Annotated in this window: 46 protein-coding genes (2 of these 46 running past the window's edge); 26 read left to right on the top strand and 20 right to left on the bottom strand. The window is 64.2% G+C overall.

Translation table 11 applies throughout. The annotated features are described in order from the left end of the window. The 3 genes from POS17_RS05155 to POS17_RS05145 form a co-directional block, all read right to left on the bottom strand. On the bottom strand, positions 1–111 hold the start of the coding sequence (locus POS17_RS05155; RefSeq protein WP_060837640.1) for a LysR family transcriptional regulator. 807 nt of this gene lie to the left of the window's left edge; the window shows 111 of its 918 coding nt (coding positions 1–111); it begins with the start codon at positions 109–111; the stop codon falls past the left edge of the window. A gap of 114 nt (positions 112–225) precedes the next feature. Next, positions 226–1620, bottom strand: a complete 1395-nt coding sequence (locus tag POS17_RS05150; RefSeq protein ID WP_060837639.1) for a PhoH family protein — start codon at positions 1618–1620, stop codon at positions 226–228. 345 nt (positions 1621–1965) lie between these two features. After that, the gene (locus POS17_RS05145) at positions 1966–3090 is read right to left on the bottom strand and encodes a polysaccharide deacetylase family protein (protein ID WP_060837638.1); all 1125 of its coding nucleotides are present in this window, start codon (positions 3088–3090) and stop codon (positions 1966–1968) included. A gap of 211 nt (positions 3091–3301) precedes the next feature. On the opposite strand from POS17_RS05145, the gene yaaA reads away from it, so the two are divergent. From yaaA to POS17_RS05055, 18 genes are all read left to right on the top strand, one after another. After that, positions 3302–4081: a peroxide stress protein YaaA gene (gene yaaA / locus POS17_RS05140; protein ID WP_060837637.1), complete on the top strand. Its 780-nt coding sequence runs from the start codon at positions 3302–3304 to the stop codon at positions 4079–4081. Positions 4082–4894: 813 nt separating this feature from the next. Then, positions 4895–6211: a nucleotide sugar dehydrogenase gene (locus POS17_RS05135; RefSeq protein ID WP_060837636.1), complete on the top strand. Its 1317-nt coding sequence runs from the start codon at positions 4895–4897 to the stop codon at positions 6209–6211. Between the two features lie 94 nt (positions 6212–6305). After that, positions 6306–7787 (top strand): mannuronan synthase, encoded by a 1482-nt coding sequence (alg8, locus tag POS17_RS05130; RefSeq protein WP_375136246.1) that lies wholly within the window; start codon positions 6306–6308, stop codon positions 7785–7787. A gap of 35 nt (positions 7788–7822) precedes the next feature. After that, the gene (locus tag POS17_RS05125; protein WP_060837634.1) at positions 7823–8992 is read left to right on the top strand and encodes an alginate biosynthesis protein Alg44; all 1170 of its coding nucleotides are present in this window, start codon (positions 7823–7825) and stop codon (positions 8990–8992) included. A gap of 83 nt (positions 8993–9075) precedes the next feature. Then, entirely contained in the window at positions 9076–10515 is a 1440-nt protein-coding gene (gene algK / locus POS17_RS05120) for an alginate biosynthesis TPR repeat lipoprotein AlgK (RefSeq protein ID WP_231979045.1), read from the top strand. Between the two features lie 161 nt (positions 10516–10676). After that, positions 10677–12131, top strand: coding sequence for an alginate export family protein (locus POS17_RS05115; protein WP_060837633.1), 1455 nt, complete (start codon positions 10677–10679; stop codon positions 12129–12131). A 41-nt stretch (positions 12132–12172) separates the two neighbouring features. Further along, the gene (algG, locus tag POS17_RS05110; protein ID WP_442963165.1) at positions 12173–13747 is read left to right on the top strand and encodes a mannuronan 5-epimerase AlgG; all 1575 of its coding nucleotides are present in this window, start codon (positions 12173–12175) and stop codon (positions 13745–13747) included. Between the two features lie 11 nt (positions 13748–13758). Then, positions 13759–15219 carry an alginate O-acetyltransferase gene (locus tag POS17_RS05105; RefSeq protein WP_060837631.1) on the top strand — a complete coding sequence of 487 codons (1461 nt, stop codon included), beginning with the start codon at positions 13759–13761 and terminating at the stop codon, positions 15217–15219. Positions 15220–15227: 8 nt separating this feature from the next. Continuing rightward, positions 15228–16352: a mannuronate-specific alginate lyase gene (locus POS17_RS05100; protein ID WP_060837630.1), complete on the top strand. Its 1125-nt coding sequence runs from the start codon at positions 15228–15230 to the stop codon at positions 16350–16352. 210 nt (positions 16353–16562) lie between these two features. Continuing rightward, positions 16563–18128 carry an MBOAT family O-acyltransferase gene (locus tag POS17_RS05095; RefSeq protein WP_060837629.1) on the top strand — a complete coding sequence of 522 codons (1566 nt, stop codon included), beginning with the start codon at positions 16563–16565 and terminating at the stop codon, positions 18126–18128. Between the two features lie 11 nt (positions 18129–18139). Next, positions 18140–19315: an alginate O-acetyltransferase gene (locus POS17_RS05090; RefSeq protein ID WP_060837628.1), complete on the top strand. Its 1176-nt coding sequence runs from the start codon at positions 18140–18142 to the stop codon at positions 19313–19315. A gap of 16 nt (positions 19316–19331) precedes the next feature. Next, positions 19332–19988, top strand: a complete 657-nt coding sequence (locus POS17_RS05085) for an alginate O-acetyltransferase AlgF (RefSeq protein ID WP_047301872.1) — start codon at positions 19332–19334, stop codon at positions 19986–19988. 211 nt (positions 19989–20199) lie between these two features. Then, the gene (locus POS17_RS05080; protein ID WP_060837627.1) at positions 20200–21651 is read left to right on the top strand and encodes a mannose-1-phosphate guanylyltransferase/mannose-6-phosphate isomerase; all 1452 of its coding nucleotides are present in this window, start codon (positions 20200–20202) and stop codon (positions 21649–21651) included. An 855-nt stretch (positions 21652–22506) separates the two neighbouring features. Then, complete coding sequence (locus tag POS17_RS05075; RefSeq protein ID WP_015634231.1) at positions 22507–22782, top strand: hypothetical protein; 276 nt, start codon at positions 22507–22509, stop codon at positions 22780–22782. Between the two features lie 1164 nt (positions 22783–23946). Beyond that, positions 23947–24411, top strand: coding sequence for a hypothetical protein (locus POS17_RS05070; RefSeq protein ID WP_060837626.1), 465 nt, complete (start codon positions 23947–23949; stop codon positions 24409–24411). Positions 24412–24447: 36 nt separating this feature from the next. Further along, positions 24448–25272, top strand: coding sequence for an SDR family oxidoreductase (locus POS17_RS05065; RefSeq protein WP_060837625.1), 825 nt, complete (start codon positions 24448–24450; stop codon positions 25270–25272). A gap of 176 nt (positions 25273–25448) precedes the next feature. Next, the gene (locus POS17_RS05060) at positions 25449–26477 is read left to right on the top strand and encodes a sel1 repeat family protein (protein WP_231979005.1); all 1029 of its coding nucleotides are present in this window, start codon (positions 25449–25451) and stop codon (positions 26475–26477) included. Between the two features lie 276 nt (positions 26478–26753). Further along, complete coding sequence (locus POS17_RS05055; RefSeq protein ID WP_231979004.1) at positions 26754–27779, top strand: sel1 repeat family protein; 1026 nt, start codon at positions 26754–26756, stop codon at positions 27777–27779. A 764-nt stretch (positions 27780–28543) separates the two neighbouring features. Here the strand turns inward: POS17_RS05055 and POS17_RS05050 are convergent. Genes POS17_RS05050 through POS17_RS05035 form a run of 4 tightly spaced genes read right to left on the bottom strand, consistent with a single transcriptional unit; the run spans position 28544 to position 33335 of the window. Then, entirely contained in the window at positions 28544–29404 is an 861-nt protein-coding gene (locus POS17_RS05050) for an efflux RND transporter periplasmic adaptor subunit (RefSeq protein WP_060837623.1), read from the bottom strand. Positions 29405–29414: 10 nt separating this feature from the next. Then, positions 29415–29615, bottom strand: a complete 201-nt coding sequence (locus POS17_RS05045) for a DUF1656 domain-containing protein (protein ID WP_007930063.1) — start codon at positions 29613–29615, stop codon at positions 29415–29417. Further along, positions 29605–31812, bottom strand: coding sequence for an FUSC family protein (locus POS17_RS05040; RefSeq protein WP_060837622.1), 2208 nt, complete (start codon positions 31810–31812; stop codon positions 29605–29607). Before POS17_RS05040 ends, POS17_RS05045 begins: the two co-directional genes overlap by 11 nt. 11 nt (positions 31813–31823) lie before the next feature. Then, a complete protein-coding gene (locus POS17_RS05035; RefSeq protein ID WP_060837621.1) occupies positions 31824–33335 on the bottom strand; it encodes an efflux transporter outer membrane subunit in 1512 nt (503 codons plus the stop codon). Positions 33336–33601: 266 nt separating this feature from the next. On the opposite strand from POS17_RS05035, the gene POS17_RS05030 reads away from it, so the two are divergent. Both POS17_RS05030 and POS17_RS05025 read left to right on the top strand, forming a co-directional pair. After that, complete coding sequence (locus POS17_RS05030) at positions 33602–34570, top strand: LysR family transcriptional regulator (RefSeq protein WP_060837620.1); 969 nt, start codon at positions 33602–33604, stop codon at positions 34568–34570. A 312-nt stretch (positions 34571–34882) separates the two neighbouring features. Further along, positions 34883–35857 (top strand): 2-hydroxyacid dehydrogenase, encoded by a 975-nt coding sequence (locus tag POS17_RS05025; protein WP_060837619.1) that lies wholly within the window; start codon positions 34883–34885, stop codon positions 35855–35857. Between the two features lie 90 nt (positions 35858–35947). Here the strand turns inward: POS17_RS05025 and POS17_RS05020 are convergent, their stop codons facing one another. Further along, positions 35948–36895: a DMT family transporter gene (locus POS17_RS05020; RefSeq protein ID WP_060837618.1), complete on the bottom strand. Its 948-nt coding sequence runs from the start codon at positions 36893–36895 to the stop codon at positions 35948–35950. A 156-nt stretch (positions 36896–37051) separates the two neighbouring features. Between POS17_RS05020 and POS17_RS05015 the strand changes: the two genes are divergently transcribed. The 3 genes from POS17_RS05015 (at position 37052) to POS17_RS05005 (ending at position 40518) form a co-directional block, all read left to right on the top strand. Then, a complete protein-coding gene (locus tag POS17_RS05015) occupies positions 37052–37945 on the top strand; it encodes an AraC family transcriptional regulator (protein WP_060837617.1) in 894 nt (297 codons plus the stop codon). A gap of 418 nt (positions 37946–38363) precedes the next feature. Further along, on the top strand, positions 38364–39638 hold the full coding sequence (locus POS17_RS05010; protein ID WP_060837616.1) for an OprD family porin: 1275 nt from the start codon (positions 38364–38366) through the stop codon (positions 39636–39638). Between the two features lie 268 nt (positions 39639–39906). Continuing rightward, positions 39907–40518: an acid phosphatase gene (locus POS17_RS05005; RefSeq protein ID WP_231979003.1), complete on the top strand. Its 612-nt coding sequence runs from the start codon at positions 39907–39909 to the stop codon at positions 40516–40518. 34 nt (positions 40519–40552) lie between these two features. Here POS17_RS05005 and POS17_RS05000 read toward each other — a convergent pair whose 3' ends face one another. From POS17_RS05000 to POS17_RS04950, 11 genes are all read right to left on the bottom strand, one after another. Further along, a complete protein-coding gene (locus POS17_RS05000; protein ID WP_060837614.1) occupies positions 40553–42991 on the bottom strand; it encodes a TonB-dependent siderophore receptor in 2439 nt (812 codons plus the stop codon). A gap of 275 nt (positions 42992–43266) precedes the next feature. Beyond that, positions 43267–44970, bottom strand: coding sequence for a bifunctional metallophosphatase/5'-nucleotidase (locus POS17_RS04995; RefSeq protein WP_060837613.1), 1704 nt, complete (start codon positions 44968–44970; stop codon positions 43267–43269). Between the two features lie 134 nt (positions 44971–45104). Then, positions 45105–45749 (bottom strand): MotA/TolQ/ExbB proton channel family protein, encoded by a 645-nt coding sequence (locus POS17_RS04990; RefSeq protein ID WP_060837612.1) that lies wholly within the window; start codon positions 45747–45749, stop codon positions 45105–45107. 28 nt (positions 45750–45777) lie between these two features. Further along, positions 45778–48018 carry a TonB-dependent receptor family protein gene (locus POS17_RS04985; protein WP_060837611.1) on the bottom strand — a complete coding sequence of 747 codons (2241 nt, stop codon included), beginning with the start codon at positions 48016–48018 and terminating at the stop codon, positions 45778–45780. 43 nt (positions 48019–48061) lie between these two features. Next, positions 48062–48829 carry an energy transducer TonB family protein gene (locus POS17_RS04980; RefSeq protein WP_060837610.1) on the bottom strand — a complete coding sequence of 256 codons (768 nt, stop codon included), beginning with the start codon at positions 48827–48829 and terminating at the stop codon, positions 48062–48064. 4 nt (positions 48830–48833) lie between these two features. Then, a complete protein-coding gene (locus tag POS17_RS04975; protein WP_060837609.1) occupies positions 48834–49241 on the bottom strand; it encodes an ExbD/TolR family protein in 408 nt (135 codons plus the stop codon). Between the two features lie 168 nt (positions 49242–49409). Next, on the bottom strand, positions 49410–50399 hold the full coding sequence (locus tag POS17_RS04970; RefSeq protein ID WP_060837608.1) for a FecR family protein: 990 nt from the start codon (positions 50397–50399) through the stop codon (positions 49410–49412). Continuing rightward, positions 50396–50974 carry an RNA polymerase sigma factor gene (locus POS17_RS04965; RefSeq protein ID WP_060837607.1) on the bottom strand — a complete coding sequence of 193 codons (579 nt, stop codon included), beginning with the start codon at positions 50972–50974 and terminating at the stop codon, positions 50396–50398. Before POS17_RS04965 ends, POS17_RS04970 begins: the two co-directional genes overlap by 4 nt. 11 nt (positions 50975–50985) lie before the next feature. Continuing rightward, complete coding sequence (locus POS17_RS04960) at positions 50986–51312, bottom strand: DUF3325 domain-containing protein (protein ID WP_060837606.1); 327 nt, start codon at positions 51310–51312, stop codon at positions 50986–50988. Continuing rightward, on the bottom strand, positions 51313–52887 hold the full coding sequence (locus POS17_RS04955; RefSeq protein ID WP_060837605.1) for a PepSY-associated TM helix domain-containing protein: 1575 nt from the start codon (positions 52885–52887) through the stop codon (positions 51313–51315). Beyond that, positions 52884–53189: a DUF3649 domain-containing protein gene (locus POS17_RS04950; protein ID WP_041116026.1), complete on the bottom strand. Its 306-nt coding sequence runs from the start codon at positions 53187–53189 to the stop codon at positions 52884–52886. The genes POS17_RS04955 and POS17_RS04950 overlap by 4 nt, the downstream gene beginning before the upstream one ends. A 221-nt stretch (positions 53190–53410) precedes the next feature. On the opposite strand from POS17_RS04950, the gene POS17_RS04945 reads away from it, so the two are divergent. From POS17_RS04945 to fecA, 3 genes are all read left to right on the top strand, one after another. Then, positions 53411–53899: a sigma-70 family RNA polymerase sigma factor gene (locus POS17_RS04945; RefSeq protein WP_060837604.1), complete on the top strand. Its 489-nt coding sequence runs from the start codon at positions 53411–53413 to the stop codon at positions 53897–53899. An 8-nt stretch (positions 53900–53907) separates the two neighbouring features. Next, positions 53908–54873, top strand: coding sequence for a FecR domain-containing protein (locus tag POS17_RS04940; protein ID WP_060837603.1), 966 nt, complete (start codon positions 53908–53910; stop codon positions 54871–54873). 134 nt (positions 54874–55007) lie between these two features. Continuing rightward, positions 55008–57368 (top strand): TonB-dependent Fe(3+) dicitrate receptor FecA, encoded by a 2361-nt coding sequence (gene fecA, locus POS17_RS04935; protein WP_060837602.1) that lies wholly within the window; start codon positions 55008–55010, stop codon positions 57366–57368. Positions 57369–57434: 66 nt separating this feature from the next. Here fecA and POS17_RS04930 read toward each other — a convergent pair whose 3' ends face one another. Then, positions 57435–57671, bottom strand: the 3' portion of a protein-coding gene (locus POS17_RS04930) for an HPF/RaiA family ribosome-associated protein (protein WP_060837601.1). It continues 171 nt past the right edge of the window; the window shows 237 of its 408 coding nt (coding positions 172–408); its start codon lies off the right edge, out of view; it ends in the stop codon at positions 57435–57437.

The following is a 57671-nucleotide window of genomic DNA, read 5'->3' as shown; positions in this document are numbered from 1 at the left end:
CTGGCTCAGGTGCAGGCGCTCGCCGGTGCGGGTCACATGTTTTTCCGTCAGCAAGGCATCGAGGATTACCAACAGATTCAGGTCGATATTGCGCAGGGAAACGCGGGGCATCCGGTGTTTTCCAACTGGGGAACGCTCGGCGGCGGGAGCGCAGGATAACCCGGGGCCGGGGCCTGGATGCAAAACGGGCGACCCGAAGGCCGCCCGTGCTGGAAGGCATTGCCGTTACAGATGGCTCTCCGCGTACTCCGCCAGGATCGAGCGCGGCACCCCTTGCAGGGTGATGTGCACGCCGTTGGGGAAGTCCTTGAAGCGTTCGGTGAGGTAGGTCAGGCCCGAGCTGGTGGCCGACAGGTAAGGGGTATCGATCTGTGCCAGGTTGCCCAGGCACACCACTTTGGAACCGGCGCCGGCACGGGTGATGATGGTTTTCATCTGGTGCGGGGTGAGGTTCTGGCATTCGTCGATCAGGATCAGGCTCTGCTGGAAGCTGCGGCCGCGGATGTAGTTCAGGGATTTGAACTGCAACGGCACCTTGCTGAGGATGTAGTCGACGCTGCCGTGGGTGTTCTCGTCATCCATGTGCAGGGCTTCGAGGTTGTCGGTGATGGCGCCCAGCCAGGGCTCCATTTTCTCCGCCTCGGTGCCCGGCAGGAAGCCGATCTCCTGGTCCAGCCCCTGCACGCTGCGGGTGGCGATGATGCGCCGGTAGCGCTTGCTGACCATGGTCTGCTCGATGGCCGCGGCCAGGGCCAGGATGGTCTTGCCGGAACCGGCGGCGCCGGACAGGTTGACCAGGTGGATGTCCGGGTCGAGCAGCGCGTACAGCGCCAGGCCCTGATAGATGTCACGCGGTTTCAGGCCCCAGGCTTCCTGGTGCAACAGGGGTTCCTGATGCAGGTCGAGGATCAGCAGCACATCGGCGCGGATCTCCTTGATCCAGCCGACAAAGCCCTGCTCGTCGATGATGAATTCGTTGATATGCACCGCCGGCAGGTTGTCGATCAACTGCACCTGGTGCCAGGTACGGCCGTGATCCTGACGGGTTTCCACCTTGCTTACGCGGTCCCAGAACGAGCCGCTCATGTTGTGGAAACCATTGGGCAGCAGGGACACGTCGTCCACCAGCTGGTCGGTGCTGTAGTCCTCGGCGGCGATCCCGCAGGCCCGCGCCTTGAGGCGCATGTTGATGTCTTTGGTCACCAGCACCACGGGCAGGTCCTTGTTGCGCGCGTGCAGGTCGATCAACTGGTTGATGATGATGTTGTCGTTGAGGTTCTCCGGCAACAGGCTGTTGGGCTCGTTGCGCTTGCTCATGAGGATCGACAGCAAGCCCTTGGGCCCGCTCTTGCCACGCTGGATCGGCACGCCCAGCTCGACATCCTCGGGCGAAGCCTCGCCCAGGGTCTTGTCGATCAGGCGGATCGCCTGGCGGCATTCCGCGGCAACGCTATGGTGTCCGCTCTTGAGCTTGTCCAGCTCTTCGAGGACGGTCATGGGAATGGCGACGTGGTGTTCTTCGAAATTCAGTAAGGCGTTGGGATCGTGAATCAATACATTGGTATCGAGTACATAAAGGATTGGCTGGTTGGAAGAAGAGCTACGTCCGTGGTCATCCATACTCGGTCACCTTATGTGGGAGCCAGTCGACGCAATACCATGGGGTATCGCGCCTCGAATGACCACCGAATTCACCCGCAGGGGGGTCAGGTGAGCTGCACACGAGGAGTCTTGGAAGACGCCACCTGTGTCGCAGGTTTCGGCGGTCTGAGTTCGTAATACTCCAAAAACCGTGACAGGAAAACGCACTTTGACGCTTTTTTGATGTTTATTTTTCAGAGTGACGAAAAGCCCTTGGCGCACTGCCCGCTCACCGTTAAAGTCGGAAGTCCGCCTGCCTCGAAACCCCGCTGAAATCCGCCCCCTTTTGCGCCCACGCCCCGTGTTTCCGGGCACTTGGCCGTTTCAGCGGAACGCGTCCTGACAATCCTCCCAGCCAATCCCGCTCTGCGCGGTCTGCGCCAGCAACCAGGGCAGGCTGGTCTTGACCCCATCCTGCTTGGCATTGAAGGCAATCACCCCGCGCCGCCACAACAGCATCAGGGTCAGCACCCGCTGGCCACTGTCCTCGGCCTTGAGCTTGCCGGCGCCATCCTGGGCGTCGATGTCCCACAACGCCACCTGCATGCCCTGGGCATTGAAGAAACCCTCGGCGTCGGCGCGGCGCTGGCCAAGAGGCGGGCGGAACAGCGGCACGTAGTTTTCCGGCAGCTTGCTCTTCACCAGGTCGGCGCTGCGCTGGATCGAGTACTGCCAGTCCTGCCAGTGGCTGTGGGAGCGGAACTCCCAGCCCTGGACCCCGACGCACTGCCGGGAATACAGCGACTGCAGGCTGGCCACCGAAGCCTTGTCGAGGCGGTTCTGGATGTCGTTGCCGAGGACGAAGAACGTCCCGCTGAGGTTGGCCTTGCGCAGGTAGTTGGTGAGCCAGGGCGTATTGTCCGGCGCCAGGTTGGCGGCGCTGTCGAAGGTCAGCAGAAACAGCCGGTCATTGAGTTCGTCGCCATTGCGCTCGTAATCGCCGAAACGCAGCACCTCGCTGCTGGTCTGCGGTGACAGCGCCGCCTTGCGCAGCAACTCATCCAGGTACTGCTCGTGAAAGCTGCGGCTGGGTTCGCCCCAGCGGGCGTAATAGGAATCCTCGCCGAGCTGGAACTTGCCGGCCTGCTTGCGCAACTGCTGCATGTTTTCCACCAGGAAACAGAACGAAGCGTCCTGATCGCAACTTTGCTGGGCGAAATCGTAGTTCTCCAGCAGGCGCGCCCACAGATGCTCGCGCAGCTCGTTGATCGCCCCCATGTTGATCATGCGCAAGCCCAGGCGCTGCTTGAGCGAGGCCTCGTCCCAGGCCTCGCTGACCAGCAGGGCACGGGCGAAAGTGAGGATCTCGGCCCGCGAGGCGACGTCGAACAGGGTCGGATTGTCGAGCTTTTCCGGCCAGGTGCTGCGATCCAGGGTCGCCGGATCATTGGGCGCCGCCAGCACGCTGACACTCAGTAGCCAGGCCGAGAAGAGAAACGCGATACGCAAAAGGGATGCCTCCAGAACAAAACCCGCGCGGCACTATAGCCGATCTGGGCCAGGAATCAGGGCCCCTTCGCCGGCAAGCCGGCTCCTACAGGGCTATGTAGGAGCCGGCTTGCCGGCGAACCGCGATCAGCGGTCATGGCTATCGCCATCATAGGTGGAGTCCCGGCGCCCGAGCCCCTAGAATCCCCCGACGCTTAAAGGAGACGACCCCATGCTGATGGTGATTTCACCCGCCAAGACCCTCGATTACGAAACACCGCCGGTCACCCAGCGCTTTACCCAGCCGCAATACCTCGACCACTCCCAGGAACTGATCCAGCAACTGCGGGAACTGAGCCCGGCGCAGATCAGCGAACTGATGCACGTGTCCGACAAGATCGGCGGGCTCAACGCCGCGCGTTTCGGCAGCTGGACCCCGGCCTTCACCCCGGACAACGCCAAGCAGGCGCTGCTGGCGTTCAAGGGCGACGTCTACACCGGGCTCAATGCCGAATCCTTGAGCGAAGCGGACTTCGACTACGCCCAGCAGCACCTGCGCATGCTCTCCGGCCTCTACGGCCTGCTGCGCCCCCTGGACCTGATGCAGCCCTACCGCCTGGAAATGGGCACCAAGCTGGCCAACGCCCGGGGCAAGGACCTGTACGCCTTCTGGGGCACCCGCATCAGTGAATGGCTGAACGAGGCCCTGGCCGATCAGGGCGACGACCTGCTGCTGAACCTGGCCTCCAACGAATACTTCTCGGCGGTCAAGCGCACCGCCCTGAACGCGCGGATCATCAACACCGAGTTCAAGGACCTGAAGAACGGCCAGTACAAGATCATCAGCTTCTACGCCAAGAAGGCCCGGGGCCTGATGAGCCGTTTCGTCATCCAGGAACGCATCAACGACCCCGCCCAGCTCAAGCAATTCGACGTCCAGGGCTACCGCTTCAGCGCGGAGCAATCCAAAGCCGACAACCTGGTGTTCCTGCGCGACCACGCACCGGAATAAAGCGTTCCCCTGCCGCGCTCGTTACCACCTGGCGAGCGCGCCAGAATGTGATCACCCGCACATTCCCCGCCTTCAATAAGCCATTTTTTTGGCGCGACAGAACTTTCCGCGTTTTGCATAACTTTTATTTCACTCGACAGCGCTGAATTTTTTCAGTAGTGGCACCACTTTTTTTATTCGGTAGTGGCACAAAACTATCTACGCAGTTCAACTCCCCACAACTAAAGGCCCAAACCTTAAGTGCTATCAGTTTGAAAGTAGTGCCATCTTTCTCAATATTTCAAGAAATTTCGCAAAACAGGATGAGCGGGCCGGAACTATGCCCGCGGACACCGCTCATACCACCGGTAACGATTCTCAACGAGCTTGTAAGAGATGACTTACACGGACTCAGCTGAAACTAATCAAGTTGCGTCCCCCTTTGACCAATGAGTCACAAACTTTAACTAAAGGGTAAACAACAGGAGATAAGGCAGCACAACTATCCCCTAACGAGCCAAGGAACAGCTGGCCTTCAAGGGCCGCGAGAACCAACTGAAAAGCCCGTGTTACGTGGCCTTCAGCCATCCCAAGGATAGCGGATGGTTTTTCTCGCGAACCCTGCAGCAGGAGCCGCCGGCAACATTCAAGGGCAAATCAGAACAACAAGGATCGGTTGCGCACAACTTGAGTGCACTTATTTAGACACTCGGAACTTAGTCTGCCTGCACGCGGCCCTACAACGTACTTCGTTGTACTTCCGAGTGCGCAATAACAGCTGGCAAACATTAACTCCGGCCATCTAATGGCGTGAATAACACAGAGGTAAATGCGATGCGCATCAGCATATTTGGTTTGGGTTACGTCGGTGCAGTCTGTGCCGGTTGCCTGTCCGCACGGGGCCACGAAGTGGTTGGCGTAGATATTTCGAAAGAGAAGATCGACCTGATCAACGCCGGTAAATCGCCGATCGTTGAACCGGGTCTGGGTGAACTTCTGGCGCAAGGTATCCAGACCGCTCGTCTGCGCGGCACCACCAACTTCGCCGAAGCCATCCGCGATACCGACCTGTCGATGATCTGCGTCGGTACCCCGAGCAAGAAGAACGGCGACCTGGAACTGGACTACATCGAATCGGTGTGCCGCGAGATCGGTTTCGTCCTGCGCGACAAGGCCACCCGCCACACCATCGTGGTGCGCAGCACGGTGCTGCCGGGCACGGTGAAGAACGTGGTGATCCCGATTCTCGAAGACTGCTCGGGCAAGAAGGCCGGGGTGGATTTCGGCGTCGCGGTGAACCCGGAGTTCCTGCGTGAAAGCACCGCGATCAAGGACTACGACTTCCCGCCCATGACCGTGATCGGCCAGTTCGACCAGGCCTCCGGCGATGTGCTGCAAGCGCTGTACGAAGAACTCGACGCACCGATCATCCGCAAGGACATCGAAGTCGCCGAGATGATCAAGTACACCTGCAACGTCTGGCACGCGACCAAGGTCACCTTCGCCAACGAGATCGGCAACATCGCCAAGGCAGTGGGCGTCGACGGCCGCGAAGTGATGGACGTGGTCTGCCAGGACAAGACCCTCAACCTGTCCCAGTACTACATGCGCCCGGGCTTCGCCTTCGGTGGCTCCTGCCTGCCCAAGGACGTGCGCGCCCTGACCTACCGCGCCAGCTCCCTGGACATCGAGGCGCCGCTGCTCAACTCGCTGATGCGCAGCAACGAATCCCAGGTGCAGAACGCCTTCGACATCGTCTCCAGCCACGACAAGCGCAAGGTCGCCCTGCTCGGCCTGAGCTTCAAGGCCGGTACCGACGACCTGCGCGAGAGCCCGCTGGTGGAACTGGCGGAAATGCTCATCGGCAAGGGCTTCGACCTGAGCATCTACGACAGCAACGTCGAGTACGCCCGGGTCCACGGCGCCAACAAGGACTACATCGAGTCGAAGATCCCCCACGTCTCGTCCCTGCTCAACTCGGACTTCGACGCGGTGATCGGCAACTCCGACCTGATCATCCTCGGCAACCGCGACGAGAAGTTCCGCGCCCTGGCCGAACACGTGCCTGACGGCAAGCAGGTCATCGACCTGGTGGGCTTCATGGCCAAGGCCACCAGCAGCAAGGGCCGTACCGAAGGCATCTGCTGGTAAAGCAGCGGCAAGCTTCAAGCTTCAAGCCGTAAGCAAGAGCTCCACGCTTGGAACTTGCGGCTTGGAGCTTGCAACTGATTTTAGGATGCAGATTATGCACAGGCTAAAGCACGGCCTGCTTCAGGCCGCCGGTTGGCTGTTTTACTCGAGTTTGCTGATGGGCATGGCCTTGCTCCTGCCCGCCTCGACCTTCGACTCGCAATCCAAGGACTTCATTTTCCTGATTGGCGCCGTGGGCATCTGGCGCTACTCCATGGGCGCCACGCACTTCGTGCGCGGCATGCTGTTTCTCTACGTGGTCTACCCGCACCTGCGGCGCAAGGTGCGCAAGCTCGGCAGCGCGGCCGACCCGTCCCACGTATTCCTGATGGTCACCAGCTTTCGCATCGACGCGCTGACCACCGCCCAGGTCTACGGCTCGGTGATCCGCGAAGCCATCGACTGCGGCTTCCCCACCACCGTGGTCTGCTCGATCGTGGAGATGTCCGACGAGCTGCTGGTGAAAAGCCTGTGGGCACGGATGAACCCGCCGGAGCGGGTCAAGCTGGACTTCGTGCGCATCCCCGGCACCGGCAAGCGTGACGGCCTGGCCTTCGGTTTCCGCGCCATCTCCCGCCACCTGCCGGACAGCCGGGCCGTGGTGGCGGTGATCGACGGCGACACCGTGCTCGGCGAAGGCGTGGTGCGCAAGACCGTGCCCTGGTTCCAGCTGTTCGGCAATGTCGGCGGCCTGACCACCAACGAATTCTGCGAAGTGCGCGGCGGCTACGTCATGAGCGAATGGCACAAGCTGCGCTTCGCCCAGCGCCACATCAACATGTGCTCCATGGCCCTGTCCAAGCGCGTGCTGACCATGACCGGGCGCATGTCGGTGTTCCGCGCCAGCGTGGTCACCGACCCGGACTTCATCGCCGACGTCGAAAGCGACTCCCTGCAACACTGGCGCCTGGGCCGCTTCAAATTCCTCACCGGCGACGACAAGTCCAGCTGGTACAGCCTGATGCGCCTGGGCTACGACACCTTCTACGTGCCCGACGCGGCGATCAACACTGTGGAACACCCGCCGGAAAAGAGCTTCATCAAGGCCAGCCGCAAACTGATGTTCCGCTGGTACGGCAACAACCTGCGGCAGAACGCCCGGGCCCTGGGCCTGGGGATCAAGCGCCTGGGACTGTTCACCAGCGTGGTGCTGTTCGACCAGCGCGTGTCGATGTGGACCTCGCTGCTGGGCCTGACCGTGGCCATCATCGCCAGCGTCAAGTACGGCACCGCCTTCCTCCTGGCCTACCTGCTGTGGATCGGCATCACCCGGCTGATCCTGACCCTGCTGCTGTCCTGCTCGGGGCACCACATCGGCCCGGCCTACCCCTTGATCCTCTATTACAACCAGATCGTCGGCGCGCTGGTGAAGATCTACGTGTTCTTCCGCCTCGACCAGCAATCCTGGACCCGCCAGGACACCAAACTGACCCGTGATCTCGCCAGCTTTCAACGTTGGTTCAACACCTGGTCGTCTCGAACCATGACCTTCTCCGCCGGCAGCGTATTCGTCGCCGTGCTGCTGCTGATGGTCTGACCCGACTTGCCTGAATTAACTAGGAAATCGACTCTATGAACACCGCCGTGAACGTCAACGTAGTGCATGAATCCGAAGCCCAACGCCAGCACGCCCGGGTCAAGATCCCGGCCAAGCTGCGCTTCTTCGGCAACGAGGCCAAGCCGCTGGAAGTGCGGGTCCACGATCTCTCCGCCGGCGGCCTGAGCTTCAACGCCGGGCAGCAGATGCTGACCGTGGGTGCCGTGCACAAGGGCCGCCTGCAATTTGTCATCGACAACCTCGGCCTGGCCATGGATGTGGAGCTGCAAATTCGCTCCTTCGATCGCCAGAGCGGCCGCGTCGGTTGCCAGTTCCAGAACCTGGAGCCCCAGGACATCTCCACCCTGCGCCACCTGATCACCTCGCACCTGGCCGGCGACATCGTCAGCATGGGCGACGTGCTCGCCACCCTGCAGCGGGACAACTTCACCAAGGCGCGCAAGGTCAAGGACAGCGGCAGCGGCATGAGCGCCATGGGCCGCCTGCGGGCAGTGACCTTCAGCGCCGGGATCTTCGTGGTGGGCCTGGCCGCCTTCGGCTTCGTGCTCAAGTCGGTGTACGGCATGTACTTCGTCAGCCACGCCCAGGCCGGCTTGGTCAGCGTCCCGGGGATGAACGTCACCATGCCCCGCGATGGCACCGTGCAAAGCCTGGTGCAGATCGATGGCGCCGTGGCCAAGGGCGCGCCCCTGGCCAGCTTCAGCACCAGCATGCTCGACGTGCTCAAGGGCCACCTGGACGAAAACCAGCTGCAACCGGCCAAGGTCGAGGAACTGTTCGGCAAGCAGATGACCGGCACCCTGACCTCCCCCTGCGACTGCACCGTGGCCCAGCAACGGGTGGCCGACGGTCAGTACGCGAGCAAGGGCGACGTGATCTTCCAACTGGTGCCCCGCAACAGCCAGGCCAATGTCGAGGCACGTTTCTCCTATCGCCAGTTCGGCGACGTGCGCCCGGGCACCCAGGTCAACTTCCAGATCGCCGGCGAGGATGAAATGCGCACCGGCACCATCGTCAGCAGCACCAGCCTCAACAGCGATGACCTGTCCTCCGACATCCGCGTGCAGATCAAGCCCGACGCGCCTCTGAGCAGCGCCTTCGCCGGTCGCCCGGTGGAAGTCAGCAGCGACCGCGGCCCATCGATGAACTGGCTGATCGACAAAGCCATGGCCGCGGGTCTGTAACCATGACAGTGCCTACCCAGCTCTCTGTAGCCGCTGCCGCAGGCTGCGCCCGGCCGCGCAGCGGACGCAACCCGGCCAGCTCGATGCCCCCCGAAAACCAGCACGAGCGCTGCGCGCTCGATCGCAGCCTGCGGCAGCGGCTACAGGGTTCGGTGTTGCCCTTGGTCGCCGCCCTGGCCCTGGCCGGTTGCGCCGGCCTGCCGGACCAGCGCCTGGCCAACGAAGCCCTGAAGCGCGGCGACACCGCCCTGGCCCAGCAGAACTACCGGCAACTGGCGGACCTGGGCTACAGCGAGGCGCAAGTGGGCCTGGCCGACATCCAGGTGGAAAGCCGCGACCCGGCGCAGATCAAGCAGGCCGAGGCCACCTATCGCGCCGCAGCCGATGTGTCGCCCCGGGCCCAGGCGCGCCTGGGCCGCCTGTTGGTGGCCAAGCCCGGTTCCACCGAGGCCGAGCAGCACGAAGCCGAAGGCCTGTTGAAAAAAGCCTTTGCCAACGGTGAAGGCAACACCCTGATTCCCCTGGCGATGCTGTACCTGCAATACCCCCACAGCTTCCCCAACGTCGACGCCCAGCGGCAGATCAGCCAATGGCGCAGCGCCGGTTACCCGGAAGCCGGCCTGGCCCAGGTGCTGCTGTACCGCACCCAAGGCACCTACGACCAGCACCTGGCCGAGGTGGAAAGCATCTGCAAGGCCGCGCTCAACAGCACCGACATCTGCTACGTGGAACTGGCCACCGTTTATCAAAAACGCGGCCAGCCGGAGCAACAGGCCGAGCTGCTCAAGCAGCTGCAGGCCGGCTACAGCCGTGGCACGGTCAGCGCCCAGCGCGTCGACAGCGTGGCCCGGGTGCTGGGCGATGCCAGCCTCGGCAAGCCGGATGAAAAAACCGCCCAGGCCCTGCTGGAACAGGTCGCTCCGGGTTACCCGGCGTCCTGGGTCAGCCTGGCCCAACTGCTCTACGACTTCCCCGAACTGGGTGACGTCGACAAGATGATGCAGTACCTGGACAACGGCCGCGCCGCCGACCAGCCCCGCGCCGAACTGCTGCTGGGCAAGCTCTACTACGAAGGCAAATGGGTGCCGGCCGACGCCAAGGTCGCCGAAGCACACTTCCAGAAAGCCGTGGGCCGCGAAGTGGCTGCCGACTATTACCTCGGCCAGATCTACCGCCGTGGCTACCTGGGCCAGGTCTACCCACAAAAGGCCCTGGACCACCTGCTGACCGCCGCGCGCAACGGCCAGAACAGCGCCGACTTCGCCATTGCCCAGTTGTTCTCCCAGGGCCGCGGCACCCAGCCCAACCCAGTCAACGCCTACGTCTTCAGCCAACTGGCGAAGGTCCAGGACACACCGCAGGCCAACGAACTGGCGCAACAACTGGAAAGCCAATTGCCGCCTGCACAGCGCGCCGAAGCCCAACGCCTGCTGCAACAAGAGCAGGCCGTGCGTGGGGCCTTGAGCCAGAACGCGCTGCAACTGCACGCCCTGCAAGAAGAAGACGGCGAGGAAACCCTATGACGCTCCCCCCACTCAATCCAACTCCTGTAGCCGCTGCCGCAGGCTGCCATCGAGCGCAAAGCGCTCGCCACACCAGCCCCCGCCAATCGCGGCCGCTGCGCGACCGGGCGCAGCCTGCGGCAGCGGCTACAGGCAAGCGTTTCAGCCTGTCGAAGCTGGGCATGGCCCTGGGCTTTGCCATGCTCTGGTCCAACCCGACCCTGGCCGCCCTCACCGACACCAAGAACTTCGGCCTGGAAGTGAAGATCACCGGCCAGTCCGAGGACGACCGCGACCTGGGCACCCAGCGCGGTGGCGACGTCAACGGCGTCGGCCTCGACCTGCGGCCCTGGGTCTACGGCGAAAGCGGTGCCTGGAGCGCCTACGCCATGGGCCAGGCGGTGACCGCCAGCGACGTGATCGAAACCGACACCCTGCAACAGTCCAGCGACGACGCCAGCCAGCAATCGAGCAACGACGACCGCAAGACCAAGAAGAGCTACCTGGCGATGCGCGAGTTCTGGATCGGCTACAGCGGCTTCACCGCCTACCCCGGCGAGCAGTTGAAGTTCGGTCGCCAGCGCCTGCGCAACGACGACGGGCAATGGCGCGACACCAATATCGAGGCGCTGAACTGGACCTTCGACACCACCCTGCTGCGGGCCAACGTCGGCGTCGCCGAGCGCTTCAGCGAATACCGCACCGACCTCAAGGAACTGGCGCCCAAGGACAAGGACCGCCTGCACCTGTACGCCGACGCCGCCTACCAGTGGACCCCCGGCCAGTGGGTGGGCATCCGCGCCCACCACACCCATGACGACGGCAAGCTCGACTATGCCCAGCCCGGCGTGGCCAGCGACCCGCTGGACAAGAAGCAGAACGGCGACCTGACCTGGCTAGGCCTGGAAGCCAACAGCGACGCCTTTAACTGGCGCAACACCAATACCGTCAACTACTGGGCCAGCCTCACCGGCATGCGCGGCGACCGCGACAGGGTCAACCCGCTGAACGCCGACGGCAGCCGCCCGACCCAGGCCAAGCGCGGCGACAACCTCGACGGCTGGGCCACCGACCTGGGCGTGCGCCTGCGCCTGGACCCGAACTGGCAAGTCGGCGCCGCCTACGCCCGGGCCAGCGGCGACTACGAGCAGAACGGCCTGCAAAGCAACCGCTCCAACTACACCGGCACCCGCTCCCGGGTGCACCGCTTCGGCGAAGCCTTCCGTGGCGAAATGAACAACACCCAGAGCGCCACCCTGTTCGGCTCCTGGATGCTCAACGATGAATACGACGCCAGCCTGATCTACCACAAGTTCTGGCGCGTGGACGGCAACAAGCCGGTGGGCAGCAACGGCATCAACGCCGTGGACAACGACTATGACGGCAACGGCAACCTGCTCTCCAGCACCGCGCTGCCCCTGCAGGACGGCAAGAAAGACTTGGGGCAGGAAATGGACCTGGTGGTCACCAAGTACTTCAAGCAAGGCCTGTTGCCGGCGGCCCTGAGCCAGTCCATCGATGAGCCGTCGGCCCTGGTGCGTTTTCGTGGCGGCGTGTTCAAGCCCGGCGACGCCTATGGCAAAGACGTCGACTCGTACATGCACCGCGCCTTTATCGACGTGATCTGGCGCTTCTGATGCGAACCGCGAAGGGAGTGCCCGAAATGAACTGCTACCCCATGAACAGCCCCGCTGCGAAAGGCGCCATCAGCCTGTTGGCGGGCGCTCTGTTGCTGGCCAGCAGCTCGGCGTTCGCCACTGTCGAGCCGGCCAAGGCGCCGATCATCGCCAAGGGCCTGCAGCAGGCCAAGACCTACACCGTCAGCAGCGCGCCCACCGAGCCCCTGGCCCTGGCCAAGCCGACCCTGCCGGACCTGTCCGGCTACACCGCCGAAGCCGTCGCGGCGAAGATCGTGCGCAGCAAGCCGGGCAAGATCAGCGTGCGCCGGATGATGCAGGAAGACGCCCTGAAAGACTTCATCGGCGGCGACAACAAGATGGCCGAATGGGTGGTGCGCCAGCACGGCATCCCCCAGGCGATCTTCATCGACGACGGTTACATCAACCTCAAGCAACTGGTGGGCAAACTGCCCAAGCAGTACATCAGCGAGACGGCGCCCGGGGTCTACCTGGCCCGGGTGCCGATCGTCGTCGGCCGCCACGGCATCCTCGACATCGACAAGCAGACCCAGGAGCTGCGCCTGTCCCAGGAGGGCGGCGCGTTCCTGGTCAACGACGGCCAGCTGTTCGTGCGTGACACCAAAGTCACCGGCTGGCGCGAGCAGGACAACGGCCCGGCGAGCTTCCGTTCGCCCAAGGAATTCCGCCCGTTCCTGCTGGCCTGGGGCGGCACCGAGACCTACATCGTCAACAGCACGATGGCCAGCTTCGGCTACGCCAATTCCAAGTCCTACGGGGTGAGCATTTCCCAGTACACGCCGAACATGGCCAAGGTGCTCAAGCGCCCCGAGCCCACCGGCTGGATCATCGGCTCGACCTTCTCCGACATGTGGTACGGCTTCTACTGCTACGAAACCCGGGATTTCGTGCTCAAGGGCAACACCTACAAGGACAACATCGTCTACGGCATCGACCCCCACGACCGTTCCCACGGCCTGATCATTGCCGACAACACCGTCCACGGCACCAAGAAGAAGCACGGCATCATCATTTCCCGGGAAGTGAACGACAGCTTCATCTTCAACAACCGCAGCTTCGACAACCACCTCTCGGGGCTGGTGATCGACCGTAACAGCGTCAACAACCTGATCGCCTACAACGAGATCTACCGCAACCACAGCGACGGCATCACCCTCTACGAGAGTGCCGACAACCTGATCTACGCCAACAAGGTGATCAGCAACCGCCGCCACGGCATCCGCATTCGCAACAGCGTGAACATCCGCCTGTACGAAAACATCGCCATGGCCAACGGCCTGACCGGGGTCTACGGCCACATCAAGGACCTGTCCGACACCGACCGCGACATCAAGCTCGACCCGTTCGACGCCCAGGTGTCGCTGATCGTGGTCGGCGGCGAGCTGGCGGCCAACGGCAGCGGGCCGATGTCCATCGACTCGCCCCTGAGCGTGGAGCTGTACCGGGTGTCGATGCTGGCGCCGACCAAAAGCAGCGGCATCAGCTTCTCCGGGGTCCTGGGCGAGCGCCAGGACGAAATTCTCGACCTGCTGGTGCGCCAGCAGAAGGCCGTGCTGATCGACCCCGTCGAACGCCAGACCGAAATGCGCGATTGAGGATGACTTGCATGCACCCACACTGGATCAAACTCCTGGGCCTGTCGGCCCTGACCGCGGGGATACTCGCCGCCAGCGCCGGCGCCCGCGCCGATGCGGCCAGCGCTGCGAGCGCCGCGCCCAGCTTCAAGGCCGAGCCGTGCTGCAACCTGTGCCCGGCCGCCCACGACGCGAAGAACTACGTGACCCGCTACCAGCAGAACTTCACCACCCTGGTGCAAGCCCAGGGCGACTGGCTGTTCCGTACCCAGGAAGATTTGCGCACCGAGTTCAACACCACGCCTGAAGGCTACCGCCGCCTCAAGCAGCTGCACGAAGCCTTCAAGAGCAAGGGCGTGGAACTGGTGCTGGTGTACCAGCCGACCCGCGGCCTGGTGAACCGCAACAAGCTCAACCCGGAACAGAAAGCCCGCTTCGACTACGACAAGGCGCTGAACAACTACAAGGCCATGCTCGGGCGCTTCGCCCAGATGGGCTACGTGGTGCCGGACCTGTCGCCGCTGACCAACGAACAACTGCCCGAGACCCTGCCGGCCCACGACTTCTACTTCCGCGGCGACCAGCACTGGACCCCTTACGGCGCCCAGCGCACGGCGAAGATCGTCGCCGACAAGGTCAAGCAACTGCCGGCCTTCGCCGACATTCCCCGGCGCGAATTCGAGACCCACAAGTCCGGGCGCATGGGCAAGACCGGCACCCTGCACAACATGGCCGGGCAGCTGTGCGGCACCAGCTACGCCATCCAGTACATGGATCAGTTCACCACCGAGCCCAAGGGCGAGGCCGGCGACGGCGACCTGTTCGGTGATTCCGGCAACCCGCAGATCACCCTGGTGGGCACCAGCCACAGCGGCAAGAACTACAACTTCGCCGGCTTCCTCGAAGAGGCCATCGGCGCCGACATTCTCAACGTTGCCTTCCCCGGCGGCGGCCTGGAAGGCTCGATGCTGCAGTACCTGGGCAGCGACGAATTCCAGAAGTCCCCGCCAAAGATCCTGATCTGGGAATTCTCGCCGCTGTACCGCCTGGACCAGGAAACCATCTACCGGCAGATGATGGCCCTGCTGGACAACGGCTGCGAAGGCAAGGACCCGCAGATGAGCGCCAGCACCACCCTCAAGCCGGGCAAGAACGAATTGCTGGTCAACAGCAAGAACCTGGACCTGCGCAACAGCGGCCATCAGGTCGACATCCGCTTCGCCGACCCTTCGGTGAAAACCCTGCAAGCCACCCTCTGGTACATGAACGGCCGCCACGAGGACATCAAGATCGAAAAACCGGAAACGTCCGACACCGACGGGCGCTTCGCCTTCGAACTGCGCACCGATGAAGACTGGGCCTCGCAGAACCTGCTGGCGGTGGAGATCCAGGGCCCGGAAGCGGGCACTGCCGGGCAGAAGGTCGAAGCGAAAATTTGCAAACGCAACGTATTCCCGAGCGCCGAGCAACGCACCGCGCAGATCGGGCAATGAGGTTACCTATGCAAAGCACACAGCTGAAACGCCTGTTGATACCCAGCCTGCTGGGGCTGGCCATGCTCACCGGCAGCGCCCAGGCCGCAGCGCCGCTGCGTCCGCCCCAGGGCTATTACGCCCCGGTGGACAAGTTCAAGAGCGCTGACGACAGCGAAGGCTGCGACGCCATGCCCGCGCCCTACACCGGCGCCCTGCAGTTTCGCAGCAAGTACGAAGGCTCGGACAAGGCCCGGGCCACCCTCAACGTGCAGTCCGAACAGGCCTTTCGCGACACCACCGCGGACATCACCAAGATCGAGCGCGGCACCAGCAAGCGGGTCATGCAGTTCATGCGCGACGGCCGCCCGGAGCAACTGGACTGCACCCTCGCCTGGCTCAGCGCCTGGGCCCAGGCCGACGCGCTGATGTCCAAGGACTTCAACCACACCGGCAAGTCGATGCGCAAATGGGCCCTGGGCAGCATGGCCTCGGCCTACCTGCGGCTGAAGTTCTCCGACTCCCACCCCCTGGCCACCCACCAGGAACAGGCGCAGAAGATCGAGGCCTGGTTCAGCAAGATGGCCGACCAGGTGGTCAGCGACTGGGACAACCTGCCCCTGGACAAGACCAACAACCACTCCTACTGGGCCGCCTGGTCGGTGATGGCCACCGCCGTGGCCACCAACCGCCGCGACCTGTTCGACTGGGCCGTGAAGGAATACAAGGTCGGCGCCAACCAGGTCGACGCCGACGGCTTTTTACCCAACGAACTCAAGCGCCAGCAACGGGCCCTGGCCTATCACAACTACGCCCTGCCGCCCTTGGCGATGATCGCCAGCTTCGCCCAGGTCAACGGCGTCGACCTGCGCCAGGAAAACAACGGCGCGCTCAAGCGCCTGGGCGAGCGAGTGCTGGCTGGGGTGAAAGACCCGGACACCTTCGAGCAGAAAAACGGCAAGCAGCAGGACATGACCGACCTCAAGGTCGACTCCAAATTCGCCTGGCTGGAACCCTACTGCAGCCTCTACACCTGCGCCCCGGATGTCTTGGAACGCAAGCACAAGATGCAGCCGTTCAAGACCTTCCGCCTGGGCGGCGACCTGACCAAGGTCTACGACCCGACCCACGAAAAAGGCAACAAGGGCCCGTAACAGCAACACCTGTCGCCACTGCCGAGGCACGAGGCTGCGACGCGGTCCAAAGGACCGCCGCCGGGGGCCACTTTGCAGCCCATCGCCGCCTCGTACCTCGGCAGCGGCGACAGAGAGCGTCATGCATGCAATACGCCCCCCGTGGTTTTTCACGGGGGGGTTTGGGGGGGCTGCGGCCTCTGACTATTGGTTAAACATGGAGAGATCGGGATGGTTTTCTCATCCAATGTGTTCCTGTTCCTGTTCCTGCCGATCTTTCTCGGCTTGTACTACTTGAGCGGGCAACGCTATCGCAACCTGCTGCTGCTGATCGCCAGCTACGTGTTCTACGCCTGGTGGCGCGTGGACTTCCTGGCGCTGTTCGTCGGGGTCACCCTGTGGAACTACTGGATCGGCCTGAAAGTCGGCGCCGCCGGTGTGCGCACCAAACCCGCCCAGCGCTGGCTGCTGCTGGGGGTGGCGGTGGACCTGTGCATCCTCGGCTACTTCAAGTACGCCAACTTCGGCGTCGACAGCCTCAACGCCATCATGACCTCCATGGGCCTGGAGCCGTTCATCCTGACCCACGTGCTGTTGCCGATCGGCATCTCGTTCTACATCTTCGAGTCCATCAGCTACATCATCGACGTCTACCGCGGCGACACCCCGGCCACCCGCAACCTGATCGATTTCGCGGCGTTCGTGGCGATCTTCCCGCACCTGATCGCCGGCCCCGTGCTGCGCTTTCGCGACCTGGCGGACCAGTTCAACCACCGCACCCACACCCTGGACAAGTTCTCCGAAGGCTGCACCCGCTTCATGCAGGGCTTCATCAAGAAAGTGTTCATCGCCGACACCCTGGCGGTGGTCGCCGACCATTGCTTCGCCCTGCAAAACCCCACCACGGGCGACGCCTGGCTCGGCGCCCTGGCCTATACCGCGCAGCTGTACTTCGACTTCTCCGGCTACAGCGACATGGCCATCGGCCTGGGCTTGATGATGGGTTTTCGCTTCATGGAAAACTTCAAGCAGCCCTACATCAGCCAGTCGATCACCGAGTTCTGGCGGCGCTGGCACATCAGCCTGTCCACCTGGCTGCGGGACTACCTGTACATCACCCTGGGCGGCAACCGCAAAGGCACCCTGATCACCTACCGCAACCTGTTCCTGACCATGCTCCTGGGCGGCCTGTGGCACGGCGCCAACTTCACCTACATCGTCTGGGGTGCCTGGCACGGCATGTGGCTGGCCATCGAAAAGGCCCTGGGCATCAACACCACGCCGCGCAGCCTGAACCCGATCCGCTGGGCCCTGACCTTCCTGCTGGTGGTGATGGGTTGGGTGATCTTCCGCGCCGAGAACCTGCACGTGGCCGGGCGCATGTACGGCGCCATGTTCAGCTTTGGCGACTGGTCGCTGTCGGAACTCAACCGCGCCAGCCTCACCGGCCTGCAAGTGGCGACCCTGGTCCTGGCCTACGCCACCCTGGCGTTCTTCGGCCTGCGTGACCTGTACCGCAACCCGGCACCGGTCAAGGCCAAGCCCGACGTCGCTACCCCCGCCGACGGCCCGGCCAGCGCCCAGCCCGGCCTGATCAAGGCAGTGCCCGGGGACACTCCCGGCAGCATTCACCAGCCGGGCTACATCGTCGGCACCGAGGCCCAGGTGCAACCGGCCTACTGGAGCGCCGACTGGTCGCGCTACGTGATGCGCGCCCTGGTGCTGCTGCTGTTCATCGCCTCGATTCTCAAACTCTCGGCGCAAAGCTTCTCGCCGTTCCTTTACTTCCAGTTCTGAGGGATCTGCCCATGACCCGCTCATTACGTGTGTTCTACATCGCCCTGTTCCTGGTGACCCTACTGGTGCTGGGGCTGTGGTCGGTGCGCAGCTTCTTCGGCTTTAGCACCAACAATGACGCCACCGTGCTCAACGGACGCTGGGCCAAGGCCGTGGAAACCCACTACGACGACCAGTTCCCGATCAAGCGCCTGGGCACCAACCTGTGGGCCGCCCTGGACTTCAAGCTGTTCAACGAAGGCCGCCCCGGGGTGGTGCTGGGCCGCGACCAGTGGCTGTACAGCGATGAAGAGTTCAACCCGGTGGTCAACGAGGAGCTCAACCTGCAAGGCAACTACGCCCTGGTGGAAGGCGTGCGCCAGACCTTGAAAGAGCACGGAGTGAAACTGGTGATGGCCATCATTCCGGCCAAGGCGCGCCTGTACCCGGAGCACCTGGACGAGGTACGTCCGGCGCGGATTCACGCCAACCTCTACCAGGACTTCCACGCCCGGGTCGCCGCCAACAAGATCCTCGCCCCCGACCTGCTGGGGCCCCTGCGACAGGCCAAGCAACAGGGCCAGCAAGTGTTCCTGCGTACCGACACCCACTGGACCCCGGCCGGCGCCGAAGTCGTCGCTCGCCAGTTGGCCCAGGCCATCGCCGCCAAGACCCCGCTCAGCGGTCCGCCACAACGCTTCGTCACCCAAACCCAGGAGACCGTGAAGCACCAGGGCGACCTGCGGCGCTTCCTGCCCCTGGACCCGCTGTTCGACAACCTGATGCCCGCCGAAGAGCCCCTGCAAAAGCGCGTGACCCGGGCCAGCGAGGAACAGCCGGCCGCCGACGACGCACTGTTCGCCGACCACGAAGTGCCGGTGACCCTGGTGGGCACCAGCTACAGCGCCAACCCCAACTGGAACTTCGTCGGCGCCCTGAAACAGGCCCTGCACAGCGACGTGCTGAGCTACGCCGAGGACGGCCACGGCCCGATCCTGCCGATGCTCAGCTACCTGAAAAGCGACGACTTCAAGAACCACCCGCCCCAGGTGCTGATCTGGGAATTCCCTGAACGCTATCTGCCTGTGAACAACGAAATCGGCGACGCCGACCCGCAGTGGGTCGCAGAACTCAAGCAAGCCGGTGCACGCCAACAGAACCTAGCTGTCAACGCCAAATCCGAGACGCCCGACCGGGCGCAAAACTGAAAAAGAGGTAACACTCATGACTTTCATCACTACTCCTCGCCGTCTCGCCCAAGCAATCACCCTGGCTGCCGGCATGAGCGTCCTGTCCCTGTCCGCCTTCGCCGGTGGCGACGCCGCGCTGTACGGCCCCACCGCACCCAAGGGCTCGACCTTCGTGCGCCTGTACAACGCCAGCAACAGTGAAGTCAGCGCCACGGTGGGCAGCACCAACGTCAACGACGTCGCGCCTCTGGCCAGCAGCGACTTCAGCTTCATGCCCGGCGGCGACTACACCGCCAAGGTGGGCAGCCAGAGCGTGCCGGTGAAACTGGCCGCCGATCACTATTACACCCTGGTCAACAACGCCAGCGGCCAGCCGCAACTGATCGAAGAACCGCCGTTCAAGAACAAGCAGAAATCCCTGGTGCGGGTGCAGAACCTCAGCGACCAGGCCCTGACCCTGAAGACCGCCGACGGCAAGACCGACGTGGTCAAGGCGGTGGCCGCCAAAGGTCGCGGCGAGCGCGAAATCAACCCGGTGAAGGTCAGCTTCGCCCTGTACGACGGCGATAAAAAAGTCAGCGACCTCAAGCCCGTGGCCCTGGAGCGCGGCGAAGCGGCGGTGCTCTACGTCACCGGCAACGGCAGCAACCTGTCGCCGGTGTGGGTGAAACGCCCCGTCTCGACCCGCTAACGAATTTCCGGACGGCCGCCGCTCCCCCTGTGTAGGAGCTGGCTTGCCAGCGAAGGCGTCCTCAAGCCCGACACAAGGCTAACAGGCCCCTTCGCCGGCAAGCCGGCTCCTGCAGGGGGCGAGCAAGGGCATCCGGGCACGCCACAAAAACAAGAGTGAAACGACAGAACACAGTAGCTCTAACCCATACGATGTTTGAAGGAGTAACAACATGATTCCGGTGATCTTGTCAGGTGGTAGCGGCTCACGTCTTTGGCCGCTTTCGCGCAAGCAATTCCCCAAGCAATTCCTCGCCCTGACCGGCGAACACACGCTGTTCCAGCAAACCCTGGAGCGCCTGGTGTTCGAAGGCATGGACACCCCGATCGTGGTCTGCAACAAGGACCACCGCTTCATCGTCAACGAGCAACTGGCAGCCCGTAAGCTCGAATCCCAGCGCATCCTCATGGAGCCCTTCGGCCGCAACACCGCCCCGGCCGTGGCCCTGACCGCGATGATGCTGGTCAACGAAGGCCGTGACGAACTGATGCTGGTGCTGCCCGCCGACCACGTCCTGGACGACCAGAAAGCCCTGCAACGGGCCCTGGCCCTGGCCACCGTGGCCGCCGAGCGGGGCGAAATGGTGCTGTTCGGCGTGCCGGCGACCAAACCGGAAACCGGCTACGGCTACATCAAGTCCAGCAACGATGCGCTGCTGCCGGAGGGCATCAGCCGGGTCGCGCAGTTCGTCGAGAAGCCCGACGAAAAACGCGCCAACGAATTCGTCCAGGCCGGCGGCTACTTCTGGAACAGCGGCATGTTCCTGTTCCGCGCCAGCCGCTTCCTCGAAGAGCTGAAGAAACACGACCCGGACATCTACGACACCTGCCTGCTGACCCTGGAACGCAGCCAGCAGGACGCGGACACCGTGACCATCGACGAAGCCACCTTCGCCTGCTGCCCGGACAACTCCATCGACTACGCGGTGATGGAAAAGACCCAACGCGCCTGCGTGGTGCCACTGAGCGCCGGCTGGAGCGATGTCGGCTGCTGGTCGTCGCTGTGGGACGTGCATGAAAAGGACGCCAACGGCAACGTCAGCAAAGGCGATGTGGTGATCCAGGACAGCCACAACTGCATGATCCACGGCAACGGCAAGCTGGTGTCGGTGATCGGCCTGGAAAACATCGTCGTCGTCGAAACCAAGGACGCCATGATGATTGCCCACAAGGACAAGGTCCAAGGGGTGAAACAGATGGTCAACACCCTCAACGAACAGGGCCGCAGCGAAACCCAGAACCACTGCGAGGTCTACCGCCCGTGGGGCTCCTACGACTCGGTGGACATGGGCGGGCGCTTCCAGGTCAAGCACATCTCGGTCAAGCCGGGGGCCTGCCTGTCGCTGCAGATGCACCACCACCGCGCCGAACACTGGATCGTGGTCAGCGGCACCGCCGAAGTCACCTGTGACGAGAACGTGTTCCTGCTCACCGAGAACCAATCCACCTACATCCCGATTGCCTCGGTGCACCGCCTGCGCAACCCGGGCAAGATCCCGCTGGAGATCATTGAAGTGCAATCGGGCAGTTATTTGGGCGAGGACGATATCGAGCGGTTTGAGGATATCTATGGCCGTTCGACGCCGGTGGAGCGTGGTGTTTCGGTGAAGACCATCGCTCAGTAACAGCGGCAAGTAGAAGCAGCCGTAAGCTTCAAGCGGCAAGCTGCAAGTAAAAGCAGGGAGCCGTACTAGCAAGACCTTTGTGCTCCCCCTTTCCAGGTGCCGGCGTCCCCTATCCGCAGGCGCTTGGACAGGGGGATTTTTGTAGCCGCTGCCGCAGGCTGCGAAAAGGGCCGAAGGACCTTCAGCGATCTCAAGCCCCCTGCGCCCGCTGCGCGGTCGTTCGCAGCCTGCGGCAGCGGCTACAAGAAACAGCGATCAGTAGAGGCAGCCGTAAGCTTCAAGCGGCAAGCTGCAGGTAAAAGCAGGGAGCCGTGCTAGCAAGACCTTTGTGCTCCCCCTGTCCAGGTGCCTGCGTCCCCTATCCGCAGGCGCTTGGACAGGGGGATTTTTGTAGCCGCTGCCGCAGGCTGCGAAAAGGGCCGAAGGACCTTCAGCGATCTCAAGCCCCTTGCGCCCGCTGCGCGGTCGTTCGCAGCCTGCGGCAGCGGCTACAAGAAGCAGCGATCAGTAGAGGCAGCCGTAAGCTTCAAGCGGCAAGCTGCAAGTAAAAGCAGGGAGCCATGCTAGCAAGACCTTTGTGCTCCCCCTGTCCAGGTGCCGGCGTCCCCTATCCGCAGGCACTTGGACAGGGGGATTTTTTTAGAAGCAGTAGCAAGGGGCAAGCTTTAAGCGACAAGCCAGATCAACAGCCATCTGTGGATACAAAAGGTCGTTTAAGGCTACACATCTCGGGTTGACCACCCTCTCACTGCTCCCTATCCTCGCGCCTGTCACGACTCATTCGTGATCGAGGTTGACGGCTCGGTTGTTTTCTCAGGAACGCAGTTTTCCAGCACTGTTTTTTTGGAGCACACCATGACCGACCGTATCGCACTAACCAGCAACGAATCCTCCACTCCGACCCTGTTTATCGACACCCGCGCGCCTTTGGACGAACTGCATGCCAGCGCCGCCTACCGCATCCTCGCGGTGACTCAACTGATGGAAAGCATCGTGCACATGGACAGCCGCCACGCCGATGCCACCGACCTGACACAGATCGCCCACGCCAGCGCCATTCTGTTGCGCGATGGTTGTGATCTGCTGGATGTGTTGGGTCGGCGGATTCGTGGCAGTCAGTACCTGAACTAAAACGCCCCGTGATCGTTCCCCTTCAAACGCGGGGGGAACGATCAGCACGCCTATCCCCCTCCCCTTCATCTAGAACCCACTTCATCGATCACTGCCGTACCCATCTTCGCCAGAAGATGCGCAGCCCTGTTGTGGGTGGCTGCCGTGCGCGGATTGGTCGACCGGAGATACAGGAACCCGGCAGGGACGAAGCCCTTCCACGCACAGCTGCCATTGCACGAATGCGCAGGCGCACAACCCGCCTGCAATAGCGAAATGGGGCGCTGCTGCAGCTGCATCAAGACGGGTTACCAAACGGAGGGGTGGCAGCTGCGTGCAGGTTGGTAAACCGGAGATACAGGAACCCGGCAGGGACGAGCCCTCCCACGCACAGCTGCCATTGAACGGAAATGCGGGCGCAAAAAAACACCGGCATGAGTGAAATGGGGCACTGTTGGCCTGTATCAAAACGAATTACCAAGCCCAGTCGCTGAAGGGCTGCGACGCACAAAGGCTAGTTACAGGTTCAATACGGAGCAACGACAAAGGCGTCACGGTTTATGTCCAAACCACCAACGCTGGGAACACTCCAGCCATTGGCAATCTGAAACTCCCCGCCCCCGCTTCGCGGTTGTTCGCAGCCTGCGGCAGTGTCTACAAAAAGCGCGTAACACGCGCTTTGGCTCTTGCTCTTGCTCTGCCTGCCCCTTCAGGAGGCCGAGTGCAGGCATTGCGTAGGCGAGGGACCGGATGCGGGGGCAGGAGGCCTTTGGTTACTTTGGGCCTTTTCCAAAGTGACCCGCTGTAAGAGCGGAACCCCAAGCCGCCGTAACCGCAGCAACGGATATGTCCCCCCACCAGCCAAAGACCGTCTTTGCCGACATGTCTCGCTCATAAGTGGCCAAAGAAAAAAACATAACGCAGTGTCCGGGATTAGTTGACCGCTACAGCCTGGAATGGACAGAGGGCCCCCCGGGAGCATGCCAACCACCCGCTCGGGCGGGCACCAGAGTGGACCACATGATGTCCACTATTGGCATAAATCCGCTTTAACGGACCGTCTGTTGTCCCTAACGCCCCCATCAAAACCAGACCTGTGGATAACGTCACAACAGCCCTCCTCCATCGCCAACCCCACCTACGCTTAGGTAGGATGTCCCCCTCCTTTTCCCCGAGGCTCGCGTCATGTTCATCGGCGTTCTGCTGGTCGTCACCTGGCTGATCCTGCTTCTGCGCTATCCCGCCAAGGCCCTTCCCGTGTCCCTGGCCGCTGCGTTCGGCCTGGCCCTGGTGGCTTGCTGGGTGGTCTGGCTGGACAACCGCGAAGCCCAGCAACTGGCGCGCCTGGAGCTGCGCCTGAGCTACGCGCCGGACCACTGCCCCGCCGACCGGCCGCTGCAGGTCAAGCTCAACAACGGCAACAAGGTGCCCCTGGTGGAACTGCGCTGGCGGGTCGCCGCCTATGCCCCGGGGGATACCGTCAACCTCGCCGACAACCAGTACAGCGCCCCGCGCTACCGTGGCCCCGGCGAGTTGCAGGCCGGCGCCAACTGGCAGGACTGCCTGCCGCTGCCGCCCCTGCGCCCCGGCTATCGCCCGCAAACCCTGGAGTTTCGCGCCGAGCGTCTACAGGGTAGTTTCTCAGACTGATTCACCCCTCCCCTCACCCAGCACAAGGACCGCGCCATGCCCGTAGCGTTGATCACCGGTTGTTCCAGCGGCATCGGCCGCGCCCTGGCAGACACCTTCAAGAACGCCGGTTTCACCGTGCTCGCCACCGCTCGCAAGGCCGAGGACGTGAACACTTTGCAAGACGCCGGTTTCAAGGCCGTGCAACTGGACGTGAATGACGCCCCGGCCCTAAGCGCCCTGGGCGAGGAGATCAACCAGCAATACGGCGGCCTGGATGTGCTGATCAACAACGCCGGCTACGGCGCCATGGGCCCGCTACTGGATGGCGGCGTGCAAGCCATGCAGCGCCAGTTCGAAACCAATGTGTTCTCGGTGGTCGGGGTGACCCGGGCGATGTTCCCGGTGCTGCGCCGCAGCCGTGGCCTGGTGGTGAATATCGGCAGTGTGTCCGGGGTGCTGGTGACGCCGTTTGCCGGCGCCTACTGCGCCTCGAAGGCCGCGGTGCATGCCTTGAGCGACGCCCTGCGCATGGAGCTGTCGCCGTTCGGCATCCGGGTCATGGAAGTGCAGCCCGGGGCCATTGCCTCCAGTTTCGCCAAGAACGCCGGGCATGAAGCCGAACAGCTGCTCAACGAACAATCGCCCTGGTGGCCCCTGCGCGAGGGCATCCGCGCCCGGGCCAAGGCCTCCCAGGACAAGCCGACCCCGGCCAGCGAATTTGCCGCCGGCTTGCTCAAGGCCGTGCAGCAGGACAACCCGCCGCGCCTGGTGCGCCTGGGCAATGGCAGCCGCGCCCTGCCGCTGCTGGCCAACCTGCTGCCCAAGGGTTTGCTGGAGAAGGGACTGATGAAGCGGTTTGGCTTGAACGCCAAGCTCTGAGCATCCCACGCAGGGCATCCGTTGCATGACACCGTTGTATGCCGCGCCGATGCCCATAAAATGCCCGCACTCAAACTCCAGGGAAGCGGCACCTCAGGCACGCAACGGCTGCACCCCGCCCCTGCTCATGCCCTCTGGCGTCCTGCCTTTTACGATTGAACCTCAGGGACTTTCCATTGATATCTCGCAGCCTGCTGCCCTTGACCATCCTCACTCTGCTACTGGGCTGCAATGCCTCGTCACCGGACGAAAAACTCAATGCCACCCTGCCGGACCTAAGCCTGGAACAGATCCTGCCCAAGGTCGAGGCCAACCCGTACTGCTCACCGGAGATGGACAGCGAACGGCTGGTCGGCCTCGGCATCCGACTGATCGATGAGGACGAGGTGCGGCATGGCGCAAGCCGTACCCTGCTGGCAAGCCAGGCCATACAGATGGCCCGCGCCTGCCTGATCATGGCCGCCCCCCGCAACACCATGAGCCTGTGCATCCTGGGCGGGATTGTCGGCTCCCGGCAGAAGGACTATGACAAAAGCGAAGCCTTCAACTACATCGCCTACGCCGCCCAGCACAATGAATCCTGCGCGGAAGCGGGCCTGTACCACATCTATAACGTCGGCAAGCTGGACCAGCCCCCGAACAAGGCATTGGCCATGGCCTGGCTGGAACGCGCCGCTCGGCACGGCGACCAGGACTCGCAACAGGAGATGGTGCGCCGCAACGAACAGGACAATTTGCCGCTGGCCTACGCCTGGGCGCGAACCCTGGATGACGCCCAAACGCTCGCAGCGCTGAAACGCAAGATGAGCCCTCAGCAGTTGGCCGAAGGCGAGCAGCATTACACCCGGTTGCTCGGTCAACTCACGCCTAAACAGGAGATTGAGCAGGCGCTGCGCCAGGACCTCATCGCCCTGGGCACAGGGGATCTGTACTTCAGCTACCCGGAAGTATTCGCGGGCATGTCGCCTGAGCAACGGCATACGTTCGTCGCCCAGTTGGTGGACATGCAGGACCGCCACCCGAAGTTCCACACCCGCGGCCAACTGGTGGCCTACGCCTTGATTTCCCGCCTGGTGCAAAGCACAGGCCCGGCCGTGGACCTGTGGCAAGACCCGGCGCTGCAGGCCGTGCTGGAGGACGATGACCTGAGCGTGGAAGACAGCGTAGCCAAGGCCAAAATCATTCTGGCCAAGCGCAAGTCATAACGGGAGCGGCGGCGCTATCGCTGTTGAAGCCGTCGCCGAGGTGTCATCCGCTCAAGGCCTCAGGGCCCCTTGCCGCGGTCAACCAGATGCCGCGGTTTGGGTTGTACGCCCTCTCAAACCCCGTAGAATGCGCGACCTTGAGCCCTTAGGGCTCATGCAGCATGGAATCGCTGGCGTCGACCCCCAAGCACGGAATGGCTAACGCTCCACCCTCTCCCGTCCTGTCCCAGCCTGATTTCATGCGCGCCTTTTCATTCGCCGATCAGGGAATACCCATTGAAATTGTTCAACGCGCTGCCAATGGCCTTGGCTGTCTTGCTGGCGGCCTGCGCCTCCACGGCTCCGGAAAACACCGAACCGAAAGTCCCCGAACTGAATGACACCCTGCCCAAGCTGACGCTGGACAGTGTCTTGCCCAAGGTCAGCGCCAACGAGTACTGCAACCCGGCCATGGAGGCCGATCTGCTGTACGGCATCGGTTACAAGCTGAACGAGATCGAGGACTACAAGAACGCCAAGGGCTGCTTCGCCATGGCCGCGCCGCACTACACCCGGGCCTTCTGCTTCCTGTCCACCACCACTGACCAGGAAACCGACAAGCCCAAGGCCGAGCGCGACCGCGAGTCCTTCAACTACATCGCCTACTCCGCCTCGCAGAACGACTGGTGCGCCGAGTACGGCATGTACGCCACCTACTGGTTCGGCGACAAGGACATCCCCAAGGACCGGGACCTGGCCCTGCGCTGGCTGGAGCGTTCGGCGCTGCACGGCAACCCGGAGCCGCAGCAGAACCTGGCCGACGCCGCCGAAGAGTCCGGCGATCTGGTGAAGGCCTACGCCTGGCTGAAGGTTGTCGACAACACCGAAGACACCAGCCAGCTGGATGCCCTGAAAGGCAAGATGAGCCCGGAGCAACTGGCCGAAGGCGAACAGCGCTTTGCCGACCTCAAGAAGCGCGTGACCAGCAAACAGGTGATGTACGACGAAGCACGAGATGAGGAGGTAGCGATTTTCTCCGCCGAGATCCACTTTGATCTCCCCGACCTGTTCCAGGGCATGACCACGGCCGAGCGCCAGGCCTTTGTCAAAGCGGCCATCGCCAAGGCCCAGGACAGCGGCCAGTTCAAGCTGCATTACGCGGTAACCCAGTACGTCATCGTCTCGCGGCTGGCCCAGCAGCGTTACCCCGGTGTCGACGTGCTGCAGAACCCGAAGCTGGTGGCCGCGATCAACCACGTCAACGACGGCTTGGAAGCCACGGCGAAGAAATCCCTGGCGATCATGCAGAAAACCTACAAATAACCGCCCCCCGTAGGAGCCGGCTTGCCGGCGAAGGGGCCCGCAAGAAATGCAGCGCCTGGGCCGGCGCCTTCGCTGGCAAGCCAGCGCCTACAGCAGTCAGGTGCACCGTGCAGCTCCCCGTAGGAGCCGGCTTGCCGGCGAAAGGGCCCGCAAGCCTTGCAGCGCCTGGGCCGACGCCTTCGCTGGCAAGCCAGCTCCTACAGCCGTCAGGTGCACCGCGCAGCTTCCCCGTAGGAGCCGGCTTGCCGGCGAAGGGGCCCGCAAGCCTTGCACCGCCTGGGCCGACGCCTTCGCTGGCAAGCCAGCGCCTACAGCCGTCAGGTGCACCGCGCAGTTCCCCGTAGGAGCCGGCTTGCCGGCGAAAGGGCCCGCGAGCCTTGCAGCGCCTGGGCCGACGCCTTCGCTGGCAAGCCAGCTCCTACAGCAGTCAGGTGCACCGCGCAGTTCCCCGTAGGAGCCGGCTTGCCGGCGAAGGGGCCCGCAAGCCTTGCAGCGCCTGGGCCGACGCTTTCGCTGGCAAGCCAGCGCCTACAGCAGTCAGGTGCACCGCGCAGTTCCCCGTAGGAGCCGGCTTGCCGGCGAAGGGGCCCGCGAGCCTTGCAGCGCCTGTGACGACGCCTTCGCTGGCAAGCCAGCGCCTACAGCAATCAGGTGCACCGCGCAGTTCCCCGTAGGAGCCGGTTTGCCGGCGAAGGGGCCCGCAAGCCTTGCACCGCCTGTGACGACGCTTTCGCTGGCAAGCCAGCTCCTACAACCGCCGGCGGCTACAGAGGCTCGGGGTTGACGATGACGGTGCAGGTGATGCCGGCGGCCAGCAGCACGCCGTCCGGCACTTCGTCGATGTGGATGCGCACCGGCACGCGCTGGGCCAGGCGCACCCAGTTGAAGGTCGGGTTGACGTCGGCGATCAGTTCGCGGCTTTCCGGGTTGTCGCGGTCGTAGATGCCGCGGGAAATGCTTTCCACATGCCCCTTGAGCACTTCACCACTCATCAGTTGCATGTCCGCTTTATCCCCCACGCGCACGTGGGGCAGCTTGGTTTCCTCGAAGAAGCCGTAGACCCAGAACGAGTTCATGTCGACCACCGCCATCTTCGCTTCGCCAATGCGCGCGTAGTCGCCGCGGTGCACGTTGAGGTTGGTGACGTAGCCGTCCACCGCCGCCCGTACCTGGGTACGTTTGAGGTTCAGCTCCGCCGCTTCCAGCTGGGCCTGGGCGTGCTGGTAATCGGCCAGGGCCGAGTCGGCGATGTTGCCGGCGTCGTCGCGGTTTTCCTTGGAGATCACCAGGTTGTCCATGTCGGCGCGGCGCTTGGCGTTGACCTTGCGCATCTCCCAGGTGGCCTTTTTCGACGCCACCAGCGATTGCGCCTGCTTGACCGCGATCTGGTAGTGCTCGGGGTCGATCTGCATCAGCAGATCGCCCTTGTGCACCAGCTGGTTGTCCTTGACCGGCACGTCCACCACTTCACCGGTGACGTCGGCGGCGACGTTGATGATGTCCGCGCGCACCCGGCCGTCACGGGTCCAGGGGGTGTACATGTAGTGCTCCCACAGGGTGCGGCCGATCCACAGGGCCAGGGCCAGCACGAGCAGGGTGGCGAGCAGGCTGAAAAACTTTTTCATTGGGCGAATCTCAACGGTAGACAGTGAGCGCCATGGCGCCGAACAGACAGCAGAACAGGCTCAGGCGCAGCAGCGCCGGGTGCCAGAAGAAGCGATACAGGTCATAGCCGGAAATGAACCGGTCCAGGGCCCAGGCCAGGGCCGCGGCGATGAAGAACATCAGGGTCATGGTGGGCATGTAAACGCCGTGGAAGGCGATTTCACGAGGCATGGTCAAGTCCTTGGGGTGCAGGCGCCGTTGGCTTGGCCACGGCATAGGCCGCCAGCGGCGATTGCGGGTCGAGCAGTGAAGTGCGGATGAAGTGCAGGTAGCTCTTGACCCGGCGCAGGGCCGAGGTGTCGAAGTGCGGGGCAAAGGGCTCGTCGGTGGCCTGGACCCGGCTGATGGCGTGGTCCACGGCGATCAGCCCGCGTTCCAGGTTGCTCTGGCTCGGTTGCAGGAACAGCCGCACCAATGAGCGGCCCATGACCCGGATCGCCTGGCGCCACGGCTGGGATTCGGCATAGGCCGGGTGCACCGGGAGGATCGCCTGCTCCTTGCGCAGCTCGATGATGGCGTGGCCGACTTCCAGCACCACGAACATCCAGCGCAGCAGCTCGCTCTGCACCTTGGGCTGGCCCACCGCCAGGCCATAGGCCTGGTGCAGCAGGTCGCGGGTGCGGCTTTCGAAGCTCGACGCCAGGCCCTTGAGCTTGCCGCTGATGGCGTACACCACCTGGCCGCGCAGGTCCTGCTCCAGGCGCCGCCACAGCCAGCGGCTGTTGGGCGGCAGGATGATCGCCCCGGCCGCGGCGCAGACCAGCATGCCCATGACCATGGCGATGTAGTCGTTGATGAAGGTGTAGGGGTTGTAGACCGTCAGGTTGTCCGGCACCGAGCCGGTGCTGAAGAAGATCAGCAGCCCCAGGCCGACCCCGGCGTACTTGGGCCGCGAGGCGAGGAATGAGCCGAGCACGATCACCGGCGCCAGCATCAGGCACAGCAGCGGGAAGCCGTCGATCCAGGGGAACACGAAGAACATTTCGACGAAGCCCACCAGGGCGCCGATAAAGGTCCCGCAGGCCATCTGGAAGGCCATGCGCTTGGGGTTCGGCGTGGCGGCGGACAGGCCGATGGTGGCGGCGGCGATCAGGGTCATGGTGGCGCCGCTGGGCCAGGCGGTGGCCACCCAGTAACTGCCCAGCACCAGCAGCACGAAGGCCGCGCGAATGCCCGAAGCGGCACTGGCCAGCCAGTTGGTCTGCGGGGTGTAGGGCTCGTCCCAGCGCTCGCGTTCGTGGCTGTGATCGGCCAGGGACGCGTGGGTCTGGGCGTAGCTGTGCATCTCGTCGACGAAGCGGTACAGCAGCTCGTAGGCGGTGTGGAAATCCAACTGCTCGGCGTCGCTCGGGCCGCTCTCCTGGAAGGCCGCGCGCAGGCTGCGCACCCGCGCCGGCAGCTCGCTCTTGTAGGCCGCCAGGGCCGTGGCCAGGCGCGCCGCGTCGGGGCTGGTGAGGGCCCGACCGGAGAAACCGTCCAGCAGTTCCGCCAGGTCCTGCAGGCCCGGCTTGATCGCCGCCACCACATGGTCGGCGCCGCTGCTGCGCAGGCGTTCGAGCAACTGGTGCAGGGCGTTGAAGCGCGTGGTGATGCCCATGAACTCGCTGTTCAGGCGGCTCAGGCGGCCGTTGCGCCGACGCATGTGCGGGTCTTCGAACACGGTGACGCTGCGCAGCCCTTCCAGGCCCACGGCCTCGGCAATGAAACGCACGTTGCTGCTTTCAAAACTGTCGCGCTGGCTGCGCCCGCGCAGGCCGTCGGTGACGAACAGGGCGAACACCCCGAAGCGCTGGTACAGGGCGTTGCGCATCGCAGCGCTGGCGGTCTGCGGCAGGATCGCGGCGCTGACCAGGGTCGAGCAGAGAATCCCCAGGGAGATCTCCAGCACCCGCCACACCGCCGCCATGAAGGCGCCTTCCGGATGGGCCAGGGCCGGCAGGCCGACCATGGCCGCGGTGTAGCCGGCGAGGACGAAACCGTAGGCGCGGAAGTTGCGGCAGCGCGCGGCACCGGCCGAGCAGATGCCGACCCAGATCGCCAGCGAGCCGAGGAACAGCTCGGTGTTCTGGGCGAACAGGGCGATCAGCGCCACCATCACCGCCGAGCCGGTCAGGGTGCCAAGAAAGCGGTAGAAGCTCTTGGCGAACACCTGGCCGCTCTGCGGCTGCATGACGATGAACACGGTGATCATCGCCGTGCGCGGTTGCGGCAACTCCAGGCGCATGGCCAGCCACAGGGTGAGGAACGCGGCGGCCAGCACCTTGAAGATGTAGACCCAGGTCACGCCGTCGCTGCGTGCCCAGTCGAAGAAACCCCGGCGCCATTCAAGGGAGTACAGCCAGCGCAAAGGGGCGGGCAAGGAAGTCATGGGAGCCTGCTTCAGTGGTCGAACACGGCCAGGGCCGCGGGGGTCTTGGGTGCCTGGGTGCGGTTTTCCGCGGGGACGTCGCGGCCGGCTTCCAGCCCGCCGCCCAGGGCCGTCACCAGGTCCGCCTGGGCGGTCAGGCGCGCGGCCTGCACCTGCTGCTGGATCTGCTGCTGGTGAAACAGCAGGCTCTGGGCGTTGAGCACATTCAGGTAGTCGGTCAGACCGCGCTGGAAGGCCACGGTGGCGATGTCGTAGGTCTTCTGCGCCGCGGCCACCGACTCGGCGGCAAAGACTTGCTGCTTGTCCATGGACTCGCGGCGGATCAGCTGGTCGGAAATGCTTTTCAGCGCGTCCACCAGGGTCTGGTTGTACTTGGCCACGGCCATGTCGTAGCCGGCCGCGGCTTCGCCCAGCTCCGAGCGCAGGCGGCCGCCGTCGAAGATCGGCAGGCTGATGGCCGGGCCGACGCTGTAGTTGAGCTTCTTGCCAGTGAGGAACTCCAGGGCGCCGCCGCCAGTGGCCATGAAACCGATGCTGCCCACCAGGTCGACGTTGGGGTAGAAGCCGGCGTGGGCCACATCGATGCCACGGGCCTGGGCCGCCACTTGCCAGCGGCTGGCGACCACGTCGGGGCGCTGCCCCAGCAGTTCGGCGGGCAGGGCCGAGGGCAGTTTCAGCGCGGCGCCCAGGGACAGGCTCGGCCGCTGCAGTTGCGCGCCCTCTCCCGGGCCCTTGCCAGCCAGGGCCGCCAGCTGGTTGCGGGTCAGGGCGATTTCTTCGTCCAGGGCGTCCAGCTGGCGATGGGTTTCCGGCAGCGGCGCCTCGGCCTGGCTGACTTCGAAATGGGTGCCCAGGCCGCCGTCCAGGCGCCGTTGCGCCAGTTCGAGAATCTGTTGCTGCTGCTTCAGGGTGGCGGCGACGATATCGCGCTGGGCGAAGTGCAAGGACAGCTGGATATAGCTGCGCACCACGTTGTTCACCAGTTCCAGCTGGGCCTGGCGGGCTTCGGCCACGCTCATGTGGGCCAGGTCGACGGCGCGCTCGGTGTTGTTGCTCTCGCGGCCCCAGAGGTCCAGGGCATAACTCAAGCCCAGGGCGGCGTTGTTGTCCCAGGTGGTGGTGTTGGCCAGGGCACCGGGGCCGTAGAACTGATCGGTGGGCCAATTGTGGCGCTTGAGGGTGGCGTCGCCCTTGATCTGCAACGACTCGGCCGACTCGGCGATACCGGCCAGGGCCTTGGCCTGGCGCACCCGGGCGGCGGCCATGGCCAGGCTCGGGCTGCCTTGCACGGCGAGGCTGATCCAGCGGTTCAACTGCGGGTCGCCGTAGGCCTGCCACCACTGGGCACTGGGCCAGTGGGCCTCTTGCGCGGCGCTCTGGATCGCCTCGTCGGTGGCCAGTGTATTAGCGGGAAGTGTCTTGCCTTGTGGGGCAATGCCTCCGGTTCCGATGCAGCCGCTGATTGCTAACGATAAAGCCCAAACACTGAGGGTCTTGAACCCTCTGCTGATGCGACGCGGCACTGCTGCGAATTCCTGAAGATCGGGGGGGAGTATTTCTCTCGTGGAAGTCGGCCGGCCAGCGCAGCGATACGCCTGCTACACCGCGTTGCGCGGATCGCCGGCACGCCGACTCCTACGGATCGGCGCAATTCTAGGGGGCGGCCGGGGCGGCGATAAGCAGGGATTCCTGTGAATCTTTGTTACCGTAAACGCGATAATCCCTTGGTCGCCTATCCAAGCCCCCGTAACTTCGTGTCACAATTTGCCATCTCCCCAGAGAGCACCCCATGGACACTTTGCAAAACATGCGCGCCTTCAGTTGTGTGGCCGAAGCCGGCAGTTTCACCGCCGCGGCGGTGCAACTGGATACCACCACGGCCAACGTCTCGCGCGCAGTCTCCAATCTTGAGGCTCACCTGCAAACCCGCCTGCTCAACCGTACCACCCGCCGTATCGCCCTGACCGAAGCCGGCAAGCGCTACCTGCTGCGCTGCGAGCAGATCCTGGCCTACGTCGAAGAAGCCGAGGCCGAGGCCAGCGACGCCCACGCCCGCCCCGCCGGCCAGTTGAAAGTGCACACCATGACCGGCATCGGCCAGCACTTCGTGATCGACGCCATCGCCCGCTACCGCAAATCGCACCCGGACGTGACCTTCGACCTGACCATGGCCAACCGCGTGCCGGACCTTCTGGACGAGGGCTACGACGTGTCCATCGTCCTGGCCAGCGAGCTGCCGGACTCGGGGTTCGTCTCCCAGCGCCTGGGGATCACCTACAGCATCGTCTGCGCCTCCCCGGCCTACGTGAAAGCCAACGGCTGCCCGCACAAACCCAGCGACCTGCTGAACCACGCCTGCCTGCGCCTGGTGAGCCCGGTGATTCCCCTGGAGAAATGGGCCTTCGACGGCCCGGAAGGCCAGGAAATGGTCACCATCAACAGCTCGCCGTTCCTGGTGAACTCCGCCGACGCGATGAAGACCGCGATCATCAGCGGCATGGGCATTGGCGTGCTGCCGGTGTACGCCGCCATCGAAGGTTTGCGCAACGGCACCCTGGTGCGCGTGATGCCCCAGTACCGCTCCCAGGAGCTGAACCTGTACGCCATCTACCCGTCGCGCCAGTACCTGGACGCCAAGATCAAGACCTGGGTCGAATACCTGCGCGGCTCCCTGCCGGAGATCCTTGCCGCGCACCAGGCGGAACTGGCGGCCTATGAACTGAGCGGCAGCCTCACCGGCGCACGCCTGGCCAATTGACCGCCGGGGCACTCCCCAAACCACCGTCCCCACCTGTAGGAGCCGGCTTGCCGGCGAAGAGGCCCGCCAGCCTCAGCACCACCCTCGCTGGCCAGCCAGCTCCTACAGAATGTACGCGGCTCCCACGAACGACGCCCGCCCCCCGTAGGAGCCGGCTCGCCGGCGAAGAGGCCCGCAAGTTCTGCGCAAATCTGGAAACCGATTTCGCTGGCAAGCCAGCGCCTACACAGGCCAGCGCCGGCAGGCTTTGGCGGCAGCGGCAAAAATGTTAGCTTGCTTGGCATTCTCTCCCGCCTGACGAGTCTTCCCGCAATGAAAAAGACGGTACTTGCCTTCAGCCGCATCACCCCCGAGATGACCGAACGCCTGCAACAGGACTTCGAGGTCATCGTCCCCAACCCCAAGCTGGGGGACATCGCCGCGCAGTTCAATGAAGCCCTGCCCCGGGCCCACGGCCTGATCGGCGTCGGCCGCAAGCTGGGGCGCGCGCAGCTGGAAAACGCCGCGCAGCTGGAAGTGGTGTCGAGCATCTCGGTGGGTTACGACAACTATGACCTGGCCTATTTCAACGAACGCGGGCTGATGCTCACCAACACCCCGGACGTGCTCACCGAAAGCACCGCCGACCTGGCCTTCGCCCTGCTCATGGGCAGCGCTCGCCGGGTGGCCGAGCTGGATGCCTGGACCAAGGCCGGGCAATGGCAGGCCAGCGTCGGCCCGGCGCTGTTCGGTTGCGATGTGCACGGCAAGACCCTGGGGATCGTCGGCATGGGCAACATTGGCGCGGCCATCGCCCGCCGTGGGCGTTTGGGCTTCGGCATGCCGATCCTCTACAGCGGCAACAGCCGCAAGGCGGCCCTGGAGCAGGAACTGGGCGCACAGTTCCGCAGCCTGGAGCAACTCTTGGCCGAGGCGGATTTCGTCTGCCTGGTGGTGCCGTTGAGCGAACAGACCCGGCACCTGATCAGCCACCGTGAACTGGCCCTGATGAAACCCAGCGCGATCCTGGTGAACATTTCCCGCGGGCCGGTGGTGGATGAGCCGGCGTTGATCGACGCCTTGCAGAAGGGCCAGATCCGTGGCGCCGGCCTGGATGTGTACGAGAAAGAGCCGTTGGCAGAATCGCCGCTGTTCCAGCTGAAGAACGCGCTGACCCTGCCGCACATCGGCTCGGCCACCCATGAAACCCGTGACGCCATGGCCGAACGCGCCATGAGCAACCTGCGCAGCGCCCTTTTGGGCGAACGCCCGCAGGACCTGGTCAACCCGCAAGTGTGGAAGGGCTGACCACCCACTGCCTATCACTCCCTGTAGCCGCTGCCGAGCCCGCGAGGCTGCGAAAAGGTCCGCAGGACCTTCAGCGATAGCCCGGCAGCATCAGGTCGCCTGGTTTTGCGACGGCTGCGCCGCCGTTCGCAGCCTCGCGAGCTCGGCAGCGGCTACAGAGGCTGGCACAGCCTTGGGTTTACGGAACACCAGCACGTTGCCCAGCATCACCAGCACCAGTCCGGCCAATGCCGGGGCGGTCCATTGGTAGCCTTCGGCAAAGGCCGAGACGTTCAGCGCCACCACCGGGAACAGCACGGTGCAGTACGCCGCCCGCTCCGGGCCCATGCGCCCCACCAGGGTCAGGTAGGCGGTGAAGCCGATCACCGAACCCGGTATCACCAGGTACAGCAGCGAGCCGATGTAGCGGGTGCTCCACTCCAGGTCGAAGGCAATGCCCTGGGCCAGGCAATACACCGCCAGCATCGTCGCGCCGTAGGCCATGCCCCAGGCATTGGTGGTAAGCGGCTTGAGCCCGGCTTTCTGCTGCAGGCTGGAGAGCATGTTGCCCGCCGAGAAACACAGGGTGCCGAGCAGGGACAAGCCCAGGCCCAGCAGGGTTTGCGGGCTGGCGCTGTGGCCCGCCAGTTCGGGCCAGAACAGCAGCCCCAGCCCGAGCAGCCCCAGGCCACCGCCGAGCAACACGTTGCGGGCGATCTTCTGGCCGAAGAACACTCGCGCATTCAGGGCGTTCCACAAGGTCGCGGTGGAAAACACCACCGCCACCAGGCCACTGGGAATCCACTGGCTGGCGTGCAGGAAGCACATGAAGTTGATGCAGAACAGGCACAGGCCCTGGGCCAGGCAGATCAGGTGGCCACGGCGGTTCATCGGCTGCAGCTTGCGGCTGAGCAGCAGCAGGACGAACAGCACCAGGGCCGCCAGGGCGAAGCGATAGACGATGGACACCGGTATCGCCACCACCCCCAGTTGCAGTTTCAGGGCGATCCAGGTGGTGCCCCAGATCAGCACGGTCAACAGGTACAGCGATAGGTTCATGGCACGACTCCTTTATAAGGTGTGCAGTGTCATGCCCGGCAGATCAGGGGCGCTTGCACAAACTTGCGCTTTTTATCAGCCCGGGGCTGGCAGCGCAGGGGCGACGGAGTAGCATGCGAAACACCGGCAAACGGACCTTTGATTGACGCCCCCACCATGCCCGCACTGGATACCCTGCAAGTCTTCCAAGCCTTGAACCGCTCGCCCCATGCTCGCCTGGAGCACAGCGCCGAGCTCGGTGACGGCTTGTCCGCGGCCTTGTGGAGCAACCATCACGACGCCCAGGAATATCAGGCGCCCGGCCACCACACCCTGTCTTGCTACCTGGCCGGCGGCACCGGCACCTTTCGCCGCGATCAGCCGGGCAGCAAGGGCGCCCCGGGCAAGCTGTGCATCCTGCCCGCCGAGCACCAGTCGGCCTGGGTGATCAACGGCGATATCCGCCTGGCCCACGTGTATTTCAGCCCCGAGCAGTTCGCCCTCGGCTGCGTCACCCTGCTGGACCGCGAGCCCCGGGACATGCACCTGCGCGAGAGCACCTTCGTCGACGACCCCGAGCAAACCCGGCGCTTCGCACAGTTGGTGCGCCTGAACTGGGACGAGCCCGGCGAGCGCCTGCTGACCAGCAGCCTGGCCCACGAGATGCTCAGCCACGCCCTGCTCAATCAAGTGGGCCCGCGCCAGGGTGTCCGGCTCAAGGGCGGCCTGGCCGCGCACCAGCGCCGCCTGCTGGTGGACTACATCGACAGCCAGCTGGACGCGCCGCTGAGCCTGGGCCAGCTGGCGGGGTTGTGTGCGCTGTCGGAATACCACTTCGCCCGCATGTTCCGCGCCAGCTTCGGCCTGCCGCCCCATCAATATGTGCTGGCCCGGCGCCTGGTCCGGGCCCGCTATCTGCTGCGCCACAGCGCCCTGCCCCTGGGGGAAGTCGCCCTAGCCTGCGGCTTCTCCAGTGCCAGCCACTTCACCAACCGCTTTCGCCAGGCCCTGGGCGGCACGCCCGGTGACTACCGCCAGGCGTTCCAGCGCCAAGGTTCGGACTACCGATAAGCCACCTCCGCTGACCCCTTCTTGCGGCAAAACCCACGCCGACACGTCCGAATTCGTAAGTGACCAAAGTTCCTTACTTAAACAAGACAACTCTTACAACCCAATTAAACAACTCCTACACGCCCCTCCATAAAAGAGCACTTTCAATAAATACTTATATGACAACAAAAAACATAAACAGGTAATAATTTTAAAGTTTCAGTTACCACTTCATTCACAGAGCTGATGGTTCTTGTTTAACCCCAGGCCCAACTTAGTCTTCCGACTTTGAATCCCGGGCATTACGCAAAGATTCAACATCCCCATACCCACAACACACCACTCACAACTTCGATCAACTCAAACCAACCGGCAACAACTCAACACGTCATTCGTCAATCGCCTGACTCCAAAAACAACAAGAACAGAGGACGATGCAATGCTTTCAAGAAACTGGCCACGACAATGGGTCAAGCGCTCGACCCTGATGTGTGCCTCGATGCTGGCCATTCCGGTCAACGCCGAACTGCTGGGCGACAGCAGCGCTCGCCTGGAACTGCGTAACTATTACTTCAATCGGGACTATCGCGAAGGCACGGCCCCGAGCCGTGAAGAATGGGCGCAAGGTTTGCTCTTGCGCCTGGACTCGGGGTTGACCGAAGGTGCCATCGGTGTCGGTGCCGACGCCATCGGCATGCTCGGCATCAAGCTCGACTCCTCGCCTGGCCGAACCGGCACCGGGCTGCTGAAGGTGGCGCGCGATGGCCGGGCAGAGGATGACTATTGGAAACTGGCCCTGGCCGGAAAGCTCAAGACCGGCAAGACCCTGTTCAAGTTCGGCGCGCTGGTGCCACCGGTGCTGCCAACCTTGAAACCCAACGACGGCCGTCTGTTTCCGCAAGTTTTCGAAGGCGGGCTGCTGACCTCGAATGAAATCGAAGACCTGGAATTGACCGCCGGGCGCCTGAGCCGGGTCATGCAGCGCAACGCCACGCAGTACACGCCACTGACCTTAAGCCCCTTGAACCGGCGCTTTCAGGGTCAGGGGGCCACGGCGGAACACTTCGACATGGCGGGCGTCGACTATCGGTTCAACAAGCAATGGCTGGCGCGTGTGCATGTCGCCCAACTGCAGGACATCTACCGCCAGCGGGTCTTCACCCTGGTCAACAAGAGCCCCTGGGGAGCGGGAACATTCAGCAGCGATCTGCGCTTGAGCCTGATGAACGACTACGGCGATGCCAAAGGCGGCAAGATCGACAACCGCGCCCTGCAGGGACTCGTCGGCTATGCCTATGAAGGCCACAGCCTTGGCCTGGCTTATCAGCGAATGTTGGGAGACACCGGTTATGCCAACATCCTGGGCGCCGATGCCAACTTGATCAACTTGTCGGTACTGGGTGACTTCGCCAATGCCAAGGAACGCTCCTGGGCACTGCGTTATGGCTACGACTTCGCCAGCCTGGGCTTGCCGGGCCTGAGTTTCAACAGCCGCTATATATCCGGCAGCCATGCCCAGATCACCGGTAGCCAAACCATTGGCAAATCATGGGAGTTGGATAACGAACTGCGTTACGTCGTACAACAAGGCCCGCTGAAAAACTTGAGTGTGCGCCTGCGCACCGCGAACTATCGCTCCAACTATGCCAAGAACTTCATTCGTGACACCGATGATACACGGCTGATGTTCAATTACGCCTGGAACTTCAAGTAACCCAACTAGCAGACCCCATGTAGCGAATCAAACTCCTAGAGGTGATATCCACATGCAACGCCTACTATCGAAATGTTTGGCCGGTGTATTGCTTTCAAGCCTGATCCACCCAGCCGTGGCCCAACACCACAGCCAAACGGACAATGTCCCGGAGTTCCGACCCGGTTACTTGATCGGATATCTGAAACAGCAGGATCTGCCCAATAGTCTTGCGCTGTTACCGCCACCTCCCGCGGTGGGCTCACAAGCCTTCGCGCTGGACCAGAGCATGGCTGAAAAAAGCCAGGTCTTGCGTGGCAGCAAACGCTGGGCGCTGGCCATCAGCGATGCCAACCTGAAGTTCCCCGCCGCCGCAGAGACGTTTTCCTGTGCGCTGAATGCGCCCATCAGCGAACAGCAGACACCTGCGCTGTACAGAGTCTTGCGCCGGACCCTGACCGATGCCGGGCTGGCCACCTATAGCGCCAAGAAGCGCTACCAGCGCACACGGCCCTTCGTCTACAACCAGCAGCCCAGCTGCACCCCGGAAGATGAGGCCAAGCTCGCCGAAGATGGTTCCTACCCGTCGGGCCACAGCGCCATTGGCTGGGCCTGGGCGCTGCTGTTGAGCGAACTGTCCCCCGAGCACGGCGACGCGCTCTGGGCCCGTGGCCGGGCCTATTCGGAGAGCCGCATGGTGTGCAACGTGCATTGGTACAGCGACGTACGTGAAGGGCGCGAGATCGGCGCGACCACCGTGGCACGCTTGCACACCGATCCGACCTTCCAGGCCGACTTCGCCGTCGCCCGGCAAGAGCTGCTGGCCGTCCGCGCCAGGGGCCTGACCGCCAGCGGCGACTGTGCGGCACAAGCGCAAGCCCTGGCACTGGGCGCCGACTAAGGCGCCACGGCCAGGCCCGGGATCAGGGTGCTCATCAGAACTCCAGGGTGCTGGACAGCGACACCTGACGGGCATCCCCCATGGACACGAAGTACTTGCTGGCCGACGAGGTGTAGTAGGTCTTGTCGAACAGGTTCTTCACGTTGAGCTGGAACTTGACCTTCTGCCCTTCGACCCGGGTGTCGTAGGTGGCGAAGGCATCGGCCACGGTGTAGCCCGGCAGGTCGAAGCTGTTGGGCGCGTCCCCGGCGCGCTGGCCGACATAACGGGCCCCGGCGCCGACCCGCAGGCGGTCGCCGCCGATCAGGCTGCCGAAGTCGTAGACCGCCGACAGCGAGCCGCTGTTCTTGGCCACGTTCTGCAACTGCTTGCCCTTGTACTGGGTGTCCTTGGTCACCTCGGTGTCGGTGTAGGCATAGCTGCCGATCAGGCTCCACTGATCAGTGAGCTGCCCGGTCAGGTCCAACTCCAGGCCCTGGGAGTGCACTTCACCGGCCACGCTGGTGACGGTCTCGGTGGCGGTGGCCGTGGACACCAGCACATTGCGCTTGGTGATGTCGAACAGCGCCGCGCTGGCGGTGATGCGCCCGGGGATGTCGAGCTTGGCTCCCAGCTCCCAGGACTTGGCCTCTTCCGGGGCGATGGAACCGTCCAACACCGCGGTGCCGCCGGCCAGCTGGGCGATGCTGGAGTTGGGTTTGAACGACTCGGTGTAGCTGCCGTAGAACGACAACTGATCGGTGTAGCGATACACCAGCCCGGCACGGGGCACGAACTTCTGTCCGTTGCTGTCGGTGTTGGCGTGGAACGGCCGGCCCTTGCCGGCGTACTGGTCGTATTCCTGGAAGCGTCCGCCGCCCACCAGGATCCACTGGTCGGTGAGGTGGATGGCGTCCTGGAAGAACAGCGAGTCGCTGCGCAGCAGGTCGGTCTGGTCGCTGTCCGGGGCGCTGACCGTGGTGCCGGCCACTTCCCGACCGTAGACCGGGTTCAGGTAGTTGAAGGTGGTGCGGCTTTTCTGCCGGATCAGGTCGGCGCGGTAGATCTTGCGGTACTCGTCGTCCAGGCCGAACACCAGGTCGTGCTGCATGCCGCCCAGCTGCACCTTGCCTTCCAGGCTGACGGTGGCGTAGCGGTCGGTGGTCAGGGCGTTCTGGGTGCCGTCCATGCTCCGGGTCAGGGTGCCGTTGGGGTTGACCGCGGTCAGGCGCACCTGGCTGGCGTCGTAGGTCTCGCGGTTCCAGCTGTAGCCGAAGTGGGCTTTCCAGTCGTCGCTGAGCTCATGATCGACTTCAAGGCGATACAGGTCCGAGCGCCCTTCCATGTTGTTGAACGGCTCGTCCAGGCGCCGGGTGGCCGGAATGTCCAGCGGGTGGTTGGTCTTGGGATCGATGGCGGTGCCGCGATCGAACGGGGTGAGGAACTCGCGGTGCTCGTAGGCCAGCAGCACCCGGGTACTCTCGCCGTACCAGGCCAGGGACGGCGCCACCAGGGATTCGCGATGGGTGCCGAAATTGCGCCAGTAGTCCTCGTCTTCATGGTCGACGATCAAGCGGTAGGCCAGCCCGGAATCGCCGAGCGGCCCGGTGGTGTCGAGGCTGCCGCCGCTGCCGTTCTTGCCCGAGCCATAGGTCGAGCCGCGCACGGTCAGGGCCGTGGATTGCTGAAGCTCGGGCTTCTTGCTGACCACGTTGACCACGCCGCCCGGGTCCTGGATGCCATACAGCAGCGACGAGGGCCCCTTGAGCACTTCCACCCGTTCCGCCGTGGCATTGAGCGCCCGGCCCTGCACCACTGGCATGCTGTCGCGCATGATCGAGCCGTTGCGGTTGTCGCCGAAGCCGCGCAGCAGCACCGCGTCCTGGGTGCCGCCCAGGGTGTTGGTCTGGGTGATGCCGCTGACATTGGCCAGGGCGTCATCCAGGTTGCGCGGGGTCTGGTCCCGCAGTACCTGGGCTGGAACCACGTTGATGATCTGCGGGATCTCCTGGTTCAGCGCCTGGGAACGGGCCACCGAGGTGCTGGCCGGCGGCTGGTAGCTGGCGCTGTCGTCTGGCCCCTGGGTGGTGACCTGGGTCGCCTCCAGGTTCAGCCCGGCGCCGCTCGGCAAGGGTTCCAGGACCAGGGTGTGGGCATCGCTGCGGCGGTAGCCGAAGCCGGAGTTGCCCAGCAGGCGCTGCAAGGCCTGATCGGCGCTGAACTGGCCGCTAAGGGCCGGTGCCGTCAGCGCATAAGGCGCTTGGTCGGTGTAGATCACACTGATCCCGGTGATCCGGGTGAAGTCGCTGAGGGCCTGGGGCAGCGGCTTGGCCGCGATGGAAAAGTTGAACAGCGCGCTGTGTTGCGCAACGCCGGACTCGCTCGCCAGCGCCACGCCCAGGGGCAGCATGGCCAACCCCGACACCACCAGCGCCGAGGCGCCGAACCACCGTTTGACCGAAGCGTTTGCCGCCGAATGTGCCCTGGACTTCATGCTTGAGACTCGCGTGTAAAAAAGCCGTGAATGCGAATTAGTCGCACTTTCAAGCACTACACGTAGCTCGAACGCCAAGACCTCACCTGTTTTTTGAAAATATTTTCACGACGGCGAAAACGCCCCCCGCCCGATGCATCCCCTGTAGCCGCTGGCGCAGGCGGCGAACGGGCTGGGCGGTATTCCGACGAAGCGGTCGCGGCGGTCTAAAGATCGCCAAGCAAGGTCCTGCGGACCTTTTCGCAGCCTCGCAGGCTCGGCAGCGGCTACAAGCGTCAGTTGAGGCGCTGGATACGCCCGGCGCTGGTGCTGGAGCCCACAGGCCGGCCCTGCTGGTCCATGGCCTTGAGGTACTGCAGCATCGCGTCCAGGTCGCTGAGCCCGAGGTCGCTGCGGTTGCCCCCGCTCTTGAACAGGCTGAAGCGGTCGCCGCCATCGGCCAGGAAGCCGTTCATCACCACCCGGTAGTTCGCCTCGGCCTGCAGCGGCTGGCCATTGAGGCGCAGGCTGCCGGGCACTACGCGGCTGTCCGGCGGGCGCTTGGCGTCCCAGCGGTAACTGAAGCCCTCGGACACTTGCAGGATGTTGGCATCCTCCGCGCCCTTCCATTGCTGGTTGAGCACCTGCTCGATCTGCCGGCCCGTGAGGTCGAAGGCGATCAGGTTGTTGTTGAACGGTTGCAGGGTCGCCAGTTGTCCGTAGTTCACCCGGGTCTGCCCGGGCTCCAGGGCCAGGTCGCTGCGAATGCCACCGGTGTTCATGAAGGCGATCTGTGCACCGTTGGCCCGGCCGCCGGCCAGATGCGCGTCGGCGATCAGGTCGCCGATGGGCATTTCTCCGGCGGCATCGGCGCGCCGGGCAATCGGCGAGTCGGCGATCGCGCCCACCGGTTTGAGCAGCACCTGGTTGCTGCGCGCCTCGACCTGTTGCTGCAGCTGCGCCAGGGCCGGGTCCTGTGGATAACGGGCCGGATCGGCCAGCAGGTTGACCGCCTGGATGCTCGCCACCCGGTGCTGGCCCGGGGTCACTTGCAGGGTCAGGTGGGTCAGCAGGTGGCCGTATGAATGGCCCTGGGTCACCAGCAGCGGCCCGACCTGGCACAGGTAGCCCTGGTGCGAGTGGGCGCTGATCAGCACGTCCACCGCCGGGTCCAGGCGCTTGGCCACTTCGACGATATCGCCGCCCAGTTGCGAGCAGTCCGGCTTGTCGAACGGCTCCGGGGTCGAGCCGCCCTGGTGCACCACGGCGACGATGGCGTTGACCCCCTTGGCGTTGAGTTCGGGAATCAGCCGGTTGATGGCGTCGGCTTCATCGCTCACCTGCAGGCCGCGCATGCCCTTGGCGCTGACCACCGAGGCCACGTCCCGCAGTACCGCGCCGACAAAGGCCACCTTGACCCCGCGCACCTCCTCGATGCGATAGGCCGGCAACAGCGGCTGGCCGGTGTCGCTGTCCAGCAGGTTGGCCGCCAGGTAGGGGAAGCCGCTGCCCGGGTAGTTCGGGCGGAACTGGCAGGCCTTGTCCGGCCGCGACGACTGGCAGCCACCGTTGAGCTGGCGCAGGAACTCGGCCTTGCCGTTGTCCAGTTCGTGGTTGCCGATGGCGCTGAGCTTCATGCCCATCTGGCGCAGGGCCTCCAGGGTCGGCTCGTCGGCCCACATGGCCGACAGCGGCGGGCTGCCGCCCACCAGGTCGCCGGCGCCGATGAACAGCAGCTGCGGATCCTGCTGGCGCAACTGGGTGAGCATGCCGCCCAGGGTGGCGATGCCGCCGGCCGCAAGCTTGCGCACCCCGCCCGGGGCCTGAGGGTCCTTGTAGCTGAAGGGGTTGGCCTGCAGGTAGCCGTGCAAATCGTTGATGGCGACGATGTTCACCGCCACCGGTTGCGGCTCGCGGGTCAGCGAGCTGCAACCGGCCAGGGTCACCAGGGCCAGGGTCAGTGCACCCAGCAACCGGGGCATGGGACGAAGACGGGACATGGAAAAAATCCTTGGAAAGTCGACGAAAAAAAAAGCCGCTGGCCAAAGCTGTGAGGGGACGACCCGGGGGGCTGGACAACAGCACCGGTCCGGTCGTCGATCACAGCCTGCGCCAGCGGCGACAGGCTAGGCCATCAGGCCGGTTGCAGGCTGCCGTGGAGCGCTTGCGGTGCGGGCGGCGCCTTCAGCGCGGTGCCCATGCCGGCGCGCAGCAGCAGGATCTTCAGGTGGTCGGTGATGCGCTCGACCCGGTCCTGGAAGTGGTTGTGGAAGATCATGCTGCCCAGGGCGATGGCGATCCCCAGGGCGGTGGCGTACAGCGCGGTGCCGATGCCCTTGGACACTTCGCCCGGGTCGCTGACGCCGGTTTCGGCCAGGGCCTTGAAGGTGTCGATGATCCCCAGGATGGTGCCCAGAAGGCCCAGCAGGGGCGCGGCGGTGACCACGGTTTCCAGCAGCCACAGGCCATGCATCAGCTTGCTGCGGGTGGCGATGTAGATCGACTCGCTGAGGTCTTCCAGGTCCTTGTGGCTGGCCAGCCCCTGCTTGTGGGCAAACAGCTCGGCGACCATCTCCAGGGGCAGGCTGTTGCGCTGGCGCAGCTCGGCGGGCAGGTCGTCGACGCTGTGCATCTTCGGGTTGAGCACGCTCTCCAGTTTCTTCGCCTGGCGCAGGCTGAAACTGAAGTAGATGCCCCGCTCCACGGCGATAAAGGCGGCAATCGCGGCGGCGCCGTACATGGTGTAGAAGGTGATGTCGTGCAGCAGATTCATGTCCATCGTCATTTCCTCTTGGCCCCGAAGGGCATCAGAACCCGGCTTCCAGGGAGACCATCGCGGTGCGTTCCTCACCGACGTTGTAGTAGGCGGTGCTCGGCGCCAGACCGTTGGTGCGCTGGGTGTTGAACGACACGGTACGGGTCGAGGCCAGGTATTCCTTGTCGAACACGTTGAGCATGGAGAAGCGCAGGGTCGCGGACTTCAGCACCTTCTTGTCCACCGGCAGGTGGATACCGGCGTTGAGGTCGACCACGGTGCGGCCGGCGATCTTCTCGTCGTTGGTCAGGTCGCCGTAGAAGGCGCCGACGTACTTGCCGACGACGTTGCCGTAGTAGCGCGAGTCGTCGTAGCCCAGGCTCAGGTTGAACATGTTTTCCGGCACGTTGGCCAGTTGCTTGCCGGAGGTCGGCAGCAGCACGTTCTTGTTGGTCAGGTCGTCCATCTGCTCGGACTTGGTGTAGGTGTACGAGGCGTAGTAGTTGAAGTCGTGGGGCAGCTTGCCGCTCCACTCCAGCTCCAGGCCGCGGTTCTTCACTTCGCCGACGTTGGCCACGACGTAGTCGCCGTTGAGGTCGGTGGTGGAGATCTGCCGGTCCTTGAAGCTGATGTAGAACAGGGTCGCGCTCAGGGCCATGTTCTCTTCGCTGTAGCGCCAGCCTAGTTCCTGGTTCCAGCTCAGCTCGGGTTTCAGGCTGATGGAGTCGCCCTTGTTGTAGAGCACGTAGTTGGGCGGTGTGCGCATGTTGCGGGTGACGTTGTAGAACGCCTGGTTGTTCGGGTCTACCTGGTACTTGGCGTTGAAGCTGGGCAGGAACTGGTGGTACTTGGCGTCGCGTTTTTCCGGCTTGTCGGTGAGGCTGCCGAGGTTGTTGCCGTCGCGTTCCACGTACTGGTAGGCCAGGGCTCCGGTAAGGGTCAGGTCCGGGGTCGCCTGCCAGGTGTCCTGCACCCAGAGCTTCTGTGCCGGGGTCACGGTGTACTGGTGACGGCCCTGGACCGTGACGCCGTTGCGGTCCACCAGTTGGTCGGAACCGTTGTAGTCGCCCCAGACATTCTCCGGAGCACCGTTGCCCTTGATGCCGATGAAGGGCTGGGTCTGGCGCTGGCGGGCGCGTTCGTACCAGTAGCCGACGTCCAGGCTGTGCTCTTCGTTGAGATCCCACTTGAGCTTGGTGGTCATCCCGGGGCGCCAGGTTTCGGTCCACGACGGCCGGTAGTAGGTGCCGGCAGGCAAGCCGGCCAGGTCGTAGTTGCCGGCCTTGTTCGAGCTGGCGGACAAGCTGGTGGCGGTCTGGCCGCTGAAGCTGCCGCCGTTGGACCACACGTAGTAGGGGTTGAAGGTCAGGCTCAGGTCGTCACGCAGCTGAAAGCGCTGGGTCAGCGAAGCGGTCACGCTCTCGAAGGGGTTGCGGTTGAGCTTGTAGGACTGGGACACGCTGCCGTTCTTGAACACGGTGCTTTCCGAGTAGTCCAGGCGCCGGCCCTGGTTCTGGAACTGGGCCTTGCTCAGGCTGTTGTAGTTGTAGTTTTCCTGCAGGTTGTACTTGACGATGGCGTTGGTGGAGTTGCCGTTGCCGTCTTCGAACAGGGTGTTCCACTCGACCTTGTCGGCACGCAGCGTGCCCTTGCCGCGCCACTTGTCGCCCTCGGTGTGGGACGCCGAAACCCAGGTCTTGAAGCCGCCCAGGTCACCGGTATTGAGCCGGGCGAAGCTCTTGCGCACGTTGTTCGAACCGATGGACTGCTTGGCGAACACGCCAAAATCCTTGGTCGGGCGCACGGTCACCAGGCCGATGTTGCCGCCGCTGGAGCCGATGTGCGGGCCGTCGGCCTCGGACGAGCCCTGGGTGACGAAGACTTCGCTGAAGTTCTCCGGGTCGCCCATGAGGTTCGGGTAGATGCTGTAGTCCCCCGAGTCGTTGATCGGGAAACCGTCGGCGGACAGCCCCACCTGGTCGGAGTTCATCCCGCGCATGGTGAAGTTGGTGCCACTCAAGCCCGTGGCGTCGGTGCTGGAGACGTTGATCCCCGGGGTGTACTTGAGCTTGTCCACGGCGTTGGCGGTGGGGGCCATCTGGTCCATGGCTTCCTTGGTCACGGTGGAGCGCCCCTTGGCGCTTTCTTCCTTGATCATGTGGCCGTTGCCCAGGGTCTGTTTACCGGCAACGTTCACCGCACCGACGTCAACTGTATCTTCGGCCAGAACCAATGGCGCAAAACTGCCCAGGCCCGATGCCAGAAGCAGGGCATAAAGTTTATTGATCTTCACGGGTCAATCCCTTGCTTACAACTTTCGTTAATAGGTGATGGGTTTATTCCACGTTGTAACTAAAGGTCGCGGTAAAACGTTGCTTGTTCTTGCCGGAGAACGCGTCCGAGGGAAACGGTGAAACTTTCTCCACGCGGCGCAAACTGGTTTGCGCGGCGCGATTGAGCAACATGTTCGACGCCTTGTTTTCGATGCCACTGTCGAGCACGTTGCCGGCCCGATCGACTTCCAGCCAGATCACCACATCGCCCTGGGGACGTTGCAACGAGGCCTCGCGGCCGCTGGGGTATTGCTTGTGCTTTTCCAGTTCCTTGCGCAAAGCGGCGGTGTACAGGCTTTCCTTGATGGCACTGCTGGGCGCCGCGGGTGCGGGGGCCGGAGCAGGTACGGCGGCCGGTGGCGCCACCGGCTTGGGGGCGGCGGCCACCGCGGGCTGCGGCGCCACCGGAGTGCTCTGGGCCACGGCGGCCGGGGCCGGCTTGGGCGGCTGCGGCTTGGCCACCAGCGGCTTGGGCGCCGGCGGTTTGGGCTTGACCACCGGCTTGGGCTTGGGCGGCTCGATCACCAGCGGCTCTTCCTCGGGCACCACCTGCGGCGGCTCGGGCTCGACCGGCAGCGGCTCGGGCGGCGGCGGTGGCTCGGCAGCGGCCAGCAGTTCGGCGGCATCGACCAGGGCAATTTCCACCGTGCTTTCGTCGTACACCGGCTTGATCTGCAACTGTTGCAACTGGCTGGTATAGATCACCAGCAACAACAGGCCAGCCGGCAGCAGGCACGCCAGCCACTTGCGTGTTTTATATAAGGCGAACATGGCGTCAGGACTTGCGTGTAGCGATGGAGACGGAAGAGAAGCCATTGCCCTTGAGCAAGTCCATCACCGACACCAGGCGCTTAACTTCCACGCCCTGATCGCTATTGATAATGATCACCAACTTTTCACTGCCGTTATTCAGCACTTTGAGTTGGGCCAACAGTGCCCCTTCATCCAGGTCCTGTCCGTCCAGTTGCAGACGTTCCTGCAGACCCAGGGTAATCACCGCCTTGTTTTGCGGCTTCAACTGTTGCGCGGTGCTGGCCACCGGCAACTGCGTCTTGATTCCCACGGCGGGAATCACGTTGAGACTGATGAGTACGAAGAACACCAGGAGAAACATCATCACATCGATCATCGGAATGATTTCGATGTGGGCCTTCTTCTTTTTAGCGACATCCCAGCTGCGCATCGTCTTGCTCCCGCTTCAGCCTTCCCTCCCTTGTGAGAGCTGAATCACAACCCTCGCCGATCCTGACCATGTGCTCAGGAATGCGCAGATGATCCGCGCCCCATGTAACGATTTGGTGACAGAACGGTGTGATCTCGATGAATGTTCGGGAGCTCTGGGACGGGCCTTTCAGCGCAGGACCAGGAGTCGGCCAAAGAGCTGGTGCAGCTCGAAGCCCAGGACGGCCTGCAGGGAATCGAGGACCGCTTGCGGGTCCTTGCTGGAGAAACTGCCGCTGACCCGGCGCGCCGCCAACTCGTCGTTGAGCAGCACGATGCGTCCGGGGAAATAGCGCCGCAGGTCGGCCACCACCTCGCCCAGGGGCGCGTGGTAGTAGTTCAGCCAGCCCTGGCGCCAGGCCAGTTGCGCTTCACTGTCGACGCCATGCAACGGGGTCGCCGCAGCATGCCCGTAGGCCACTTGCTGGCCGGCACCGAGTACCTGCTGCGCCGCGCCCTGGGCCGCCGTGACTCCGACCCGCCCGGACAGCACCGTGACCTGGGCCCCTTGCGGTTGCAGGCGCACTTCGAACTGGGTGCCCAGGACCCGCGTCTCGCCCTCCCCGGCCGCCACCACGAAGGGCGCGCCGGTGTGGCTGACACTGAAGAACCCGGCGCCGCGGCGCAGTTGCACATGCCGCTCGCCGCCGCTGAAATCCACGGCAATGGCGCTGTCGGCATCCAGGGTCACCTGGCTCTGGTCGGCCAGGGTCACGGTGCGCACCTGGCCCGGCGCGGAAACGTAGTCGGCCCCCAGGTCATCGACCCAGCGCCCGGGCTGCCAACCGGCGCCCAGGGCCACCGCCAGCAACAGGCTGGCGGCCATGGCCAGGCCCGCCGACCAGCGTCGTCGGCTCCGGGCGCGGGCGCCATCCATGGAACGCAGCAGGCCTTGCAGGGCCAGGGCGTCTTCATCGGCCAGGGTGCGCGCCGGCTGTTCGCTCAACTCCCACAGCACCTGGGCCTGGGCATAGGCCTCGATGTGCGCGGGATCGGCCTGCAGCCACTGGCTGAACGTCGCCTGATCACCGCTGCTGGGCTGATCGTGGAGCAGGCTCAGCCAGGCCAGGGCCGCCTGTTCCTGGGCGGGCGTCGGGATAACGCGGGAGCGGTGGTTCACGGTGCATTCCTTGGCGTGCGCGAGGTCGAGGGGTCCCGCAGGCTGGCCTTGCAGGCTTCGAGGGCGCGCATCATGTGTTTTTCCACGGCGCTTTGGGACAGGCCCATGACCTTGGCGATCTCGGCGTACTTGCGCCCATGGATGCGGTTGAGCAGGAAGATCTGCCGGGTGCGTTGCGGCAGGCTGCGCAGGGCGGCCTCGACATGGCGCAGATCGTTGCCGGCTTCCAGGGCGGCCTGGGGTTCGCAGCCCTGGTTGTCCTGTTGCTCCGGCAGCCAGCCTTCGCTGACCCGCACCCGCGCGCCCTCGCTGCGCAGGTGATCGATGGCGATGTTGCCGGCGCAGCGCAGCAGGTAGGTGCTGAGTTCTTCGACCTGCACCAGCGGCCGGCGCCAGAAGCGCAGGAACAGGTCCTGCACCAGATCCGCGGCGGTGGCCCGGCAACCGACCCGGCGGCTGACCAGGGCTTCCATCTGCGCCCGCTGGGACAGGAACACCTGGAGAAAATGCGCGCGACTGCCCCGCAGATCGGGGTGATCCAGATCGGAGGGTTCCGGTGGCAGGGCGCTCATCATGGGCCGCTCCTTCAGAATCCGGCCAGGGCGGCGAGCGGGCTGGCCAACAGACTGGCCCCCGCCATCGACAGCACCAGGCGCGGGCGGTAGGGCAGCAGCAACACCAACAGCAGGGCGCTGGCCATCAGCACCGCGCACCACTGCACCAGGCCCAGGCTCCAGCCGGTTTCGAGCACCGCCGCCGCCAGCGACAGGCCCAGCAACAGCCAGCCGCCCAGGCGCAGGCCGTGTCGGCGCCGGGTCGTGGGCTTGCGCCCGAGCACCTCAGCGTGGTGCCGGTCCAGGGACAGGCACAGACCGGTGAATCCGGCAAAGCACAGCAGCAGCGCCAGCAGCATTCAGTTCACCTCGGTGTCAGGGGCCGGTGGCCGTTGTCGTGGGGCACGGGCCGCCGCCGGCTGGCCGCGATGCATCTTGCGCGCCGCCCAGGCCAGGAACAGGCCGCTGCCCAGGCAGGTCAGGTCGAAGCCCGCCAGCATCCAGTCGCCGCGGACCATGAGGCCGTCGGCCCGGCTCGGGCTGGTCAGGACGTCCAGCAAAGGAATGCCGGCGAACAGCAAGGCCGCCAGGCTCAGTTGCTCGACCCAGGCACGACGCTCCGGCCGCAGCACGGCATGCAGCAAGCTCAGGCCCCACAGCATGAAGAAGCCGTTGACCTCCCAATCGGCACGTTCGGCCAGGGTCACCGGCAACAGCCGGTTGGCCCAGAAGAACCCGGCCACCGCCAGCACCAGCCCGGCCATGCTGGCCAGGTTCAGCACCTGCACCAGACGCAGCTCGAAGGGCAGCGCCGGGCTCCTGGCGTGCTTGAGCTGACGCTTGCCGAGCCAGAGCACCAGGCCGGTGCCGATCATCGCGGTGCTTGCCAGGCCACAGGCGAAGTACAGCCAGCGCAACAGCGGACCGGCGAACAGCCCCATGTGCAAACCATAGAAACTGCCGCTGATGGCCTTGGGCAGGGATTGTTCCGGGCTGGCCTGCAACAGCTGGCCACTGACCCCGTTGAACGACAGGGTGCAGCCCCCATCGCGCACCACCCGGTCGGCGCTGTGGCGCATGACGTGCACCGAAGCGTTGGCATCCCCCGGGTGATTGATCACCAGCCGCTGCACCCGGCCCCCCGGCCAATGGTCCAGGGCCTGTTCGAGCAGCGGGTCGAGGGCGGTCAGGGGCGCTGCCCGAGCGGCCGCCGGGGTGTTGTTGCTGGCCGGTCGCAGGTCCTTGAAGTAGGCGTTGCTGTCACCCTTGTAGGCCACCTGGATGCTCGCCGGCATGACCATGGACATGAAGATCACCAGGCTGCTGTAGGTGATCATCAAGTGGAACGGCAGCACCAGCACGCCCAGCGCGTTGTGCCCGTCGAGCCAGGTGCGCTGGCCCTTGCGCGGGCGGAAGGTGAAGAAGTCCTTGAAGATTTTCTTGTGGGTGATGATGCCGCTGATCAGCGCCACGAACATCACCATGGCCGCCAGGGTCGAGAGCCAGCGGCCCCAGGGATAGGGCATCTGCAACTGGAAGTGGAAGCGGTAGAAGAACTCGCCGCCACGGGTATCGCGCACGTGCAGTTCGCTGCCGGTGCCGGGGTCCAGGAGCTTTTCCGTGAACACGCCGCGCTCGCCGGGGGCGCTCGGCGCCTGCCAGGCCACCGCCAGCAGCGGCTGGCGCGGGTCCGGCAGGTCGATGAACCAGCGCTGGGCGCCCTGGCCGTGCTGTTCCAGGTAGCGCTGGGCCAGCTCCAGACTGACGTCGGCGTTCAGGGCGCGGGCCGGCGCCTCGGGCTGCATCCAGTGGGTGATTTCCGCCTTGAAGTAGGACAGGGTGCCGGTGAAGAAAATCGCGAACAGCAACCAGCCCAGCAGCAGCCCGCTCCAGGTGTGCAGCCAGGCCATGGATTGCCGCAACCCCTCCTTCATGACCAGGCCGCCCAGTAGAGACTACCGCTCACCAGCGCCAGCACCAGGCTCGGCAGCAATACCCCGGCCCAGGCCTGCCAGGCACTGCGACAGGCGAAGCACCAGAGCACCGCCAGCAGGTAGAACACGAAGGACAGGAGCATCCCGCTGAGCACGGCATCGACCCTGGGGCCAGGCAGCAGCAGGGTCAGGCAGACACTGGACAGCGCCGCCAGCAGGTAGCCCCCCAGGACTGCGGCGCAGACCCGCGAGGCAACCGCCAGACGATAGGAAGCGGGGAGCCCGCCGGCCTTGCTTTTCATGTTTGGACCTGGAAACGAAGGGAGAAGCCCGGGATGCCACGCAAGCACCCGGAGCCAACAGGCGCACGATAATAATGATAAATATTCTCATATGCAAAAAAGCCCAGGCACAGCCACTGGCTGCCGGCGATGCGGGCGGATTGCCGAATGCCAGGTAGCGACACTACAATGCGAACAATTCTTGTTCTCTTGTGCGCCCTGCGGGTGCAGGAGCGTCCCGCTTGTCCCATTGCGCTACCGTCGAAGGCCTCTACCAGGCCCATCACAGCTGGCTGAACAACTGGTTGCGGCGTCGGCTCGGCTGCCCCCACAGCGCCGCCGACCTGGCCCAGGACACCTTTATCCGGGTGCTCAGCGCCCGGGAAACGCCGGCCCTGATCGAGCCCCGGGCGTTCCTCACCACCATCGCCAAACGCGTGCTGTGCAACCACTACCGCCGCCAGGACCTGGAGCGGGCCTACCAGGAAGCCCTGGCGCACATGCCGGAGCAACTGGCCCCCTCCGAGGAGGACCGGGCCATCATCCTGCAGACCCTGATGGAACTGGATGCCCTGCTCGACGGCCTGCCACGCCCGGTCAAGCGGGCCTTTCTGCTCTGTCAGCTCGACGGCCTGAGCTACGGCGAAATTGCCCGGGAGTTGAACATTTCCATTGCCACGGTCAAACGTCACCTGAACAAAGCCGCCATGCGTTGTTACTTCGCCCTGTGAGCGCCTCGATGAATCCACACCTCAATGGCCAGCCCGACTTCAGCAACGCCGTGGCTGAACAGGCCGTGCACTGGCTGATCGAAATGCAAGGCGGCCCCTTGAGCCCGCGCCAGCAAGCGGCCTGGCAGCAATGGCACGACGCCCATAGCGAACACCAGCGAGCCTGGGCGCATATCCAACGGGTCAATCAGCGCTTGCGCGGCGTGTCCTCGCCCCTGGCCCACGCGGCCTTGAATGCACCGAAATCCGCCAGCCGGCGCCAAGCGATGAAGCTGTTGCTGATGCTCGGTGCCGGCTCGGCCGCCGCCTGGGGCCTGCGGGAACACAACCCGCTGCCGCCGCTGTTGGCGGACTACCGCAGCGCCGTGGGCCAGCGGCGCACCTTGCAACTGAGCGATGGCAGCCAGTTGCAGCTCAACACCCGCAGCGCGGTGGATGTGCGCTTCGATGGACAACAACGACTGATCCGCCTGCTGGAGGGCGAGATCATGCTCAGCGCCGGCCAGGACGCCCGGCCGCTGCTGGTACAGACCGCCCAGGGGCAGGTCCGCCCCGCTGCCGCACGAATCAACCTGCGCCAGTTCAAGGAGCACAGTCAGCTGGCGGTGTTTTCCGGAACGGTCAGCGTGACGCCGGCGCACTACAGCGCAATGCCGCCTCAGGTAGCGGCCGGACAGCAACTGAATTTCACCCACAGCAGCTGGCAGCCGCCCCGGGCCCTGGATGCCGGCAGCGGTGCCTGGAGCGAAGGCATGCTGGTGGCGGCCCATATGCGCCTGGCGGATTTCCTCGACGAGTTGGGGCGCTACCGTCGTGGCCAGTTGAACTGCGATGCCCAGGTGGCGGACCTGCTGATCTCAGGCAGTTATCCGCTGGATGACAGCGAGCGGATTCTCGACCTGCTGGCCATCAGCCTGCCGGTCAGGGTGCGGCGTTTTACCCGCTATTGGGTCACGGTTGAGGCTCGGGCCTGATTGTCGGCAACCGCCATCCGTCGCTGGTTCTTTCGCTCAGGAAGATTTTTTTCATGGCCGTTGAGCCGTTTTGCCCGGCTCGGGTGACAGAGAGGGAAAGCCACCTTGATTCCCCCTTCTCAGGATCGCCGTTCATGACCGAGCACCCCACCCGCCTCACGCCCCTGGCCCGTACCCTGCGTCACCTGTTGCTGGGCGCCAGCCTGAGTCTTGCCAGCCTGCCCCAGGTCCTGGCCGCCACCACCGAGACCAAGCCCTACCACATTGCCCCGACCAGCCTGGAAAGCGCGCTGAACCAGTTCGGTCGTGCAGCCGGGGTGCTGATCTCCTTCGGCTCAGAGGTCACCCGTGGCGTGAAAAGCCGTGGCCTGGAAGGTAACTACAGCCCGGAACAGGGCCTCAAAGCCCTGCTGCAAGGCACCGGCCTGCAAGCCCGGCCCGAGGGCCAGAATGCCTTCAGCCTGCAACCGGCCAGCCCCGAGACAGCCCCGGCGTCGGTGCAACTGGAGGCTTCCAGCGTGGTCGGCGACTGGCTCGGCGATGCCCGGCAGGGCGATGTCTTCGAGCACCCCGGCGCCCGGGACGTGATCCGCCGGGACGAGTTCGAGCGCCAGGGCGCGACCCAGGCCCGGGACGTGCTCAATCGGATTCCCGGGGTCAATGCACCGGACAACAACGGCACCGGCAGCCACGACATGGCCCTGAACTTCGGCATCCGCGGCCTCAATCCGCGACTGGCCTCGCGCTCCACGGTGCTGATGGACGGCATCCCGGTGCCGTTCGCCCCCTACGGTCAGCCGCAGCTGTCGTTTGCCCCCATCAGCATGGGCAACATGGATGCCGTGGACGTGGTGCGCGGTGGTGGCGCGGTGCGCTACGGCCCGCAGAACGTCGGTGGCATCGTCAACTTCGTGACCCGGGCGATTCCCGACACACCGACGGTCAAGGGTGGTTTTCAGACCGAGACCAGCCCCTCCTCCAGCCACGACGGTTTCAAGACCAGCAGCAACCTGCTGGCCGGCGGCACCGCCGACAACGGCCTGGGGGGCGCCCTGCTGTATTCCGGCACCCGCGGCGGCGACTGGCGCGAACACAGCGACACACAGATCGACGACCTGATCCTCAAGGGCAAGTACCAGCTCGACGAGGCCAACAGCTTCAACGCCATGGCCCAGTACTACGAGGGTGAAGCGGACATGCCCGGCGGTCTGAACGTGGCGGACTACAAGGCCGACCCGTATCAGTCGACCCGCCCCTACGACAAGTTCTGGGGCCGGCGCACGATGTTCAACCTCGGCTATCGCTATCAGGAAGATCGCCGGGAGTTCAGCGTCAACAGCTTCTTCACCAAGACCCTGCGCAGCGGCTACCTGGACCAGGGCAGCTTCCTCTCCCTGTCGCCCCGGGAGTACTGGGTGCGAGGCCTGGAAACCCGCTTCGCCCAGGGCTTCGACCTGGGAGACAGCAGCCATGAAGTGGGCGTCGGCTATCGCTACATCAACGAAGCCGGGCATGAACTGCGCTACCGCACGCCGGTGACCGCCAACCAGGCACTGCCCAGCAGCAACAGCCGCAACGACCGGGATACCCGCGGCGGCACCGAGGCCCATGCGTTCTTCGTCGACGACCGGATCGATATCGGCAAGTGGACCCTGACCCCGGGGATCCGCTACGAGATGATCGAGTCCCAGCAGAGCAACAACCTCACCCACGTCAAATACCAGGGCGACTACAACACCGCCCTGCCGGCGCTGAATGTGCTGTATCACCTCAACGAGAGCTGGAACCTCTACGCCAACACCGAAGGCTCCTTCGGCAGCGTGCAGTACAGCCAGATGCCCAACCGCGTGGCCAGCGGCCAGGTCAAGCCGGAAAAGGCTCGCACCTGGGAACTGGGCACCCGCTATGACGATGGCACCCTGCGGGCGGAGATCGGGGCGTTCCTGATCAACTTCGACAACCAGTACGACAGCAACCAGACCAACGACACGGTGATCGCCCGGGGCGAAACCCGGCACCAGGGCATCGAGAGCAGCATCAACTACGCCCTGGACGGCCTCGATCCGGCGCTGGCCGGTTTCAATGTCTACGCCACCTATGCCTACGTCGACGCCACCATTCGTGAGGACGGCCCGAACCAGGGCAACCGCGTGCCCTTCTCGTCCAAGCACAAGGGGACACTGGGGGTGAGCTACACCGAAGGCCCATGGAAGCTCAACCTCGACAGCAGCTACCAGAGCAGCCAGTTCGCCGACAACGCCAACACGTCACGCGAAAGTGCCGACGGCAGCAACGGGCGCATCCCCGGCTACATGCTGTTCAGCACCCGGGCCGGCTACGACTTCGGCCCGCAGCTGTCGGACCTGAATGTGGCGGTGGGGGTGAAGAACATCTTCAACCACCAGTACTTCACCCGCTCCTTCGACGACAACAACAAGGGCAAGTACGTGGGTGAACCGCGCACTCTCTACGTGCAGACTTCGGTCGCGTTCTGATTCGTTTCGCCACAAAACAAAACGGGCCTGCAATGCAGGCCCGTCGTTGGGAGTGAAGCTCAGCCGTCAGCTATTGAGCGCGGCCTGTTGGTTTTCCAGGAATTCTTCTTCAAGCAGGGCATCGGCCTCGCTGCCATCGCTGCTGGGTACGGCCGCCGCACGTTTGCCGCGCAGTTTGCCGAACATGTGCTCCAGGGCGCTTTCCAGCTTGATGGTGGCACCATCGATGGCCTGTTCCAGGGTGTCGGCCTTGTGGGTCACGGAAATCGGTTGGTGACCTTTCGGACGGGCTTCCAGCTGGCA

It is taken from the genome of Pseudomonas sp. Os17 (genome assembly GCF_001547895.1).
Lineage (GTDB): Bacteria > Pseudomonadota > Gammaproteobacteria > Pseudomonadales > Pseudomonadaceae > Aquipseudomonas.
Note: the sequence above shows the minus strand (reverse complement) of the source record. Positions and strands in the feature narration are given on the sequence as shown.

Excerpts from the sequence above, each read along its gene's own strand:
- POS17_RS05150 (WP_060837639.1), bottom strand. The coding sequence starts at position 1,620 with ATGGATGACCACGGACGTAGCTCTTCTTCCAACCAGCCAATCCTTTAT.
- yaaA (WP_060837637.1), top strand. The coding sequence starts at position 3,302 with ATGCTGATGGTGATTTCACCCGCCAAGACCCTCGATTACGAAACACCG.
- POS17_RS05135 (WP_060837636.1), top strand. The coding sequence starts at position 4,895 with ATGCGCATCAGCATATTTGGTTTGGGTTACGTCGGTGCAGTCTGTGCC.
- alg8 (WP_375136246.1), top strand. The coding sequence starts at position 6,306 with ATGCACAGGCTAAAGCACGGCCTGCTTCAGGCCGCCGGTTGGCTGTTT.
- POS17_RS05125 (WP_060837634.1), top strand. The coding sequence starts at position 7,823 with ATGAACACCGCCGTGAACGTCAACGTAGTGCATGAATCCGAAGCCCAA.
- algK (WP_231979045.1), top strand. The coding sequence starts at position 9,076 with ATGCCCCCCGAAAACCAGCACGAGCGCTGCGCGCTCGATCGCAGCCTG.
- POS17_RS05115 (WP_060837633.1), top strand. The coding sequence starts at position 10,677 with ATGGCCCTGGGCTTTGCCATGCTCTGGTCCAACCCGACCCTGGCCGCC.
- algG (WP_442963165.1), top strand. The coding sequence starts at position 12,173 with ATGAACAGCCCCGCTGCGAAAGGCGCCATCAGCCTGTTGGCGGGCGCT.
- POS17_RS05105 (WP_060837631.1), top strand. The coding sequence starts at position 13,759 with ATGCACCCACACTGGATCAAACTCCTGGGCCTGTCGGCCCTGACCGCG.
- POS17_RS05100 (WP_060837630.1), top strand. The coding sequence starts at position 15,228 with ATGCAAAGCACACAGCTGAAACGCCTGTTGATACCCAGCCTGCTGGGG.
- POS17_RS05095 (WP_060837629.1), top strand. The coding sequence starts at position 16,563 with ATGGTTTTCTCATCCAATGTGTTCCTGTTCCTGTTCCTGCCGATCTTT.
- POS17_RS05090 (WP_060837628.1), top strand. The coding sequence starts at position 18,140 with ATGACCCGCTCATTACGTGTGTTCTACATCGCCCTGTTCCTGGTGACC.
- POS17_RS05085 (WP_047301872.1), top strand. The coding sequence starts at position 19,332 with ATGACTTTCATCACTACTCCTCGCCGTCTCGCCCAAGCAATCACCCTG.
- POS17_RS05080 (WP_060837627.1), top strand. The coding sequence starts at position 20,200 with ATGATTCCGGTGATCTTGTCAGGTGGTAGCGGCTCACGTCTTTGGCCG.
- POS17_RS05075 (WP_015634231.1), top strand. The coding sequence starts at position 22,507 with ATGACCGACCGTATCGCACTAACCAGCAACGAATCCTCCACTCCGACC.
- POS17_RS05070 (WP_060837626.1), top strand. The coding sequence starts at position 23,947 with ATGTTCATCGGCGTTCTGCTGGTCGTCACCTGGCTGATCCTGCTTCTG.
- POS17_RS05065 (WP_060837625.1), top strand. The coding sequence starts at position 24,448 with ATGCCCGTAGCGTTGATCACCGGTTGTTCCAGCGGCATCGGCCGCGCC.
- POS17_RS05050 (WP_060837623.1), bottom strand. The coding sequence starts at position 29,404 with ATGAAAAAGTTTTTCAGCCTGCTCGCCACCCTGCTCGTGCTGGCCCTG.
- POS17_RS05045 (WP_007930063.1), bottom strand. The coding sequence starts at position 29,615 with ATGCCTCGTGAAATCGCCTTCCACGGCGTTTACATGCCCACCATGACC.
- POS17_RS05040 (WP_060837622.1), bottom strand. The coding sequence starts at position 31,812 with ATGACTTCCTTGCCCGCCCCTTTGCGCTGGCTGTACTCCCTTGAATGG.
- POS17_RS05030 (WP_060837620.1), top strand. The coding sequence starts at position 33,602 with ATGGACACTTTGCAAAACATGCGCGCCTTCAGTTGTGTGGCCGAAGCC.
- POS17_RS05025 (WP_060837619.1), top strand. The coding sequence starts at position 34,883 with ATGAAAAAGACGGTACTTGCCTTCAGCCGCATCACCCCCGAGATGACC.
- POS17_RS05020 (WP_060837618.1), bottom strand. The coding sequence starts at position 36,895 with ATGAACCTATCGCTGTACCTGTTGACCGTGCTGATCTGGGGCACCACC.
- POS17_RS05015 (WP_060837617.1), top strand. The coding sequence starts at position 37,052 with ATGCCCGCACTGGATACCCTGCAAGTCTTCCAAGCCTTGAACCGCTCG.
- POS17_RS05010 (WP_060837616.1), top strand. The coding sequence starts at position 38,364 with ATGCTTTCAAGAAACTGGCCACGACAATGGGTCAAGCGCTCGACCCTG.
- POS17_RS05005 (WP_231979003.1), top strand. The coding sequence starts at position 39,907 with ATGGCTGAAAAAAGCCAGGTCTTGCGTGGCAGCAAACGCTGGGCGCTG.
- POS17_RS05000 (WP_060837614.1), bottom strand. The coding sequence starts at position 42,991 with ATGAAGTCCAGGGCACATTCGGCGGCAAACGCTTCGGTCAAACGGTGG.
- POS17_RS04995 (WP_060837613.1), bottom strand. The coding sequence starts at position 44,970 with ATGTCCCGTCTTCGTCCCATGCCCCGGTTGCTGGGTGCACTGACCCTG.
- POS17_RS04990 (WP_060837612.1), bottom strand. The coding sequence starts at position 45,749 with ATGGACATGAATCTGCTGCACGACATCACCTTCTACACCATGTACGGC.
- POS17_RS04980 (WP_060837610.1), bottom strand. The coding sequence starts at position 48,829 with ATGTTCGCCTTATATAAAACACGCAAGTGGCTGGCGTGCCTGCTGCCG.
- POS17_RS04975 (WP_060837609.1), bottom strand. The coding sequence starts at position 49,241 with ATGCGCAGCTGGGATGTCGCTAAAAAGAAGAAGGCCCACATCGAAATC.
- POS17_RS04965 (WP_060837607.1), bottom strand. The coding sequence starts at position 50,974 with ATGATGAGCGCCCTGCCACCGGAACCCTCCGATCTGGATCACCCCGAT.
- POS17_RS04960 (WP_060837606.1), bottom strand. The coding sequence starts at position 51,312 with ATGCTGCTGGCGCTGCTGCTGTGCTTTGCCGGATTCACCGGTCTGTGC.
- POS17_RS04955 (WP_060837605.1), bottom strand. The coding sequence starts at position 52,887 with ATGAAGGAGGGGTTGCGGCAATCCATGGCCTGGCTGCACACCTGGAGC.
- POS17_RS04950 (WP_041116026.1), bottom strand. The coding sequence starts at position 53,189 with ATGAAAAGCAAGGCCGGCGGGCTCCCCGCTTCCTATCGTCTGGCGGTT.
- POS17_RS04940 (WP_060837603.1), top strand. The coding sequence starts at position 53,908 with ATGAATCCACACCTCAATGGCCAGCCCGACTTCAGCAACGCCGTGGCT.
- fecA (WP_060837602.1), top strand. The coding sequence starts at position 55,008 with ATGACCGAGCACCCCACCCGCCTCACGCCCCTGGCCCGTACCCTGCGT.